The organism is Actinomadura verrucosospora (genome assembly GCF_039540335.1).
Lineage (GTDB): Bacteria > Actinomycetota > Actinomycetes > Streptosporangiales > Streptosporangiaceae > Spirillospora > Spirillospora verrucosospora.
Genome location: NZ_BAABEV010000014.1, coordinates 57,672 through 115,342, shown reverse-complemented (window position 1 = coordinate 115,342; position 57,671 = coordinate 57,672). Strand labels below are relative to the sequence as shown.

50 protein-coding genes (2 of these 50 cut by a window edge) are annotated in these 57,671 nt (G+C 73.3%); 18 read left to right on the top strand and 32 right to left on the bottom strand.

Annotated elements, in window-relative coordinates; translation table 11 throughout:
• Positions 1-305, bottom strand: the 5' end (the start) of a protein-coding gene (locus ABD944_RS17785) for an HAD family hydrolase (protein ID WP_345177811.1). Its footprint begins 331 nt before the window's first position; the window shows 305 of its 636 coding nt (coding positions 1-305); its start codon is at positions 303-305; its stop codon lies beyond the left edge, outside the window.
• A gap of 61 nt (positions 306-366) precedes the next feature.
• Between ABD944_RS17785 and ABD944_RS17780 the strand changes: the two genes are divergently transcribed.
• Entirely contained in the window at positions 367-1,563 is a 1,197-nt protein-coding gene (locus ABD944_RS17780) for an acyl-CoA dehydrogenase family protein (protein ID WP_345177810.1), read from the top strand.
• Positions 1,564-1,885: 322 nt separating this feature from the next.
• Here the strand turns inward: ABD944_RS17780 and murQ are convergent, their stop codons facing one another.
• A complete protein-coding gene (murQ, locus tag ABD944_RS17775) occupies positions 1,886-2,782 on the bottom strand; it encodes an N-acetylmuramic acid 6-phosphate etherase (protein ID WP_345177808.1) in 897 nt (298 codons plus the stop codon).
• Positions 2,779-3,759 (bottom strand): MurR/RpiR family transcriptional regulator, encoded by a 981-nt coding sequence (locus ABD944_RS17770; RefSeq protein WP_345177806.1) that lies wholly within the window; start codon positions 3,757-3,759, stop codon positions 2,779-2,781. Before ABD944_RS17770 ends, murQ begins: the two co-directional genes overlap by 4 nt.
• An 88-nt stretch (positions 3,760-3,847) precedes the next feature.
• Here ABD944_RS17770 and ABD944_RS17765 point away from each other — a divergent pair, with 88 nt between their 5' ends.
• The 4 genes from ABD944_RS17765 (at position 3,848) to ABD944_RS17750 (ending at position 9,851) form a co-directional block, all read left to right on the top strand.
• Positions 3,848-5,017: an N-acetylglucosamine kinase gene (locus ABD944_RS17765; RefSeq protein ID WP_378190729.1), complete on the top strand. Its 1,170-nt coding sequence runs from the start codon at positions 3,848-3,850 to the stop codon at positions 5,015-5,017.
• A 365-nt stretch (positions 5,018-5,382) separates the two neighbouring features.
• On the top strand, positions 5,383-7,527 hold the full coding sequence (locus tag ABD944_RS17760) for a transglycosylase domain-containing protein (RefSeq protein WP_345177803.1): 2,145 nt from the start codon (positions 5,383-5,385) through the stop codon (positions 7,525-7,527).
• A gap of 99 nt (positions 7,528-7,626) precedes the next feature.
• Positions 7,627-9,267: a glycoside hydrolase family 3 protein gene (locus tag ABD944_RS17755; protein ID WP_345177801.1), complete on the top strand. Its 1,641-nt coding sequence runs from the start codon at positions 7,627-7,629 to the stop codon at positions 9,265-9,267.
• 89 nt (positions 9,268-9,356) lie between these two features.
• Entirely contained in the window at positions 9,357-9,851 is a 495-nt protein-coding gene (locus ABD944_RS17750) for a hypothetical protein (protein WP_345177799.1), read from the top strand.
• 7 nt (positions 9,852-9,858) lie between these two features.
• Here the strand turns inward: ABD944_RS17750 and ptsP are convergent, their stop codons facing one another.
• From ptsP to nagA, 7 genes are read right to left on the bottom strand one after another with little or no spacing between them, the layout of a single operon-like run.
• A complete protein-coding gene (gene ptsP / locus ABD944_RS17745; protein ID WP_345177888.1) occupies positions 9,859-11,529 on the bottom strand; it encodes a phosphoenolpyruvate--protein phosphotransferase in 1,671 nt (556 codons plus the stop codon).
• Positions 11,530-11,542: 13 nt separating this feature from the next.
• On the bottom strand, positions 11,543-11,815 hold the full coding sequence (locus ABD944_RS17740; protein ID WP_345177796.1) for an HPr family phosphocarrier protein: 273 nt from the start codon (positions 11,813-11,815) through the stop codon (positions 11,543-11,545).
• 14 nt (positions 11,816-11,829) lie between these two features.
• Positions 11,830-12,507, bottom strand: coding sequence for an HAD family hydrolase (locus ABD944_RS17735; RefSeq protein ID WP_345177794.1), 678 nt, complete (start codon positions 12,505-12,507; stop codon positions 11,830-11,832).
• Positions 12,508-12,511: 4 nt separating this feature from the next.
• Positions 12,512-12,961: a PTS sugar transporter subunit IIA gene (locus tag ABD944_RS17730; RefSeq protein ID WP_089315944.1), complete on the bottom strand. Its 450-nt coding sequence runs from the start codon at positions 12,959-12,961 to the stop codon at positions 12,512-12,514.
• A 35-nt stretch (positions 12,962-12,996) separates the two neighbouring features.
• A complete protein-coding gene (locus ABD944_RS17725; RefSeq protein WP_345177791.1) occupies positions 12,997-13,230 on the bottom strand; it encodes a PTS sugar transporter subunit IIB in 234 nt (77 codons plus the stop codon).
• Between the two features lie 30 nt (positions 13,231-13,260).
• Entirely contained in the window at positions 13,261-14,301 is a 1,041-nt protein-coding gene (locus ABD944_RS17720) for an SIS domain-containing protein (RefSeq protein WP_345177790.1), read from the bottom strand.
• On the bottom strand, positions 14,298-15,458 hold the full coding sequence (gene nagA / locus ABD944_RS17715) for an N-acetylglucosamine-6-phosphate deacetylase (RefSeq protein ID WP_345177787.1): 1,161 nt from the start codon (positions 15,456-15,458) through the stop codon (positions 14,298-14,300). Before nagA ends, ABD944_RS17720 begins: the two co-directional genes overlap by 4 nt.
• Before the next feature lie 454 nt (positions 15,459-15,912).
• Between nagA and ABD944_RS17710 the strand changes: the two genes are divergently transcribed.
• The 3 genes from ABD944_RS17710 (at position 15,913) to ABD944_RS17700 (ending at position 18,691) form a co-directional block, all read left to right on the top strand.
• Positions 15,913-16,653, top strand: a complete 741-nt coding sequence (locus ABD944_RS17710; protein ID WP_141581197.1) for a GntR family transcriptional regulator — start codon at positions 15,913-15,915, stop codon at positions 16,651-16,653.
• Positions 16,654-16,676: 23 nt separating this feature from the next.
• Entirely contained in the window at positions 16,677-18,044 is a 1,368-nt protein-coding gene (locus ABD944_RS17705; protein WP_345177785.1) for a PTS transporter subunit EIIC, read from the top strand.
• 236 nt (positions 18,045-18,280) lie between these two features.
• Complete coding sequence (locus ABD944_RS17700) at positions 18,281-18,691, top strand: Rv3235 family protein (protein WP_345177783.1); 411 nt, start codon at positions 18,281-18,283, stop codon at positions 18,689-18,691.
• 127 nt (positions 18,692-18,818) lie between these two features.
• On the opposite strand, the gene secA is transcribed toward ABD944_RS17700, so the two are convergent.
• Positions 18,819-21,686, bottom strand: a complete 2,868-nt coding sequence (gene secA, locus ABD944_RS17695; protein WP_345177781.1) for a preprotein translocase subunit SecA — start codon at positions 21,684-21,686, stop codon at positions 18,819-18,821.
• 182 nt (positions 21,687-21,868) lie between these two features.
• Here secA and ABD944_RS17690 point away from each other — a divergent pair, with 182 nt between their 5' ends.
• Entirely contained in the window at positions 21,869-22,207 is a 339-nt protein-coding gene (locus ABD944_RS17690; RefSeq protein WP_345177780.1) for an HGxxPAAW family protein, read from the top strand.
• 601 nt (positions 22,208-22,808) lie between these two features.
• Here the strand turns inward: ABD944_RS17690 and ABD944_RS17685 are convergent.
• The 7 genes from ABD944_RS17685 to mtrA all read right to left on the bottom strand — a co-directional run bounded on the left by ABD944_RS17685 (position 22,809) and on the right by mtrA (position 31,610).
• Positions 22,809-24,029, bottom strand: a complete 1,221-nt coding sequence (locus tag ABD944_RS17685) for a winged helix-turn-helix domain-containing protein (protein ID WP_345177778.1) — start codon at positions 24,027-24,029, stop codon at positions 22,809-22,811.
• Between the two features lie 56 nt (positions 24,030-24,085).
• Positions 24,086-24,736: a response regulator gene (locus ABD944_RS17680; RefSeq protein WP_268248207.1), complete on the bottom strand. Its 651-nt coding sequence runs from the start codon at positions 24,734-24,736 to the stop codon at positions 24,086-24,088.
• Between the two features lie 379 nt (positions 24,737-25,115).
• A complete protein-coding gene (gene hpf, locus ABD944_RS17675) occupies positions 25,116-25,793 on the bottom strand; it encodes a ribosome hibernation-promoting factor, HPF/YfiA family (RefSeq protein ID WP_345177775.1) in 678 nt (225 codons plus the stop codon).
• A gap of 653 nt (positions 25,794-26,446) precedes the next feature.
• Positions 26,447-27,112, bottom strand: coding sequence for a ComF family protein (locus ABD944_RS17670; protein ID WP_345177773.1), 666 nt, complete (start codon positions 27,110-27,112; stop codon positions 26,447-26,449).
• A 313-nt stretch (positions 27,113-27,425) separates the two neighbouring features.
• Positions 27,426-29,222 (bottom strand): LpqB family beta-propeller domain-containing protein, encoded by a 1,797-nt coding sequence (locus ABD944_RS17665; RefSeq protein WP_345177771.1) that lies wholly within the window; start codon positions 29,220-29,222, stop codon positions 27,426-27,428.
• Entirely contained in the window at positions 29,219-30,856 is a 1,638-nt protein-coding gene (gene mtrB / locus ABD944_RS17660; RefSeq protein ID WP_345177769.1) for an MtrAB system histidine kinase MtrB, read from the bottom strand. Before mtrB ends, ABD944_RS17665 begins: the two co-directional genes overlap by 4 nt.
• 76 nt (positions 30,857-30,932) lie before the next feature.
• On the bottom strand, positions 30,933-31,610 hold the full coding sequence (gene mtrA / locus ABD944_RS17655; protein ID WP_021598338.1) for an MtrAB system response regulator MtrA: 678 nt from the start codon (positions 31,608-31,610) through the stop codon (positions 30,933-30,935).
• Between the two features lie 297 nt (positions 31,611-31,907).
• On the opposite strand from mtrA, the gene ABD944_RS17650 reads away from it, so the two are divergent.
• The 5 genes from ABD944_RS17650 to ABD944_RS17630 are packed head-to-tail and all read left to right on the top strand — an operon-like array spanning position 31,908 to position 37,207.
• Positions 31,908-33,023 (top strand): hypothetical protein, encoded by a 1,116-nt coding sequence (locus ABD944_RS17650; RefSeq protein WP_345177766.1) that lies wholly within the window; start codon positions 31,908-31,910, stop codon positions 33,021-33,023.
• The gene (locus ABD944_RS17645) at positions 33,020-33,697 is read left to right on the top strand and encodes a DUF4129 domain-containing protein (RefSeq protein WP_345177763.1); all 678 of its coding nucleotides are present in this window, start codon (positions 33,020-33,022) and stop codon (positions 33,695-33,697) included. Before ABD944_RS17650 ends, ABD944_RS17645 begins: the two co-directional genes overlap by 4 nt.
• Positions 33,691-34,890 carry a DUF4350 domain-containing protein gene (locus ABD944_RS17640; RefSeq protein WP_345177761.1) on the top strand — a complete coding sequence of 400 codons (1,200 nt, stop codon included), beginning with the start codon at positions 33,691-33,693 and terminating at the stop codon, positions 34,888-34,890. Before ABD944_RS17645 ends, ABD944_RS17640 begins: the two co-directional genes overlap by 7 nt.
• A 56-nt stretch (positions 34,891-34,946) precedes the next feature.
• Positions 34,947-35,915 carry an AAA family ATPase gene (locus ABD944_RS17635; RefSeq protein WP_345177884.1) on the top strand — a complete coding sequence of 323 codons (969 nt, stop codon included), beginning with the start codon at positions 34,947-34,949 and terminating at the stop codon, positions 35,913-35,915.
• Positions 35,915-37,207: a DUF58 domain-containing protein gene (locus ABD944_RS17630; RefSeq protein WP_345177758.1), complete on the top strand. Its 1,293-nt coding sequence runs from the start codon at positions 35,915-35,917 to the stop codon at positions 37,205-37,207. The genes ABD944_RS17635 and ABD944_RS17630 overlap by 1 nt, the downstream gene beginning before the upstream one ends.
• 16 nt (positions 37,208-37,223) lie before the next feature.
• Here the strand turns inward: ABD944_RS17630 and ABD944_RS17625 are convergent, their stop codons facing one another.
• The gene (locus tag ABD944_RS17625) at positions 37,224-38,219 is read right to left on the bottom strand and encodes a stage II sporulation protein M (RefSeq protein ID WP_345177756.1); all 996 of its coding nucleotides are present in this window, start codon (positions 38,217-38,219) and stop codon (positions 37,224-37,226) included.
• A gap of 70 nt (positions 38,220-38,289) precedes the next feature.
• On the opposite strand from ABD944_RS17625, the gene ABD944_RS17620 reads away from it, so the two are divergent.
• Together ABD944_RS17620 and ABD944_RS17615 are read left to right on the top strand one after the other, a co-directional pair.
• Entirely contained in the window at positions 38,290-39,330 is a 1,041-nt protein-coding gene (locus tag ABD944_RS17620) for an RDD family protein (protein ID WP_345177754.1), read from the top strand.
• Between the two features lie 63 nt (positions 39,331-39,393).
• On the top strand, positions 39,394-40,803 hold the full coding sequence (locus ABD944_RS17615; RefSeq protein WP_345177751.1) for a cellulase family glycosylhydrolase: 1,410 nt from the start codon (positions 39,394-39,396) through the stop codon (positions 40,801-40,803).
• Here ABD944_RS17615 and ABD944_RS17610 read toward each other — a convergent pair.
• From ABD944_RS17610 to ahcY (ABD944_RS17595), 4 genes are all read right to left on the bottom strand, one after another.
• Positions 40,800-41,786, bottom strand: coding sequence for an LppU/SCO3897 family protein (locus ABD944_RS17610; RefSeq protein WP_345177749.1), 987 nt, complete (start codon positions 41,784-41,786; stop codon positions 40,800-40,802). The genes ABD944_RS17615 and ABD944_RS17610 overlap by 4 nt on opposite strands.
• A 59-nt stretch (positions 41,787-41,845) precedes the next feature.
• Entirely contained in the window at positions 41,846-42,421 is a 576-nt protein-coding gene (locus ABD944_RS17605; protein WP_345177746.1) for a hypothetical protein, read from the bottom strand.
• A 3-nt stretch (positions 42,422-42,424) separates the two neighbouring features.
• A complete protein-coding gene (ahcY, locus tag ABD944_RS17600; protein ID WP_345177745.1) occupies positions 42,425-43,681 on the bottom strand; it encodes an adenosylhomocysteinase in 1,257 nt (418 codons plus the stop codon).
• Positions 43,682-43,743: 62 nt separating this feature from the next.
• Positions 43,744-45,174, bottom strand: a complete 1,431-nt coding sequence (gene ahcY / locus ABD944_RS17595) for an adenosylhomocysteinase (RefSeq protein WP_345177742.1) — start codon at positions 45,172-45,174, stop codon at positions 43,744-43,746.
• A 158-nt stretch (positions 45,175-45,332) separates the two neighbouring features.
• Here ahcY (ABD944_RS17595) and ABD944_RS17590 point away from each other — a divergent pair, with 158 nt between their 5' ends.
• Positions 45,333-45,686 (top strand): MerR family transcriptional regulator, encoded by a 354-nt coding sequence (locus ABD944_RS17590; RefSeq protein WP_345177741.1) that lies wholly within the window; start codon positions 45,333-45,335, stop codon positions 45,684-45,686.
• A 202-nt stretch (positions 45,687-45,888) separates the two neighbouring features.
• On the opposite strand, the gene ABD944_RS17585 is transcribed toward ABD944_RS17590, so the two are convergent.
• The 7 genes from ABD944_RS17585 to ABD944_RS17555 form a co-directional block, all read right to left on the bottom strand.
• Entirely contained in the window at positions 45,889-46,560 is a 672-nt protein-coding gene (locus ABD944_RS17585) for a response regulator (RefSeq protein WP_345177738.1), read from the bottom strand.
• A 33-nt stretch (positions 46,561-46,593) separates the two neighbouring features.
• Positions 46,594-48,144, bottom strand: a complete 1,551-nt coding sequence (locus tag ABD944_RS17580; RefSeq protein ID WP_345177736.1) for a sensor histidine kinase — start codon at positions 48,142-48,144, stop codon at positions 46,594-46,596.
• Between the two features lie 394 nt (positions 48,145-48,538).
• Positions 48,539-49,498: a cation diffusion facilitator family transporter gene (locus ABD944_RS17575; protein WP_345177734.1), complete on the bottom strand. Its 960-nt coding sequence runs from the start codon at positions 49,496-49,498 to the stop codon at positions 48,539-48,541.
• Entirely contained in the window at positions 49,499-50,638 is a 1,140-nt protein-coding gene (locus ABD944_RS17570) for an SIS domain-containing protein (protein ID WP_345177732.1), read from the bottom strand.
• The gene (locus ABD944_RS17565) at positions 50,635-50,817 is read right to left on the bottom strand and encodes a Trm112 family protein (protein ID WP_089315918.1); all 183 of its coding nucleotides are present in this window, start codon (positions 50,815-50,817) and stop codon (positions 50,635-50,637) included. The genes ABD944_RS17570 and ABD944_RS17565 overlap by 4 nt, the downstream gene beginning before the upstream one ends.
• 42 nt (positions 50,818-50,859) lie before the next feature.
• Positions 50,860-52,215: a phosphomannomutase/phosphoglucomutase gene (locus ABD944_RS17560; protein WP_345177728.1), complete on the bottom strand. Its 1,356-nt coding sequence runs from the start codon at positions 52,213-52,215 to the stop codon at positions 50,860-50,862.
• Positions 52,216-52,349: 134 nt separating this feature from the next.
• Positions 52,350-52,730, bottom strand: a complete 381-nt coding sequence (locus ABD944_RS17555) for a DUF3499 domain-containing protein (protein WP_179846169.1) — start codon at positions 52,728-52,730, stop codon at positions 52,350-52,352.
• A gap of 172 nt (positions 52,731-52,902) precedes the next feature.
• Between ABD944_RS17555 and ABD944_RS17550 the strand changes: the two genes are divergently transcribed.
• Positions 52,903-53,331, top strand: coding sequence for a metallopeptidase family protein (locus ABD944_RS17550; protein ID WP_345177726.1), 429 nt, complete (start codon positions 52,903-52,905; stop codon positions 53,329-53,331).
• Positions 53,332-53,339: 8 nt separating this feature from the next.
• Here the strand turns inward: ABD944_RS17550 and ABD944_RS17545 are convergent, their stop codons facing one another.
• On the bottom strand, positions 53,340-54,782 hold the full coding sequence (locus ABD944_RS17545) for a DUF5719 family protein (protein WP_345177724.1): 1,443 nt from the start codon (positions 54,780-54,782) through the stop codon (positions 53,340-53,342).
• On the bottom strand, positions 54,782-57,671 hold the 3' portion of the coding sequence (locus tag ABD944_RS17540; protein ID WP_345177722.1) for a glycosyltransferase family 2 protein. It continues 413 nt past the right edge of the window; 2,890 of the gene's 3,303 nt are visible here — the last part of the coding sequence; its start codon lies off the right edge, out of view; its stop codon occupies positions 54,782-54,784. Before ABD944_RS17540 ends, ABD944_RS17545 begins: the two co-directional genes overlap by 1 nt.

The window sequence follows — 57,671 nt, the reverse complement described above, 5'->3', positions numbered from 1 at the left end:
TCGACCGGCGCGAACGCGCCGAACATCCGGGCGATGAGCCCGGCGGCCTCTACGGGGGCGCCGTCGACGGTGAGCAGCTCGGCCGCGAGGAGCCGCTCGAACTCGGCGGTCGGCAGGGTGCCGTCCTCCAGGCCGTGGATGGGGTTCGTCCCTGCACCGTCGTAGGCCTGCTTCACCCAGGCGCGCATGACGGTCTTGTAGCGCTCGACGTCGATGCGGTCGGCGGTGAGCCAGACCTCGATGGCCTCGGCCAGGGGGGAGGTGAGGACGCCGCCCCAGTCGGTGATCACAGCTTTGACGCTCACGGGCCGATGGTAGGCGATCCCCGGCAAAACAACCGAATCCCGTTCTGTCAGAATGCGGGCCATGGACTTCGAACTCAGCCCGAAGGCACGCGACTACCGGGACCGGCTCCAGGAGTTCATGGACGCGCGCGTCCACCCGGCCGAGCCCGTCTACGCCGCCTGGCGGGCGGAGAACGACCCGCACGCGCTGCCCCCGGTCGTCGAGGAGCTGAAGGCCGAGGCGCGCGAGCGGGGCCTGTGGAACCTGTTCCTGCCGGACGTGTCCGGGCTGTCCAACCTGGAGTACGCGACGCTCGCCGAGCTGACCGGGCGCTCGCCCGACCTCGCCCCGGAGGCGGTCAACTGCGCGGCGCCCGACACCGGGAACATGGAAGTCCTGCACATGTTCGGCACGGACGAGCAGAAGGAGCGCTGGCTCCGGCCCCTGCTGGACGGCGAGATCCGCAGCGCGTTCGCGATGACCGAGCCGGGCGTCGCCTCCTCCGACGCCACCAACATCACCACCTCGATCGTCCGGGACGGCGACGAGTACGTGGTCAACGGCCGCAAGTGGTTCATCACCGGCGCCGCCGACGAGCGCTGCAAGATCTTCATCGTGATGGGCAGGACGGACCCCGGCGCGCCGCCGCACCGGCAGCAGTCGCAGGTGCTCGTGCCCCGCGACGCGCCGGGCGTGACGATCGTCCGGCACCTCCCCGTGTTCGGCTACCAGGACCAGCACGGACATTCGGAGATCCTCTTCGAGGACGTCCGGGTGCCCGCGTCGAACCTCGTCGCGGCCGAGGGCGACGGATTCATGATCGCCCAGGCGCGGCTCGGGCCCGGCCGCATCCACCACTGCATGCGGGCCCTCGGCATGGCGGAGCGGGCGCTGGAGCTGATGTGCCGGCGCGCGCTGTCCCGCGAGGCCTTCGGCGGGCCGCTGTCCGGGCAGGGCGTGGTCCGCGAGCGGATCGCCGAGTCGCGGATGGCGATCGAGCAGGCCCGGCTGCTGACCCTCAAGACCGCCTGGCTGATCGACCGGCACGGCGCCAGGGGCGCGCGGACGGAGATCGCCGCGATCAAGGTGGTCGTGCCGCGCATCGTCCACGAGGTGCTCGACCGCGCGATCCAGGTGCACGGCGCCGCCGGCGTCTCCGACGACACCCCGCTGGCGGCGATGTACTCCTGGGTCCGCGCGATGCGCATCTTCGACGGCCCCGACGAGGTCCACGTCCGCACCGTGGCCCGCCAGGAACTCCGTAAGTACGAGCACTGATTTATTGCATTTCTCTCCTCCTTCGGGCCTAGCGGCCCTGCTGTGCCTATTGCAGTGCCCTCCTCCTTCGGGCCCGGAGGGCCCTGCTGTGCCTATCGCAGTGCCCTCCTCCTTCGGGCCCGGAGGGCCCTCCATCGTCGGGCACTGCGGCGATCGCTGGCATCGCTCCGTCTCGCCTTGGCGGCTCGCTTCGCGATCAGTTTCTCGCTTCGCTCGAACCTGCCTTCGGACGCGATCGCGAGTGTTGGGTCGTCGCTGGTTGCGGCGGTGGCCGTTGTCGTCGCGATCGCGGGCTGAGGTGAGGGGCAGCTCGCTTGCTGTTCTATGCGGATCTGAGTCTCTGCAGGGCCTCGCGGACGCCGCCGTCGGTTTCCTCCAGAACCATCGTGGCGCGTGCCGCGGGGACCTCGCCGAGGAGCGAGACCAGGGCGACGCGGGTGTTGCCGCCCGCCTCGGACAGCGCGTTCTCGCAGGTGCGGGCGTCCATCCCGGTCGCCTCGGTGAGGATGCGCACCAGCCGGGCGCGCAGCTTGGAGTTCAGCGCGTTCACGCTGACCATCAGGTTGGAGTAGGTGCGCCCCATCCTGATCATCAGGGTGGTGGAGAAGGAGTTGAGCACCAGCTTGGTCGCGGTGCCCGCCTTCATCCGGGTGGAACCGCTGATCACCTCGGGCCCGGTGGCGAGCCCGATGTGCACCTCCACCTCGTCCCCGTACGGCGTGTGCGGGTTGCAGCTGATCAGCGCCGTGCGCGCCCCGACCGCGGCGGCGGCGCGCAGCGCCCCCACCACGTACGGGGTGCGTCCGCTCGCCGCGATGCCGACCGCGACGTCGCCCGCCCGGACGTCGCGGGCGTCCCGGCGGCCGAGCTCGACGTCGTCCTCCACGCCGGAGACCGCCTGCGACAGCGCGCCGGGGCCGCCGGCGTTGTGGGCCACGACCCGGCCCCAGATGCCGAAGGTGGGGGGAAGCTCGGCCGCGTCGAGGACCGCGAGCCGGCCGGACGTGCCGGCGCCGAAGTAGTGCACGCGGCCGCCCGCCCGCAGCGACTCCACGGCGAGGTCGACCAGCCGGGCGACCTCGGGCAGCACGGAGCCGACGACCCTCGGCACGGTCGCGTCCTCAGAGTTGATCAGGCGTAGCACCTCCATGGTCGGCAGCGTGTCGACGTCGAGGGTCCGGGGGTTCCGTCCCTCCGTGGGGAGCTCGCAATCGATCACCGACGCCTCCGGTCGGGTCGCACGGTCCGTCCGCGGACCGCCTCGTACGTGGCTTCGAGGGCCTTGCGGGTAGACCCGTAGGTGCGCTGCGCTACTCCGACGAAGAGGCAGTCCACCACCGTGAGCTGCGCCAGCCGGCTGGCGGTGGCGCCCGAGCGGAACGTCGTCTCCCGTGCGGCGGTCGTCAGGATCATGTCCGCGACCTCCGCGATGGGGGACTTCGGGAAGTTGGTGAGCCCCACGGTCCTCGCGCCCCGGGTCTTGGCGACCTCCAGCGCGTCGATGGTCTCCACGGTCGCGCCGGTGTGCGAGATGCCGATCGCCACGTCGCCGGGGCTCAGGACGGCGGCGCTGGTCAGCATGATGTGGGCGTCCGCCCAGGCGGAGCAGACCCGGCCGATGCGGTGCAGCTTCTGCTGGAAGTCGGCCGCGACGAACGCGCTCGCGCCGACGCCGTAGACGTCGACCCGGTTCGCGTTGACGACCGCGTCCACGACCTGCTCCAGCATCTTGATGTCGAGCTGGGAGGCGGTCTCCTCGACGGCCCGCGCGTCGGCGAAGGTGACCTTCTCCACGATCTGCTCTAGCGAGTCGTCGGGACTGATGTCGCTGCCGATGACCCGGCCGCCGGTGGCGCTCTGGGCCCGTCCCGCCTCGGTGGCGAGGGTCAGCCGCAGCTCTGGGTAACCATGGAACCCGATCGCCCGGCAGAACCTGATGACCGTGGTCTCGGAGGTGCCGCAGTTCTGGGCGAGCTCGGTGATGGTCGAGTTGGCGACCCCTTCGGGGTCGTCGATGACGCGTTGAGCGACTCTTCGCTCGGCGGGGGGCAGCGAGGGCAGCAGCGAACGGACCCGCACCACCGTGCTCAGCGGCGTGGCGTCCCTGTCCCTGCCCGCCGCGTCGTCCCGTGGCGCCGCGGGCTCCCCCGTGATCCCCCGCTCGGGGCCCCGGTCGGGGCCGATGGGTTTCCTCATGGAGGAAATTTTCTTACGCGCTGGATGTCACGTCAACGTTAGGAAAGGCTACGGTCGCCATGTGTTGACCCATTTGGCCGGTCCTTACGTGGTCGGTATCGACGCGGGTGGCACGAAGACCCGCTGCGTCGTGCTGACGCTCGGGGGAGCCCTGGCCGGTTCCGGCACCGGCCCAGGGGCCAACCCCAACTCTGGAGGCGACACCGCCGGGGCGCTGACCACCGCCCTGCGGGAGGCGCTCGGGGACCTAGACCGCACCCACATCCTCACCGGCGTGTTCGGCATCGCCGGCGCCGGCTCGGCCGGCCGGCCCGCCGCGGTCGCGGCGGCCCGGCGGGCCTGGCAGTCCGTCGGGCTGCGCGGCTCGCCCGCGGTGGTGACCGACATCGCGGTGGCGTTCGCCGCGGGGACCAGCGAGCCCAAGGGCATCGTGGTGTTCTCCGGCACGGGCGCCGGCGCGGCGGTCATCAACGACGGCGCGATCGTGCAGCGCGCGGACGGCTACGGCTGGCTCGTCGGTGACGAGGGTTCGGCGGTGTGGCTCGGGAAGGAGGCCGTCCGGGCCGCGCTCGCCGCCTACGACGGCCGCGGCTCCCCGACGCTGCTCACCGACTCGGTCCCCCGGGCGCTGCTCGGCCCCACCGTGGTGGCGCAGATCGACTCCGAACGGCGAAGACCCCGCCACCCCAGGGCGCTGGCCATGGCCGGCGCCCCTTCGCCGTCACCGGGCTCTCCCGTGCTGCCGCACCCCGCCGCGCTGTCCGCCGGCGGGCGCGCCACGGCCGTCCTCGCTCCCGAGTCCGCCTACCCGCCGTCCGCCCGCCACCCCGCCTGCGGCGGCGGGCCGCCGGGCCCGCACGGGCCGCCGTGCCATCCCGAGTCTCCCGGCGCCCCGCCCGATCCCCGCCTCGCCCAGGCGATCATCAAGGAGGTGTACGGCCGCCCGCCCGCGGCCCTCGGCCGCCTCGGCCCGGTGGTCGCCGCCGCCGCGGCCGCCGGCGATCCCGTGGCCAGGCGCATCACCGACGAGGCCGCGCAGTGGCTGCTGGCCGACGTCGACGCGGTGCGCCCGGCCTTGTCCGATCCCTGCGCACCGGTCGTGATGCACGGCTCGGTGCTCCGCGAAGGCCCCGTCGCCGAGGCCGTCCGCTCCGGGCTGCGCGACCGTTTCGCCGAGGCGCCGCGCAGCGCCGGCGACGGGGCCGTCGGCGCGGCCGGGATGGCGCTGCGCCGCCTCGGCCACCCCTTGCCGGGCTGAGCGCCGCCCCGCGGCGAAGGGCCGCCCGGCCCCGGCCCGGCCGATCCGGCCCGGCCGTCAGGTTCATCGCGATGGACCCCGCCAAAGATCCGCAATCGCCTGCGATCCAGGGGTCCATCGTGATTAAGCTGTGACCACGGTGGCAGCAGTGCCGCGGAAGCGGTCCCGATGGGGCCGTGTCCCGCGGGACCACCGGCCACAGGCGTGGCTCTACAGATCGGCTGCGTTGGTTCGCAGCGTCGTCCGCGCGGGATGTCCCTGACCGCGTGCGCCCCTTAGCCGGGTGCACGCCTGACGCATGCCCGCCCCTGCGCTCCCTGGCCCGGACGACGGCCGTCTCCGTACTCCACGTCGAACGAGGTCCCATGCACTCCCTGCCCAGGGCGCGCCGTCTCCGGCCTGCCCTCACCCGCCTGCCCCGCGCCCTCCGGACCCGGCCGCGCCGCGCGGCGATCGTGTTGATCATCACATCGGTCCTGCTGGCGGCCGCCGCCGTCGTCGTCGGCTACGTCCGGACACCGCTGCCGACGCGGCCGCAGGACGGCGTCACGGACGAGGGCTCCGCCGTCTACTACGCCGACGGCCGGACGCCGCTGTTCCGCCTCGGCGCCAACCGGGAGAACGTCCGGCACGGCCAGATCCCCGACCGGCTGCGCTGGGCGGTGCTCTCCGCCGAGGACCGCGGCTTCTACGGAGGCCACGGCGTCTCCCCCAGCGGGACGTTCCGCGCCCTCTGGAACAACGCGTCCGGCGGCGACACGCAGGGCGGCTCGACCATCACCCAGCAGCTCGCCCGCAACTACTTCAAGGGGCTCAGCCGCGACCGGACGATGGGCCGCAAGGTCAAGGAGATCTTCGTGGCGATGAAGCTCGACCGCAGCCGCGCCAAGGACGAGATCCTCGACCTGTACCTCAACACGATCTACTTCGGCCGGCAGACGTCCGGGGTGCAGGCGGCGGCCCGCGCGTACTTCGACAAGGACGTCTGGCAGCTCGACGTCGCCGAGTGCGCCCTGCTCGGCGCGATGATCCAGCGGCCGGCGTACTTCCGCACGCGGGGCGACGGCCCCGCGGCCCGCGCGCTGCGCGCCCGCTGGCGGTACGTCCTCGACGGGATGGTGTCGATGGGCCGCCTCGGCCGGGCCGAGGCCGACCGGCAGCGCTTCCCCCGGACCCAGGACGAGTGGACCGGCGTCGGCCTGTCCGGCCAGGACCTCCTCGTCCGGCACCGGGTCGAGGAGGAGCTCGCGAGCGTCGGCATCCCGATGGACAGCGTCGTCAACGGCGGCCTGAAGATCTACACCGGGCTGGACCAGCGCTGGATGTGGCACGCCGAGCAGGCCATGCGCGAGGCGCAGGAGCCGCGGTGGCCCGGGACCGTGCACGCCGGGCTCGTCGCCGTCGACTCCCGTACCGGCGAGGTCAAGGCGCTCTACGGCGGCGACCCGAAGCGCAGCCAGATCGACTCGGTGTTCGCGCCGGTCGCGCAGGCGGGCTCCACGTTCAAGCCGTACGTGCTGGCCGCCGCGCTCCGCAAGGGCCTCAGCGTCCGGACGAGGGTCAGCGGCCGCTCCCCGCAGAAGTTCGCGCCGAACGGTGACATCACGCCGATGACCGCGCCGGGCTACAAGGTCGACAACGACGAGGAGATCGGCTCGCTCGGCGCGATGGACCTCGTCAGGGCCACGGCCCTGTCGGTCAACACCGGATACGTGAAGGCCGCCCTGAAGACGGGGATCGCGGACGTCCAGGAGACCGCGCGGCTGTTCGGGGTGCCCGCCTCCGCGCTCGCGCCGTTCAGGGGGCAGGCCGGGATCGCGCTCGGCACCCCCGACGTCGCGGCCGTCACCCAGGCCGCCGGGTACGCGGCGTTCGCCAACGGCGGCACGGCCGTCGTCCCCCACCTCGTCACCAGGGTCGTCGACGCGCACGGCCGGCGGGTCCCGCTGCCCTGGGACCGGCCGGGGCGCCGGGTGCTGAACGCCGAGCAGGCGGCGCAGGCCGCCTACGCGCTGCGGGCTACCGTCAGGAGCGGGACGGGCGAGCACGCGGCGCTGCCCGACCGGGAGGCCGCCGGGAAGACGGGCACCACCGACCACAACCGCGCCGCCTGGTTCGTCGGCTTCGTCCCCCAGGTCTCGACGGCCGTGGTCATCGGCAACGCCAGGCCCGCCCCGCTGCGGGATCTGCCCGGCTTCGCCGGGACGGTCTCCGGGAAGAACCTCCCGGCGACGATCTGGCGGTCCTTCATGGACAAGGCCGTCCGCGACCTGCCGGCCCGGCCGTTCCCCGAGCCCGCGTTCTCCGGCGTGGCCGCGAACTGGGTCGACGCCGACCCGGCGCAGCCGACCCCGTCCCGGCGCAAGCCCGGCGAGCCGGCGCCCGGCGGCCGGGACGGCGGTTCGCCGACGCTCGCGCCGACCCCCGCCGTGCCGCCGGAGGTCGCCCGTCGCAGGATCGCCAAGCAGAAGGCCCGCGAGAGCGCCGTCACGCCCACCCCGAACAGCTGAACCGGAAGAGATCGAGTCGACAGCGGCCCCCGGGGGCGGCTACGGTCGCGGGCGTCGATGCGACCGAGTGACCGAGACCGTTCCGGGGGGCCTGGTCAGGTGCGTGCCACACGTTCCCTCGCGCTCGCGGCGGCGGCCCTGCTGGCAGGCGGGGCCGCCGGCTGCGGCGGCGGCGAGGACGACAGGGGCGGGCGGACGCCGTCCGCCCGCTCCGCCGCGCCCGCCTCCCCCGCCACGCCCGCGCCGGACGCCTGGATCCCCGGCCGGGTCGCGAAGATGAGCGTGGCCGACAAGGTGGGGCAGCTGTTCGTCCCGACCTTCTCCAGCCGCGCCGACGCGCTCACGAAGATCAGGAAGTACCGCGTGGGCGGGCTGATCTACTTCCCCGGCAACATCGGCACCCCGGCGCGGACCGCCGCGCAGTCCAACGCGCTGCAGAAGGCCTCGACGATCCCGCTGCTGCTCGGCGTCGACGAGGAGCAGGGCATCGTGTCGCGGACGCCGTTCGTCACGACGTTCCCCGGCAACATGGCGCTCGGCGCGACCCGCAGCCCCGCCGACGCCCGCGCCGCCGCCCGGGTCACCGGCGCCGAGCTGCGCGCGGTCGGCATCAACCTCGACTACGCGCCGGACGCCGACGTGAACGTGAACCCGCGCAACCCGGTGATCGGGCTGCGCTCCTTCGGGTCCGACCCGGCGCTGGCGTCCGCGCTGGTGCGGGGGGCCGTCGGCGGCTTCCAGGAGGCCGGGGTCGCCGCGGCGGCCAAGCACTTCCCCGGCCACGGCGACACCGCGACCGACAGCCACACCGGCCTGCCGGTGATCCGGCACGCGCCGCGGACGTGGGAGCGGCTGGACGCGCCCCCGTTCAGGGCGGCGATCGCCGCGAACGTCGACATGATCATGACCGCGCACATCGTCGTCCCGAAGCTCGACAAGTCGGGCGACCCGTCCACGCTCTCCAGGACGGTCCTGACGGGGCTGCTGCGCGGCAGGCTGGGCTACCAGGGCGTCATCACCACCGACTCGCTGGAGATGGCCGGGGTCCGCGAGAAGTACGGCGACGCCGGGGTCCCGGTCCGGGCGATCAACGCGGGCGCCGACCAGCTGCTGATGCCGCCGGACCTGCCGCGCGCCTACGACGCCGTGGTGAAGGCCGTCCGGACCGGGAAGATCTCGCAGCGGCGGCTGGACGAGTCGGTGACGCGGATCCTCAGGCTCAAGCAGCGGCGCGGCCTGTTCCAGACCGCCGCCGCCGACCCCGCCAAGGCCGCGGCAGCGGTCGGCACCCCCGCGAACAAGGCCGTCGCGCGGGGCGTCGCCGAGCACGCGGTCACCCTCGTCCGCAACGACGGCGGCGTGCTGCCCCTCAAGGGCAGGAAGGTCGCCGTGTCCGGGCCTGACAGCGGCCGACTCCAGGCGGCCCTGCGCCGCCAGGGCGTCGCGGTCACGGCGCCAGGCTCGGCCGACGTCACCGTGCTGACCACCGTGAACGCGGGGGCGGCGACCGCGTCCCGGATCCGGGCGCTCGGCTCCAGGCCGGTGGTCGTCGCCGCGCTCGGCCGCCCCTACGACCTCGACTCGGCGGGCGGCGCGAAGGCGGCGCTCGCCACCTACTCCTCCAGCCGGGTCTCGGTGGAGGCGCTGGCCAGGGTGCTGAGCGGAGCGGTGAAGCCCACCGGCAGGCTGCCGGTTCCGGCGGGCGGGAAGCCCGCCGGGCACGGGCTGGGCTACCGGTAGGGGCCGCCGCCCGGCACCGGCGAGGCGTTGGACGCGAGGACCGCTCTGCTGGGAGGATCGGGCCGCCTTCGCGCTTCCAGGAGGTCCCCGTGCGCGTCCGATCGTCCCTCGCCGCCCTGGCGCTGCTCCCGCTGCTGGCGGCCTGCGGGGGCGGCGGCGAGGTCACGATGCCGCCGCTCACCCCCGAGCCCGGCGACTCCCGGCCCGCCCAAGCCTCGACCGCCGCGCCTGCGCGGCAGACGCTCCCGGCGCGGCTGGCGCTCTACAAGTACCTGCGCGGGATCTCGGTGGGCGACGCCAGGGCGTGCGCGTACCTGGCGCCCGCCTACGAGCGGCGCGTGTTCGGCGGGCCCGGCCGGTGCCGTTCGGGGCTCGGCCGGGCCCGCGCGAAGCTGCGCCCGCAGGATCTCGCGGCGCTGCGCGGCGTGACCGTCCCGACCTGCGAGGCCGGGCCGGGCGCCGGGGAGTGCACCGTCCGGTTCGAGCACCTGCGGTGGAAGACCGCGCCCGCCCGTCCCGGCGGACTGCTCGCCGCGAGCTTCGTCCTGCGGGGACGCGGGAGCCGCTGGCTCGTGGCGGGCTGACCGCGGGTCAGAGCCCGAGGTCCGCCAGTCCGGGCAGGTGGGCGCGGGCCGCCTCCCTGGCCTGCTCGGCGGTGCGCGCGGCACGGGCCGCCGCGGCCGCCGCGCGGCACTCCTCCAGCGTGTGCCGCACGAGCGCCGCCCGCACCAGCGGGAGGGACGGCGCGCTCATCGACAGCGACGTCACGCCGAGGCCCACCAGCACGCAGGCCAGCGCCGGATCGCCGGCGGCCTCCCCGCACACGCCGCACGGGACGCCCGCCCCGGCCGCGGGGGCGACCAGGTCGAGGACGGCGGGCTGCCACGGGTCCTGGAGGTGCGCGAGGCCGCCGACCTGCCGGTCCGCCGCGCACGCGTACTGGGTGAGGTCGTTGGTGCCGATGCTGAAGAACTCCACCTCGGGCGCCAGGTCGCGGGCGCGCAGCGCGGCCGCGGGAACCTCGATCATGACGCCGGGATGCTCGACGCCGGCCTCCCGGCACGCGGCCGCGAAGAAGGCGGCCTCCTCCGCGTCCGTCACCATCGGCGCCATGACCTGCAGCTTGACGCTGAGACCCGCGGCGGCGCGGGTCAGCGCGGCGAGCTGCGAGGCCAGCACGTCCGGGTGGCGGCGCATCATCCGCAGGCCCCGCTCGCCGAGCGCCGGGTTCGGCTCCTCACCGGGGGCGGGCAGGAACGCCAGCGGCTTGTCGGCGCCCGCGTCGAGCGTCCGGACGACCACGCGGCCCTCCGGGAACGCCTCCAGCACCTTCCGGTACGCCTCCTCCTGCTCCCCGTCGGACGGCGGCGCCGCGCGGTCGAGGAACAGGAACTCCGTCCGGTACAGGCCGACGCCCTCGGCGCCGTTCGCCAGCGCCGCCTCCACGTCCTTGGGGCCGCCGACGTTGGCCAGCAGCGGGACCGGGTGCCCGTCCCTGGTCGCGCCCGGCCCGGTGGACTCCTCCAGCGCGGACGCGCGGGCCGCGGCGGTCGCCCGCGCCGCGGCCACCTCCGCCTCGGACGGGTCGGGGAGCACCGTCCCCGCGGCGCCGTCCACCAGGACACGGGTCCCCTCGGCCAGCGAGGCGGCGCCGGGCAGCGCGACCACGGCGGGGACGCACATCGTCCGCGCCAGGATCGCGGTGTGGCTGGTGGGGCCGCCCTCCTCCGTCACGAACGCCACGACCTGCGCCGGGTCGAGGACGGCCGTGTCCGCCGGGGCGAGGTCGCGGGCGACCAGCACGAACGGCTCGTCGGACTCGGGGACGCCCGGCATCGGGAGCCCGAGCAGCCGGGCGATCGCGCGGTCGCGGATGTCGTCGAGGTCGGTGACCCGCGCGGCCATGTACTCGCCGGCCCCGGCGAGCATCTCCCGGTAGACGCCGAACGCCTCGAACACGGCGCGGGCCGCCGACACCCCCTCGTCGATCTTGGCGCGGACGCCGTCGGCGAGCCCGGGGTCGCGGGCCATCATCGCCTGCGCGTTCAGCACGTCCCGGCCGTCGGTGTTGCCGGCCGCGGCCGCGCGCTCCCCGCGCTCCTCCAGGTCGGCGGCGACGGCCTCCAGGGCGGCCAGCGCGGAGTCGCGCTCGACGCCGGCGTCGCCGCCGTGCCGGGACCCGGCGGGCGGCTCCGGCACGGCCCCCGCGATGGTGCGCACCGGCCCGGTCCCGACACCGGGGCTGACGCCCGCGCCCTGCATCACCTCGCCCACCTCAGGCCCCCTCGGGCTCCGGGGTGGACAGCAGCTTCTCCAGGCTGTCGAGCAGCTCGTCGGCCCCGTCGCCCTCGGCGGACAGCACGATCTCCTCGCCGTGCCGCGCGTCCAGCCCGAGCACGGCGAGGATGCTCTTGGCGTTCACCGGGGAGCCGCCGCGCTTGGACACCGTCACGTCCATCGGGGCCTTGGCCGCGGTCTGGACGAACAGCGCGGCCGGCCGTGCGTGCAGCCCCACCCTGGACTCGATCTTGACGTTGCGCTCGGTCACCGCATTACTCCCAATCAGCTCGTTACCGTCCGGTGCACCCGCAGCGCGGGGCCCGGCACGACGTCCACTTCGATGAAATCGGCCACCAGATGGTCGGCCCTGGCCAGCGCGCCCACCGACTGCGTGGTGACAACGCCGACGCATGTCATTCCCGCGGCCTTGACGGCCGCGACCCCTGCCGGGGCGTCCTCGAACCCGACCGCCTCCTGCGGCGGGACGTCCAGGTCGCGCGCGGCGGCCAGGTATCCCTCCGGGTGCGGCTTGCCGGTGACGACGTCACCGGCGGTCACCACGAGGTCGAGCAGGCCGCGGATGCCCAGCAGGTCCAGCAGGCGCTCGGCGTAGGGCCGCTGCCCCGACGTCACCACCGCCAGCGGCACGCCCGCGTCCGCCAGCGACCGGACGAGGTCGACCGCGCCGGGAACGGGCGCCACGTCCGGCATCCCCGGCAGCGACTCGTAGGAGACCGCCTGCTCGAACAGCTCCTCGACCGTCCGGCCGGGGAACAGGTGCACGTGGTCCGCCAGCGCCTCGGTCCCCCGCCGCCCCGCGAACGAGCCGATCAGCGCCTCGTCCCAGGGGACGCGGTGGGCGTCGAACAGGCGCGACCACATCACGCGGTTGCGCGGCTCGGTGTCGATGAGGGTGCCGTCGAGATCGAAGACCGCCGCGCCGAGACCGATCACCGCCATGTGCTCAGCTCCATGTGAACAGCTCGGTCCCCTTCGCCACCTCGCCCGACTCGCGCACGTCCGACAGGGCGTCGGCGCCCGCGTCCAGCGCGACGACCGCGCAGATGGGCGAGCGGCCGCCCGCCTCGATCACCGCAGGGTCCCAGCCGACGAGCGGCTGCCCGGCGGTCACCTCGTCGCCCTCGGCGGCCAGGAGCTCGAACCCCTGCCCCTTCAGCTTGACGGTGTCGATGCCGAGGTGCACCAGGACCCCGTGGCCCTCGGCGTCCACCACGACGTAGGCGTGCGGGTGCAGCTTGACGATCTTCCCGGTGACGGGCGCGATGGCGTGGCCGGGACCGCGCTCGGGGTCGACGGCCGTGCCCGGGCCGACCATGGCCTGGGCGAACACCGGGTCCGGGACGCCGGCGAGGCCGACGACCCGGCCGGCGACCGGGGACAGTACTCGGGTCATCAGAGGGGTTCCCTTGGTCGGTCGAGGAGGTCTGGTCAGTCGAGGAGGTCCTCGATGTCGCTGGCGATGGTGTCGGCCTCGGGCCCCACGACGACCTGGACGACGGAGCCGCTGCGCATGACGCCGAACGCGCCCGCCTTCTTGAGGGCCGGCTCGTCGACCTTTCCGGCGTCGGAGACCTCGGTGCGCAGCCGGGTCGCGCACGGCTCGATCTCCACGATGTTGTCGGCCCCGCCCAGGGCGGCGATGATGGCCTCGGCCTTGTCCATGCTCGTTCTCTCTTCTCGGGATCCGGGTGCTCAGTCGGTCTGGGTGACCTTGTTGAGGCCGCGCGGGACGTCGGGGTCGATCCCGAGCCGGCGGGCGAGGTTCTCGACCATGATCTGGCCGGGGACGATGAGGCCCAGCGGCGCCACCCACTCGGGGAGGCCGGGACCGGGCAGCGCGGCCGAGCACGCCTCCGCCAGCTCCGCTCCGCCGCCCACGCCGAACGCGCGGGCCCCCGCACCGCGCACCCGGTGGGCCAGGGCGACGGTGCCCGGCAGCGTCGGCCCGGAGTCGGCGGCGACCAGCAGCGCCGGGGTCTGCGCGTCGACGACCGCGATCGGGCCGTGCAGCAGGTCGGCGTAGGAAAGCCCCATGGCGTGCAGGTAGCACGCCTCCTTGATCTTCAGCGCCAGCTCCAGCGCGGTCCCGAACGCGATTCCACGTCCGGAGACCACCGTACCCGGGACCTTCGCCAGCTCCTCGACGATCTCCGGCAGCGCGGGCGAGGCCTCGGTCAGCGCGATCATCCGGGCGACCTCGTCGGGGACGCGGCGCAGGTCGTCCTCGGCGACCTGGGCGCCGAGCCCGAGGCCGAGCACCGACAGCGCGGCGAGCTGCGTCGTGTAGGTCTTGGTCGCCGGCACGGCGATCTCGGCGCCCGCCTGCGTGACCAGGGCGACCTCGGCGGCCTCGGCGAGCGGCGACCCGGCGCCGTTGGTGACCGCGACCGTCCGGGCGCCGCAGTCGCGCGCCCAGTCGAGCGTCTCGACGATCTCCTCGGTCTTGCCGGACTGGCTGATCGCCACGGCCAGCACGCCGGACAGGTCCAGCCGGCGGCGGTAGGCGGTCGCGATGGACGGCGCGGCGAGCGTGGCCAGCCGCCCGGCGTGCGCCTCCACCAGGTAGCGCCCGTACACCGCGGCATTGTCGGACGACCCGCGCGCGATGAACAGCACCTGCCGTGTCTCCCGCGCCAGCGCCCCGACGTCGGCGACGCGCGGGAGGAGCGCGTCGATCGTCCGGCGCAGCGCGTCCGGCTGCTCACCGATCTCGGCGCGCATCTGACTGGTCATGATCCCCCTCCGAAGACTTCCTGCCCGTTGATCCAGGTCGCAAGCGCCCGGTGGTCCGGCCCCAGCCAGACCAGGTCGGCCGCGGCGCCGGGGGCGATCCGGCCGAGGTCCGGCCGGCCGGCGAGGCCGGCCGGGACCCGGGTCGCGGCGTCGACCGCGTCGGCCGGGTCGACGCCGAGCGCGATCGCGTTGCCGACCGCCTCGTCCAGCCGGAGGCCGGATCCGGCGATGGTGCCGTCGGCGCGCAGCGGCGGGCCCTGCTCGGGCATGGTGATGGGCTCGCCGCCGAGGTCGTAGGTGCCGGGCGGCATCCCGGCGGCCGAGGCCGCGTCGGTGACGAGCACGACCCGTCCCGCCGCGGCCCGCAGCACCAGCGTCGCCACCTCGGGGCCGACGTGGTGCAGGTCGAGGATGAGACCGGGGCTCAGCCGCTCGTCGATGAGGGCCTGCACGGCCACGCCCGGGTCGCGGTGGTGGACGCCGGTCTGCGCGTTGAAGATGTGGGTGACCTTGCGTGCGCCGGCGTCGGCCGCGGCGGCGACCTGCGCGGCGGTGGCGTCGCTGTGCCCGACGCTGACCAGCACGCCCGCCGCGGTCAGGGTGCGGATCGCCTCCAGGGCGCCGTCCCGCTCGGGAGCGAGGGTGACCAGCTTGACCAGGCCCGTCTCCAGCAGCGTCGCGATGTCGGCGGGCGCGGGGTCGGTGAGATGCGCGGCGTTGTGCGCGCCCTTGCGCTTCTCCGACAGGAACGGGCCTTCGAGGTGGACGCCGAGGACGCGGGCCCCGGGCGGCAGGTCCGGCAGCAGGTCGCGGGTGCGGAGGAGCGCCTCGGCCTGCGCGCGCACCGGGGCCGTGATGAAGGTGGGGAGGAACGCGGTCACGCCGGTCTCGGGCAGGCGGGAGACGACGGTGTGCCAGGCGGCGGCGTCGGCGTCCACCATGTCGTGCCCGAAGTACCCGTTCACCTGGAGGTCGACGAGGCCGGGCGCGAGGAGGCCGTCGGGGAGGTGGACGTCGGGCGCGCCCTCCGGACGCCCTTCCCCGGCCTCGACGATCACCCCGTCCGCGACGCGGACGTAGCCCGGGGAGACGACGCGGTGCGGGCCGGCCGCCGGGGTGAGGACCATCTGTTCGGCCGTGATCAGCAGTGATGCCATGGGGGCGCGCTCTCTGTGACGCGATGATCGCGGGTGGGGTTCCTCCGGATAGCAACTGGTCTAGTCCGGACTAGACCAGTACGCACCATACTCCACGAATCGGAGGGAGATGAAGACGCGGGGCGAAACTTCGTCCGACGCGGGAGCGCCGCGGGAGTTCCGGCAGCCGGAACACGGGGAAGGGAGCCGGAAATGGTCAGGAAACCGGGGGCGGAACCGGAGGCAGCGTCCGGCACGGGGTACCTGACCTGCGGTTTTGTCGATCTTGACGTCGCCGGCGCGTGATCGAGCCGTTACGGATTCGTGCATTGACATGTCTTTCGGAGCTGTGGTCTAGTCCGGCCTAGACCAGTACGAACCAAATCGAATACCGTCGAACGACCGACCAGCCCACCCATCCGTCGAAACCCGGCGAATCCCATCGATCCGGCCACCGGCCATCGAGGAAACCCCCGTGACGACCATCGACCCGCACAGTCCGGTACCGAAGTACTTCCAGCTCCGCGCGATCCTGCTCGACCTCATCGAGAGCGCGGAACTGCCCGTCGACGCCCCGATCCCCTCGGAGCGCGAGCTGTGCGTCCGGTACCGGCTGTCCCGCATGACCGTCCGGCAGGGCGTCGACCAGCTGGTGTCCGAGGGGCGGCTCTACCGCGTCCCCGGCAAGGGCACCTTCGTCGCCCGGCCCAAGATCGAGATGCCGCTGCGGCTCGTCTCGTTCACCGAGGACATGCTGGCCCGGGGGCTGCGGCCCGGGGCCGTCGACCTGGACCGGCGCACGGTCCCGGCCGACGCGCGGCTCGCCAGGATCTTCGACGTCGAGCCGGGCACGCAGATCCACGTCATCGAGCGGCTGCGCACCGCCGACGGGGAACCCATGGCACTCGAACGCGCGCATATCCTGGCCTCGCTCGCGCCCGACCTGCTCGATCGCAGGCTCGCGGACCGCTCCCTCTACGGCGTCCTCGAAGCGGTCTACGGGCTCGTCTTCGACGCGGGCGACCAGACCATCGACGCCAGCCTGGCCGACGCCGCCGACGCCAGGCACCTGCAGATCGCCCGGGGCAGTGCCGTGCTGCTCCTGCAACGGCGCTCCTACACCGGAGGAGTGTGCGCCGAGCTGGGCGTGTCGACCTACAGGGCGGACCGCTACCAGATCCACACGGCGCTCGGAAATCCCCCGCCGCACTCCTGAAACCCCTGAGGAGGAACCTCGCGATGACTGCGACAACAGTGGACTCCGCGCCGCGCCGAGGGTCGAGCGCCCTCGCGGTGCTGCAGCGCATCGGCCGCAGCCTGATGCTGCCGATCGCCGTGCTGCCCGCCGCCGCGCTGCTGCTCCGGTTCGGCCAGCCCGACATGCTCGGCGCGGACGGCCTCGGCTGGGACCGCGTCGCCGAGGTCGTCGGCGGCGCGGGCCAGGCCCTGTTCAGCTACCTGCCGCTGCTGTTCGCGGTCGGCGTGGCGATCGGGTTCGCCCGCAAGTCCGACGGGTCCACCGCGCTCGCCGCCGTGGTCGGATACCTGGTGTTCGACCAGGTATCCAAGATCATGTTCTCGCACAGCGACGAGCTCAAGGGCAACGTGCTGATCACCAAGGTGGTGGACGGGGCGCCCAAGGAGGTCATCGACTTCGGGGCCAAGAACCCCACCGACGTGCTCGGCGGCATCCTCATCGGCGTCGTCGCCGCGCTGCTCTACCAGCGCTTCTACCGGGTGAAGCTGCCCACCTACCTGGCGTTCTTCGGCGGCCGCCGGTTCGTCCCGATCATCACGGCGGTCGCCGCCCTGGTGCTCGGCGTCCTGGTCGGCTTCATCTGGCCGGTGTTCGGCAGCTGGCTGACCGACTTCGGCAACTGGATCACCGGCGCGGGCGCCGCCGGCGCCGGCATCTACGGCGTCATCAACCGCCTGCTGCTGCCGTTCGGCCTGCACCACATCCCGAACTCGCTGATCTGGTTCGTGTTCGGCTCCTACAACGGCCCGGACGGCACCGTGCACGGCGAGATCAACCGGTACCTGGCCGGCGACCCGCACGCGGGCGGCTTCCTCGCCGGGTTCTTCCCCGTCCTGATGTTCGGCCTGCCCGGCGCGGCCCTCGCCATCTGGCGCGCCGCTCCCCCGCACCGCCGCCCCGCGGTCGGCGGCATCATGATCTCCGCCGCGCTCACCGCGTTCGTCACCGGCGTCACCGAGCCGATCGAGTTCGCGTTCATGTTCGTCGCGCCCGTCCTGTACGGGGTGCACGTCGTCCTCACCGGCATCTCGATGGCGGTCCTGGAGGCGGCCGGAGCCCAGCTCGGCTTCGGCTTCTCCGCGGGCGGCATCGACCTGCTGCTGAACGCCTCGAAGGACAACACCAAGGGCCTGTGGCTCATCCTCGGCATGGGCGTCCTGTACTTCTTCCTGTACTACTTCATCTTCAAGTTCCTGATCACGAAGTTCAACTTCGCGACCCCGGGCCGCGAACCCGAGGACGAGGAGTCGACGGCCGTCGACGCGGGCGCCGACCCCGAGCTCGCGGGCGGGAAGAAGAAGAGGAACCGCAAGGGCACCGCCGAGCCGCAGGACTCCGCGGCGGGCTGAGCCCTCCCCCCGAGTCCCGGGCCCCCGCACCCCGGGACTCGCTCCCGAAGGCGGCGGGACGCGCTTCGCGTCCCGCCGCCTTTCCCATTCCCGTTACGGGAGCGGCCGTAAGCGGTCAGGACGTATTTTCCACAAGCTTCGTGACTCCTGTTTCAAAAAGCGATTCAGGAGGTTTCATGGTGCGTCCGGTCAGAAGCGGGGCGGTTCGGTTCGTCAGATATCGCCCGTCCCCCGCCGTGCACGGAGCGTTGGCGCTGCGCCCCGCGGCGGGGCCCGCGCCGCGGGGCCCGGGGCTGCGGCTGGTCCGTCCGGCGGCCGGGGAGGACGCGGAGGTCCAGGCCGTCGCGGAGGCGGCCGTGCGGCTCGCCGTGGAGGTCCTGGCGGGGACGCGGCCGCCGCACCAGCTGTCGCTCGTGGCCGTCCCGGCGGTCTGCCGGGAGATCGCCGCCCAGCTCGGCCCGGGGACGCGCCGCGGGCGGATCGTCCCGCCGAAGGTCCTGTCGACGCGCTCGCAGCGGCCGGCGCCCGACGTCGCCGAGGCGGTCGCCCTGGTCGTCGTGGCGGGACGCGTCCACGCGCTGGCGCTGCGGCTGGAGCACGCGCGGGGCCGGTGGCGCTGCACGGCGCTGGAGACGACCGCGCCCTGACGGCCGTGACGCGGCCTGGGACGCGTGGAGGGCCCTGAAACGCGCGAAGCGGCCCTGACATGCGGAAGCGGCCTCCCGAGGCTTCGGGAGGCCGCTTCCGCGCGTCCTGCTCGTGCTCGCCGGCGCCCTACTTGGCCTTGCTGCGCGGGTCGCCGTGGCAGCGCTTGAACTTCTTGCCGGAACCGCAGGGGCACGGGTCGTTGCGGTTGACGCCCGCGTACTCGTCCGCGGTCTCCTCGCTATGGTGCTCGACGCCGCCCTCGCCATCGACGGTCGGGGCCGAGTACTCCAGCTTCTTCGGGCGCTTGGGCTGGTCGAGGCCCTTCGCCTTGATCGAGACGGCCTCCTCGGCCTCCTCGACGTCGGCCTCCTCGGCCTTCTCCATGTCCACCGCGGGGGCGGACTCGGCGACCGCCACCGGCTCGGCGCCCACGACCGGGGTCTCCGGCTGCTCCTCAACCTCGACCTCGAGGTTGAAGAGGTAGCCGACCGACTCCTCCTTGATGCCGTCGAGCATCGCGTTGAACATGTCGTAGCCCTCGCGCTGGTACTCCACCAGCGGGTCGCGCTGCGCCATGGCCCGCAGGCCGATGCCCTCCTGGAGGTAGTCCATCTCGTAGAGGTGCTCGCGCCACTTGCGGTCCAGCACCGACAGCACGACGCGGCGCTCCAGCTCGCGCATGACCTCCGCGCCGAGCTCCTCCTCGCGCTTGTCGTAGGCCGCCAGGGCGTCCTCGCGGATCTTCTCGGCGAGGGTCTCGGCGTCCAGGCCGGAGATGTCGCCGCCGATGTCCTCGACCAGCTCGTCCACCGTCAGCGAGATCGGGTAGAGCTGCTTGAACGCCTTCCACAGCTTGTCGAGGTCCCACTCCTCGGCGAAGCCCTCGCCGGTGGCGCCCGCGACGTAGCCGGCGACGACCTCGTCGATCATCCGGCGGACCTGGTCGTGCAGGTCCTCGCCCTCCAGCACCTTGCGGCGCTCGGCGTAGATGACCTTGCGCTGCCGGTTCAGCACCTCGTCGTACTTCAAGACGTTCTTGCGCATCTCGAAGTTCTGCTGCTCGACCTGGCTCTGCGCCGACTTGATCGCGTTGGAGACGATCTTGGACTCGATCGGCACGTCGTCCGGGATGTTCAGCCGGGTCATGATCGACTCGACGCGGGCCGAGTTGAACAGCCGCATCAGGTCGTCCTCCAGCGAGAGGTAGAACCGGGACTCGCCCGGGTCTCCCTGCCGGCCGGAGCGCCCGCGCAGCTGGTTGTCGATGCGCCGCGACTCGTGCCGCTCGGTCGCCAGGACGTACAGGCCGCCGACGTCGACGACCTCCTCGTGCTCGCCCTTGACGTCCTCCTTGGCCTTCTCCAGCGCCTCGGGCCAGGCGGCCTCGTACTCCTCGGGCGTCTCCAGCGGCGACAGCCCGCGCTGGTGCAGCGCCAGGTCGGCGCGGAAGTCGGGGTTGCCGCCGAGCATGATGTCGGTGCCGCGGCCCGCCATGTTCGTCGCGACGGTGACGCCGCCCTTGCGGCCCGCCTCCGCGACGATCGCCGACTCCTGCTCGTGGTGCTTGGCGTTCAGCACCGCGTGCGGGATGCCGCGCCGCTTGAGCATCTTGCTCAGCCGCTCGGACTTCTCCACCGACGTCGTGCCGACCAGGACCGGCTGGCCCTTCTCGTGCCGCTCGGCGATGTCGTCGACCACGGCCTCGAACTTGGCCTGCTCGGTCTTGTAGACGACGTCCGCGACGTCCTGGCGGATCATCGGCTTGTTCGTCGGGATCGGCACCACGCCGATCTTGTAGGTCTTGTTGAACTCCGCCGCCTCGGTGTCGGCGGTGCCGGTCATGCCGGACAGCTTGTTGTAGAGGCGGAAGTAGTTCTGCAGGGTGATCGTGGCGAGCGTCTGGTTCTCGTCCTTGATCGCCACGCCCTCCTTGGCCTCGATGGCCTGGTGCATGCCCTCGTTGTAGCGGCGGCCGTGGAGGATGCGGCCGGTGAACTCGTCCACGATCAGGACCTCGCCGTTCATGACGACGTAGTCCTTGTCGCGCTTGTAGAGCTCCTTGGCCTTCAGGGCGTTGTTGAGGAAGCTCACCAGCGGCGTGTTGACCGAGTCGTAGAGGTTGTCGATGCCGAGCCAGTCCTCGACCTTCTCCACGCCGGCCTCGGTGACGCCGACCGTCCGCTTCTTCTCGTTCACCTCGTAGTCGCCGGGCCCGTACTCGTCGACCTGCCCGGCCGTGCTGACCAGCTCGGCGCGCTTCAGCCGCGGGACGATCTTGGCGAACTCCGAGTACCACTTGGAGTTCTGCTCGGCCGGACCGGAGATGATCAGCGGGGTGCGGGCCTCGTCGATGAGGATCGAGTCGACCTCGTCCACGATCGCGAAGTTGTGGCCGCGCTGGACGCACTCCTCCAGGCTCCACGCCATGTTGTCGCGCAGGTAGTCGAACCCGAACTCGTTGTTCGTCCCGTAGGTGATGTCGGCGTTGTAGGCCGCCCGGCGCTCGTCCGGGGTCATCTGCGGGAGGATGACGCCGACCTCGAGGCCGAGGAACTGGTGGATGCGGCCCATCCACTCGGCGTCGCGCTTGGCCAGGTAGTCGTTCACCGTGACCACGTGGACGCCCTCGCCCGACAGGGCGTTCAGGTAGGCGGGGAGCACACAGGTCAGGGTCTTGCCCTCACCCGTCTTCATCTCGGCGATGTTGCCGAGGTGCAGCGCCGCGCCGCCCATCACCTGGACGTCGTAGTGGCGCTGGCCGAGCACGCGCTTGGCGGCTTCGCGTGCGGTCGCGAACGCCTCGGGCAGCAGCTCGTCCAGGGACTCGCCGTCGGCGAGGCGCTCCCGGTACTTGTCGGTCAGCTCGCGCAACTCGGCGTCGCTCATCTCGAGGAAGTCCTCCTCGATCGAGTTGACCTGATCCGCGAGCTTCTTGAGCTTGCGCAGAGTTTTTCCCTCGCCCGCACGAAGGATCTTGTCGATGACTGGCGGCACTCTCGAAGGCTCCTTGCAGATCGTGGGTCACCGCTCCAGGCGGCGCGCACACCACACGTACGATGCCCATCGTAGGCGAGACCCAGAATGGTCTAGGTCACTCCGGAGCGCAATCCACAGAGCACCCCGTTTGACTTTCGGGGCCCCGGAGAAGATGTCTCACACCTCAGGAGGGAGCCGCTATGTCTGAAGAGTCGCACGGTTCGCACGCCGGCAGGCCGAGTTCGTGGATCGCCGTCGCCGTCATCTTCGCCGGTTTCGTGGTAGGCGGCGTCGGCCTCTGCCTGGGCCCCCTGTGGGTCATGTTCTGGGCCGGCGCAGGCATCGTCGTGCTCGGCATGCTCGTCAGCTGGGTCGTCCACCTGTTCTCCGACGTCGTCGTGGACGCGCCCCGCGTCATCCCCGAGATCGTCGACTATTCGCTGTTCGGATCCCACTCCGACAAGCGGCGCGGCGGCAAGTCCGGCGAGGTCCTGGACACCCCCGTGGCCACCGACACCCAGCAGGCCCCCCACGGCTGACCTCCCCCGGCCCCAGACCCCGAAAGCCGCCCCCGACCACAACCCGGCGGGCGGCTTCCTGCTTCCCTCCCCACCTTGAGCAGAAGGTGACAAACAGAGGCGGCAGGGCTCGGAAGACGACCACGAAGTCAAGGCGGCCACCAGGGTCCCCAACGCACGGCCCGGCCCTCGTCCCCGAGCAGGGCCCCGAGCCACTTTGACCGCAAGGCGGCTCTGAGGGTTAAGGCGACTCTCCGGATTTCCGTCGCTTTCGCCGCACTCCCACCCGCCCGGCGGAGACGGACACCCCAGGGGCAGGGCTCAGACGACGACTGCGGACGCCTCGACGACTTCCCTTTCCGGCGTGCCGCTGTCCTCGCGGAGTGCCCTTGAGCAGCGATAAGCCGCTCCACGGGCTACTCAGGAGGTGGCTGCGGGCGTTTGGGCGGCTTCCCGTCTCCGCGTGCCGCCGTCCTCCTGGGGCGCCACTGAGGAGTGATAAGCCGCCCCACGGGGTGCTCGGGAGATGGCTGTGGGTGCTTGGGCGGCTTCTCTTTGCAGGTGTGCCGCTGTTCTCGTGGAGGGGCTCTGAGCAGGGATTGAGCGGGCTCAGGGGGGCCGCTCAGGAGGGGGCTGTCTCGGTCAGGGCGGTTTTGAGGAGGGTGGGGGGCAGGGTGGTGCGCTCTACGCGAACGTCGTCGCAGCCGACCCAGGACGCGGCGCGCCACAGGGCTGTGGCGAGGGCCGTCGTCGACGATTCCGTTCGGGCGGCGGTGCGGGTCGCCCACGGTTCCATGGACACCTGGCGGGCGATGAGCGTGCGGCCCTCTCTCGCGGGGTCGACGCGCCCGATGAGGCGCCCGCCGGCCAGGAGCGGCATCGCGAAGTAGCCGTGGACGCGCTTGGCCTTCGGGACGTACGCCTCCAGGCGGTGGTCGAAGCCGAAGACGCGCGAGGCGCGGGCGCGGTCCCAGACGAGGGAGTCGAAGGGCGAGAGCAGCGCGGTGGCGTGCCTGCCCTTGGGCGGTGAGGCCAGCGCGGCGGGGTCGGCCCAGGCGCGCTGGGTCCATCCGGCGACCTCGACAGGGACGAGTCCGGCCGCCTCGACCACGCGGTCGACCTGGTCCTGCTTGATCCGGTAGTAGTCGGCCAGGTCGCCGCGGGTGGCGACGCCGAGGGCCCGTCCCGCGCGGGCGACGAGGGCGGTCAGGCAGGTGTCGTCGTCGGGGTCCTGCGCGAGGAGGGCGGTGGGGACGGCCCGTTCGGCGAGGTCGTACACGCGGCGCCAGCCGACCCGCTCGACGCAGACGACCTCGCCGATGTCCAGCAGCCACTCGATGCCGATCTTGTGGTCGCTCCAGTCCCACCAGTCGGCGCTCGCCTTGGCGCCGCCGAGCTCCTTGGTGGTGAGGGGGCCGTCCGCGCCGAGCCGGGCGCGGATCTCCTCGCAGACGCCTTCGGGGACCTTGTGCCAGCGCCAGCCGCGGCGCAGGTACGCGCGGCGCCGGAACGCGAACAGCGGCCAGTCGGCCATGGGCAGGATGGAGGCGGCGTGCGCCCAGTACTCGAACGTCCCGCCGGTGGCGGAGCCGGGCTTCGCGGAGCGGCGGGAGCTGACGGCCTGCCCGCCCCAGTAGGCGGCCTCGATCTTGTCGCGCCCGACCGGGCCGAGGCGTGCGTAGGGCACCAGCTCGTGGGACCGTGCCAGCACCGAGATCGTGTCGAGCTGGACGGCGCCGAGCCGTTCCAGCATCGCTGGCACGCCCCCCTTCGGACGCGCCCCCAGGAAGCCCTGGGCGCGCAACTGGAGCCGTCGTGCCTCGTCCGCGCTGAGTTCCACCACGGCGGCGATGCTACGACACAACACCGACAAACCCGGGTTGCCGGTCGCCCCAGGGGTCAGGTGATCTCCAGGAGTTTCTCGCGGACGGCGTAGACGACGGCCTCCATGCGGGAGTGGAGCTGGAGCTTCTCCAGGATGTTGCGCACGTGGTTCTTCACCGTGTTCTCGGAGATGAACAGCTCCCGCGCGATCTCGCGGTTGCCCAGGCCGCGCGCGACGAGCCGCAGCACCTCCATCTCGCGCTCGGTGAGGCGGGGCGCGGGGACCTGCTGGGTGCGCTCCTCGCTGCGCTTGGCCAGCGAGGCGAACTCGGTGATGAGCTTGGACGCCATCGACGGGCTGATCAGCGACTGGCCGCCGTGCACGGCGCGGACGGCCTGCGGGACCTCGTCGATCGAGATCTCCTTGAGCAGGTAACCGCTGGCGCCGGCCTTGATCGCCTCGAAGAGGTCCTCCTCCTCGTCGCTGATGGTCAGCATGACGATCTTCGCGCTGGGCGCGGCCTCCTTGATCGCGGTGCAGGCCTCGATGCCGCTGCGGCGCGGCATCCGGATGTCCATGAGGACGACGTCGGGCAGCAGGTCGCCGGCCATCTCCACGGCCTGCTGGCCGTCGCCGCCCTCGCCGATGACCTCGATGTCGTCCTCGCCCTGGAGGACCATCTCCAGGCCGCGGCGGAAGAGCGCGTGGTCGTCGACGATGAGCACGCGGATGGGGTCTGCCGATCCGGACGGCGCTGCCGCCTCCCGGCCGGCGGGGGCGGTGCCGGCGCCTGCCTGACGGGGTACCGCCGCGGCGTCGCGAGGCTCGGGATTCTCGCTCACCAGAGTCGCGGCGTGGAGGAGACGCCGCTTCCCCCCTTCACTATTCAGCGATATGGAACTGCCGGAGGGTCGTTCTCCGACGGGTCGTCCTCGGGAACCTACGGGGTCCGGGGACGAACCCGGGGGATTTCGGACCGGGGTGTCTCCCGGTCAACCGCCGCGCGCCCCGGGAGGTTCCCGGGACGCGCCGCGTCGCGGATCGGCTGATGCGCCTTTTCAGATCATGACATGGTTCGGGCGGTGACGTGACGCGAGTGCCGCATCACTCTTCGACGAGCCTGATGACTCCGTAGTCCCAGCCTCGCCTCCGGTAGACGACCGAGGGGTGCCCCGTGGACTTGTCGCGGTACAGGAAGAAGTCGTGGCCGACGAGTTCCATCTCGAAAAGGGCCTGCTCGATGCCCATCGGCTCGGCCTGGTGGAACTTCTCGCGGACGACCAGGGGGCCGTCGCCGTCCATGGGGATGGGGACGAGGTTCTCCTCTTGCGAGACCGCCACGGTCTCGCCCTCCGCCTCGGCTTCCACGGGCGGTGCGGCCGGCGCGGCGGGCTCGGGCGCCACGGCGGGGAGCGCCTCGGGGAGCGTCTCCATCGTGGCGAGCTTGGCGCGGCCCTTGCCGCCGTGGTTCTTCGCGCCGTGGCCCTTGCGCCGCTCCGAGTCGCGGCGGAGCCGCGACTCCAGCTTGTCCAGCGCCAGGTCGAGGGCTCCGTAGCGGTCGTCGGCGGCGGCCTCGGCCCGGATCACCGGGCCGCGGGAGCGGATCGTGAGCTCCACTCGCTCGCGCTGGTCGGCAAGGCGCGGGTTGCGTTCCTCTGAGACCTCCACGTCCACGCGGATGACCTTCTGGTCGAGCCGCTCGATCTTGGCGAGTTTGCTGTCGACGTGCCGACGGAACCTGTCGTTGACGTCGGTGTGCCGGCCCCTCACGGTGATGTTCACGTGGGACCCCCCTTCTCCCGGTTGCGATTCATGCCCGTTCCGGGACCCCTGACAGCCCCGGACGGGTACCACAGGACGGTGGGTCGCACCCGCCCGGCCGACCTGGTCTTCGTCCCCACATCCGCCTGCTGAGGGGCTCGCGGCGCTTTCGCCACTACTGCCCTTCTCCCGTTACGGGGGATGTCGGATCCCACGACGGGGCAGGACTTACCTCTAAGGCGCACCGTGATCGGTCGACGAGAAGTCGCCTTACGTGGGCCGTTTCGCCTGCGCCTGGCATCGGCTAGCCGGATCGTCTGCCATGCCCCTGACGGGCACTGCGATCCAACGCAACCACGGACCCGGGCGGGTGCCATGTCAGGAACGCTAACCCCTTACGCCACGAATGTCAGGGGGGTGCGGCGAGGAAAAACTCACTGACCGTCATCGTTGACTGCCTCAGCGGGGTCTTCACCCGCCTCTCCGGGACCCCGTCACGGACGCGAAACCCTTGTGTGCGCGCCGTTCACGGGCCTGACGCCCGCCCAGGTCAGCCGGGACTGGCCCCTCGGTAAGTTTCCGAAATCTCTGCCGCCCCATGTCCACATGTGACTCGATTAACTTCACACTGTCCCCCTACACCACACAGGTCCGACAACTCCCACTACACCGCGTCACCAGAGCCGGTGCCGGGGCGTCGCCGCGATGGTGGCCGCTCCGGTCACGTCGGCGCCGGCCTCCCGCAGGGCTCGCGCGGCCTCGGCCAGGGACGCGCCCGTCGTGACCACGTCGTCCACCAGGACGACGCGGCGCCCGGCGACCTCGGCGCGCACCTCGATGGCTCCCGCGAGGTTGGCGGCCCGCTCCCTGGCCGAGAGCCCGGCCTGGTCGGCGACACGCCCCCGCTGCCGCAGGGCGCCGAGCGCGGTCACGGGGACACCGCTCGCGCGCAGCCGCCGCACCGCTACGTCCACCGCCCCCCGCAGGGGGTCATGGCCGCGCCGCCGCACGGCTCTGCGCCCCGACGGCACCCACACCACCACCGGCGGCCCGGGTCCGGACGGCAGGGCCGCATGGACGGCCGTCGCCAGAGCCTCCCCGAGAGGGACGGCGAGCGCCGCGCGGCCGCGCTCCTTGTAGGAGGCCAGGATCGTGCGGAGCGGCCCCTCATAGGCCGCCACGGTCCACGGAGGGGGCACCCCGGCGGGCGCCTGCCCCGCCGGACGCGCCTCCGCCCGCAGCGGACGCGCGCACGCGTCGCACAGCAACCCGGGCTGATGCCCGCACCCGGCACAGCGTTGCGGAAGCAGCAGGTCGATCAGATCAGCGAGAGCACTCATGCCCTCGACGATGCCGGGCCCGCCCGTCCGCCACCCCGCACTCCCCGAACTGTGGATAACTCTCAGTGACAACGAACGCCGCCAAACGATCAACACACCGCCCCTCCCTTCGGCGTGTCGCCCCTGCCCCCAAACCGGGCCCTGGGTGTGAGAGACGGTAAGCCCTCGGCCGTCTCGTCCAGGCGCTCAGCCGGGCGATTCGCGCCTCGTGGCGCGGTACCGCCCGGGTCGAGGCGGTCGGCCGGGCTGAGAGGGTGGGCAGTCTCTTCCAGGGGTCGGCGGGGTGGGGATGCCGCTTTGGTGGGGCCTGGGGTCAGCCTGGGTAGGAGGGGTCCTTGGCAGGTGTGGGGCAGATCCAGGGGCTGTAGGAGTTGCTCGGGGAGCGCTGGCGGCAGACCTGGTCCTTGCCGGACGAGCGGGTTCCGATGAGGATCGGGGCGCCGGGGGCGGCGGCGATCGTGCGGGGTTCGCCCAGGGAGCCGACGCCCAGGGACGTGATGGCGCTGCCGCTGATCGGCATCAGGAACGGGAGGGTCTGCGAGTCGCGCTTGGCGCGGCCCAGGACGGCGAGGGTGCCGTAGTCGCGCCAGGCGAGGTCGACGGCGTCCTGGAGCTCGGAGCTCACGGGCAGGAACGAGCCGACGTCCAGGGCACCCCCGGAGGACTGGACTATGCGCCCCACCTGGACCTGGGGGCGCCCGTCCACGCGGGCGATCACGGCGGCGCGGACGCCGTCGCGGGCCACGCGGAAGGCGAGGACCTCGCGGCCGCCCAGGCCCCAGTGGGCGGCGCGGACGGGCGGTCTGCCGCGCCGGCGCACCCAGAGCGAGGACTCGTTCTTCTTCGTCTCCACGACCCACAGGGTGCCGTCGTGGCTCCAGGTCGGCGCGGTGAACCGGGCCCCGGGGCGCGCGGTCAGCAGGACGCGGGGCGCGGGCTGGCCGGTGACGGGGGCGGCGACCAGGACCTGGCTCTCGTCGGCGCTCAGGCCGGCGAACTCCTGGTGGTCGGGGGCGACGGCGGGACGGGTGAGGCGGCCGGCGGCGCCGGTCACCACTGGCTGGGCGCGGTCGCTCTCCAGGGTGCCGAGGAAGCCGGAGGGGCCGACGACGTAGGCGCTCTGCTGGACTCCCTCGCTGGGCACCTGGCCGTCGGGCGAGTTGCCCTCCCACCCGTTCACGGGCTGCGTGGCGCCCGTGCCGTCGGGTGCGACGGTCCGGCCCTCGATCGACAGCCGCCACGACTTGATCTCAGAGAGCTGCCGCATCGTCCACGAGAGCTGCGCCGACATCCGCTCGACGTCGCCGCCGCGGGCCTGGCCCGTGAGGTCGACGGTCGCGACGTCCTTGTCGATCTGCACGCTGCGGCGGAGGCGGGTGCCCTCCGGGAAGGCGGTGTCGACCGCGCCGTTCAGCCAGGAGGTCGGGCCGGTCAGCAGGGCCTGGACGAGCTGGGTGGGCAGCGTCTGCCGGTTCACGACCGGCAGGAAGACGCCGTTCGGGACGAGGGTGCGCCGGTCGGGCGCGAAGAAGTACAGGTTGACGGTGCGCATGGCGCGCTCGACGTCGTCCTTGGTGAGCAGCAGGCCGGCCTTGTCGTCGCCGGGCAGGCCGGCGATGCGCCAGACGCCCTGCGGCGTCCTGGTGAGCTGGAACGTGGCGTCGAGCGCCTTCGGGGAGGCGGTGTACTGGCCGTCGGCGGTGATCGTGCCGAGTTCCTCGCCGGTGACGCGGACGGTCGCCTGGTTCCCGGACGACTTGATCACGTGCGGGTCGGTGATGCGGCTCGCCAGCACGGTCACGAAGGGCCGCAGTCCGGGGTTCCAGGACGTCTGGCCGGACAGGTACTGCTTGGCGACCTTGTGGCCGTCGTCGAAGCTCGCGGACGCGGCGAGGAAGCCGGAGACGATCTGGGCGGGGCCCCACTCGGGGCGCGGCTTCACCGGGATCAGCCGGACGTAGGGGTCGTCGACGCGCTCGGCGCGCTCGGCGGGCTTGCCGGAGACGACCTGGCCGCCGCTCGGGACGTTCGCGCAGCCGGCGCCGCCGAGGACCAGCACGGCGACGGCGAGCAGGCACGTGAGCCGCCGGGTTCCGGCGCAGGGGCTCATTCGCCGGCCTCCAGCTCCGCGAACAGCGGGCGGGCGTCACCGGCCCCCGGAGGGACGAGCGGCAGCGGCGAGCCCCGCAGCTCGGCCCCGGCCACGCGCGGCAGCGAGAGGCGGAACTGGGAGCCCGCGCCGGGCTCTCCCCACGCCTGGAGCCAGCCGCCGTGCAGCTGCGCGTCCTCCCGGGAGATCGAGAGGCCGAGCCCGGTGCCGCCGGTGGTGCGGGCGCGGGCCGGGTCGGCGCGCCAGAAGCGGTCGAAGACCATCTGCCCCTCCCCCGGTTTCAACCCGACCCCGTGGTCGCGGACGGCGACGGCGACGGCGTCGCGGTCGGCGCCCACGGAGACGACGATGTCCTCGCCGTCGCCGTGCTCGACGGCGTTGACGAGCAGGTTGCGCAGGATGCGCTCGACGCGGCGGCGGTCGACCTCGGCCATGCAGGGCTCGCCCGGCAGCTGCAGGATGACCTTGCTGCCCTTGCGCTCGGCGAGGCCCTGGATGTCGCCGACGACGCGCAGCACGAGGTCGCGCATGTCGAGGGACTCGGCGTCGAGCGTCGCGGCGCCGGCGTCGTGGCGGCTGATCTCCAGCAGGTCGGCCAGGAGCGACTCGAACCGCTCCAGCTGGCTCTGCAGCAGCTCCGCGGACCGCCCGACGGACGGGTCGGAGAAGCCGTCGCGGTTCTCGTAAAGCATGTCGGCCGCGATCCTGATCGTGGTCAGGGGCGTGCGCAGCTCGTGGGAGACGTCCGAGACGAACTGGCGCTGCACCTGCGACAGGTCCTCCAGCTCGCCGATCTTCTCCTGGAGGTTGGCGGCCATGTCGTTGAAGGAGCGGGCGAGCCGGGCCAGGTCGTCCTCGCCGCGGACCCGCATGCGCTCTTCGAGGCGTCCGGCGGCGAGCCGCTGCGCGCCCTGGGCCGCGAGCCGCACCGGGATGACGACCTGCCGGGTGACCAGCGAGGCGATCGCGGCCAGAAGCAGCACCAGGACGATGCCCACTCCGGCGAGGGAGCGGCTGACGTTGGTGAGGGTCTGCTGCTCCTGCGTCAGCGGGAACAGGTAGTACAGCTCGAACTGGCCGGTCTTGCCGCCGACGATGAGGCCGCGCTCGTCCGAGCGGTCGCCGACGTAGGAGAGCTTGCCGTAGGTGTAGGCGCGGGACCCGGCGGGCGCGTTCTTCAACTCCTCGCGGAGCCGCTTGGGGACGCTCTCCTGGCGCAGCTCGTTGGTGGTGTAGCCGTCGAAGTACTGCTCGGTGGTGTCGCGGATGTAGACCTCGTAGAGCCCGGAGGGCCCGCTGCGGGCCTTGAGCCGGTCGATCGTCGAGTTCAGCCTGCTGCCGTCCCCCGTGGAGTTGCCCAGGTCGCGCTGGACCTGCGCCAGGCCGTCGTCCAGCTGGAGACGGGCCGCCTTGACCTTGCCGTCCATCAGCGCGGACGACACCTGCTGCATGAGGAAGGCGCCCAGGATCGCCACCACGATCGCCGAGATGAACAGGGTGGACGTGACGACGCGGACCTGGATCGACCGGCGCCAGCGCAGGTAGCCGGCGCGGGCGGCGCCCTGCAGGACGCGGCGGACCGCGCCCAGCCCGCGCCGGACGAACCGCTTCGCCCTCCTCATGTCGACGTTCATGGGAGGTCCGCGAGGCGGCGCGGCGGTCTGGACGGGCGCGGGTCGGTCATGGGCGTGTCACGGCGGCGGGACGGCGTCAGGCCGGGCCGGCCTTGTAGCCGACCCCGCGCACGGTGACGACGATCTCGGGCCGTTCCGGGTCCTTCTCGATCTTGGCGCGGAGCCGCTGGACGTGCACGTTCACCAGCCGGGTGTCGGCGGCGTGCCGGTAGCCCCAGACCTGCTCCAGGAGCACCTCGCGGGTGAAGACCTGGCGGGGCTTGCGGGCGAGGGCGACCAGCAGGTCGAACTCCAGCGGCGTGAGCGGGATGTGCCGGTCGCCGCGCTTGACCGAGTGGCCGGCGACGTCGATGGTGATGTCGCCGATCTGCAGGGTCTCGGGCGCCGGCTCGTCGGTGCGGCGCAGGCGGGCGCGCACGCGCGCCACCAGCTCCTTGGGCTTGAACGGCTTGACGATGTAGTCGTCGGCGCCGGACTCCAGGCCGAGGACGACGTCCACGGTGTCGCTCTTGGCGGTCAGCATGACGATCGGCACGCCGGACTCGGCGCGGATCTGCCGGCACACGTCGATCCCGTCGGCCCCCGGCAGCATCAGGTCGAGCAGCACGAGGTCGGGCCGGGTCTCCCGGAACGCCTCGAGCGCCTTGTCGCCGTCGTGGACGAACGACGGCTCGAAGCCCTCGCCCCTCAGCACGATGCCGAGCATCTCGGCGAGCGCGAGATCGTCGTCGACGACCAGTACACGTCCTCTCATGGCCCTCATCGTCACAGGTCGGGGTTCGGTGGAGTGGGGCGCGCGACGCTCCGGCGCCACCTCGCCAGGGAGAGTTATGCCTTGGCGTGCAAGGTTACCCGCGTTTGCGCCGTACGGCGGTCCCCCGGATCGTCCGGGCGACCCGCCATGGTAGGCGCGAGTCCCGGAACCGGCGCAAGATGTGCGCCGCACCCGTGACAGGATGACCTGACCGGCGGCCGCTTAACGGTCCGGATCGGGCCAGATTGGGCCAGATCGGACGCACCGCCGACCCGCCGGAGAGCGCAGGGAGACGGGATGCCGGGACCGGACGGCTGGGACGACGACGCCGGCGCCACCGAGGTGGCGCGGGGCGTCCCGTTCCGACCCATGTCCATCTCGGAGATGCTGGACGGCGCGATCGCCGGGATCCGGCTCAGGCCGCGCGCCACGCTGGGCCTGTCGGTGGCGGTCAGCACGGTGATCCAGGTGACGAGCTCGGTCGCCGCCTCCTTCTTCATCGGCGACGAGGCCCGCGACGAGGTCACCCCCGACGTGCTGATGGAGTCGCTGGGCGCCCAGCTGACCCTGTCCCTGCTGGGGCTGGTGCTGTCGGCGTTCGGGATCCTGCTGCTGGCGGGGCTGGTGGCGCCGATCCTGGGGCGCGAGCTCCTCGGTATGCCGCTCGCGCCGAGGCAGGCGTGGCGGGACGCCCGGCCGCGGCTCGGACGGCTGGTCGCCACCGCGTCGGCCGTCATGGGCGTCTCGCTGGGCGCGCTGGTCCTGCCGCTCGCCCCGTGCCTCCTGCTGATCGCCGCCGGGGCGCGCCCGGCGTTCGCCGTGCTCGCGGGGATCTTCGGTTTCCCGGTCGGCGCCGGGCTGATGGTGTGGCTCTACATCCTGTTCGTGCAGGCGGTCCCCGCGGTCGTCCTGGAGCGGCGGACCGTCGGGGGCGCGCTGCGCCGCGCGACGACGCTCTCCAAGGGGCGCTGGCTCCGGACGTGCGGGACGCTCCTGCTGGCGCTGGTCGTGACCGTGTTCATGGGCTTCTTCGCCTTGCGGATCCCGTTCCTGTTCGCACAGCTGATCTTCTTCGGCGACTCCTCCGGCAGCGGGGCGACGATGGGCGCGCTCGCCGTGGACACCGTGGGCCGGATCGTGAGCTGGTCGGTGGTCATGCCGTTCGACGCGGGTGTGATCGCCCTGCTCTACATGGACCGGCGGATGCGCCGCGAAGGCTTCGACCTGGACCTGCGCACCCGGGGGCGTTCGGCCGCGGCCATCGCCGCCCGGGAGCGGGGAGCGGCGGCCGAGCAGGGGGCCGGTGAGCACGGCGCCGATGAGCAGGACGAGGGGTTCATCGGCCTGTGGCGGACGGGTCCGGCGCCGGCCGGCCCGGCGCAGGGACGTCCGTGGACGGGGGCGGGCACGTGATTCTCGATCCGATCGGCCGCGACGAGGCCCGCGAGATGGCCCGCCGCGAGCTGGAGAAGCAGGTCTACCAGCGCGACAAGCCGTCCTGGCTGGAGCGGGCCTGGGACGACTTCGCCGAGTGGCTGGGCCATCTGTTCCAGAAGGCGCCCGCCCCGGAGTCGCAGGGCAGCGGCGGCGGGTGGACGTCCGTCGCCATCGTCGTCGCCATCGTGCTGGTCGCGGTCGCGCTGGTGGTGTGGCTGATGCGGGGACGCCGGAACCCCCGCTCCCGGAAGGACCCGCTGCTGGAGGACGCGCCGTCCACGGCGCTCGACCACCGGGAGGCGGCGGAGCGGCACGCCGAGGCCGGGCAGTGGGCCGAGGCGATCCGCGAGCGGCTGCGCGCCATCGCCCGCGATCTCGAAGAGCGGGCGGTGCTGTCGGCGCGGCCCGGCCGGACCGCCGACGAGCTGGCCGCCGAGGCGGGCGAGGCGGTGCCGGAGCTCGCCGGCGAGCTGGCCGCGGGCGTGCGGATCTTCGACGACGTCTGGTACGGGGACCGCCCCGGCACCCCCGAGGGGTACGCGCGGATGAAGGAGCTGGACGAGCGGCTGCGGGCGGCGCGGCCGAAGCCGCTGGAGACCGACGACCTCACCCTCGCCGGAAGCGGCGACGAAGGGGGGCCGCGATGGTGACGGCGTCCCCGCCGCGCGGGGGAGCCCCCGCAGCGGAGGCGTCCGCCCGGCAGGTCGCGGGGCGCCGCTGGCGGTCGGCGCGCGGCGTCGTCGCGGCGGTCCTGGCGATGATCGTGATCGCGGTGGCGCTGGCCGCGCTGCGCCCCTCCGCGGGGGCCGAGGCGCTCGACCCGGAGTCGCCGAAGCAGGACGGCAGCCGGGCGCTCGCGGAGATCCTGCGCCGGCACGGCACGCCGGTGACGGTGGCCCGGAGCACCGGCGACGCCATCGGCGCGGCCGGGCCCGGCGCGGTCCTGGTGGTGACCCGCACGGAGCGGCTCACCGAGGAGGACCTCGCCCGGCTGAGCGGCGTCCCGGCGGACGTGCTGCTCGTCCGGCCGACGTCGTTCGCGCTGGAGGCGTTCGCCCCGCAGGTGCGCAGGCGGGGCCCGTCGTTCGAGGAGACCGCCGAGCCGGGCTGCAATCTGCCCGTGGCGTCGCTCGCGGGGGCGGTCGACTTCCACGAGTCGGAGACCTACGAGGTCGCGGGCGCGGGCACGGCCTGCTACCGGACCGGCTCCGGGGACGCGAGGCTCGTCCAGGTCGGCACCGGCACGCACACCGTGACGGTGCTCGGCTCGACGGCCCCGCTGACGAACCGGCGGCTCACCGAGGAGGGCAACGCGGCCCTCGGCATGAACCTGGCCGGGGCGGGCGCCTCGGCGGTCTGGCTCGCCCCGGACCTGCCGAAGGCGGGCTCCGGCGCGGGCCAGCGGTCGCTCGGCGATCTGCTGCCGTTCGGGGTGAAGCTGCTCGGCCTCCAGCTGCTCGTCGCGGTGCTGCTGGTGGCCCTGTGGCGGGCCCGCCGCCTCGGCCCGGTCGTGGCGGAGGCGCTGCCCGTCGTCGTCCGGTCCGCCGAGACCGTCGAGGGCCTCGCCCGCCTCTACCGCGCGGGCCGCGCCCGCGACCGGGCCTCGGACGCGCTGCGCTCCGGCGCCCGCGAACGGCTCGTCCCGCTCCTCGGACTCCCCCGCAGCAGCGCGCAGGATCCCTCCGCCGCGCGGGAGATCGTCACGGCGGTCGCCCGCCGCACGACGTACGACGAGGCGTACGTCGGAGCGGCCCTGTACGGTCCCGAACCCTTGGACGACGCCGGGCTGATCGCCCTCACCGACGTCCTCGACGACCTGGAAAGGCAGGTACGCCAGTCGTGAACCCCCCTGTAGAGCTCGGGAAGGACGACGTGCCCGGCGGCGCGGGGCCGGGCACGATCCCCGAGGACGCCCGGCGCCAGGCCGAGACGGCCCGCGCGGCGCTCACGGCCCTGCGCGGTGAGGTCGCCAAGACGGTCGTCGGCCAGGACTCCGTGGTGACCGGGCTGGTGATCGCACTGCTCTGCCGCGGCCACGTGCTGCTGGAGGGTGTTCCCGGCACGGCCAAGACGCTGCTGATCAAGACGCTGTCGCGGGCCCTCGACCTGGACTTCAAGCGCGTCCAGTTCACCCCCGACCTGATGCCCGGCGACGTGACCGGCTCGCTGGTGTACGACAACCGGACGGCGGAGTTCGACTTCCGCGAGGGACCGGTCTTCACCAACCTCCTGCTCGCCGACGAGATCAACCGGACGCCTCCCAAGACGCAGGCCTCCCTCCTGGAGGCCATGGAGGAGCGCCAGGTCTCGGTGGAGGGCACCGCGCGCCCCCTGCCCGACCCGTTCGTGGTGTGCGCGACGCAGAACCCGATCGAGTACGAGGGGACCTATCCCCTGCCCGAGGCCCAGCTCGACCGGTTCCTGGTCAAGCTGACGGTGCCCGTCCCCACGCGGGACGAGGAGATCTCCATGCTCCAGCGGCACGCCTCCGGGTTCGACCCCCGCGACCTGTCCGAGGTGAAGCCCGTCGCGGGAGCGGCCGAGCTGGCCGCCGGGCAGGCCGCCGTGAGGACCGTGCACCTGGACCCCAAGGTCGCCGCCTACGTCGTGGACCTGTGCAGGGCGACCCGGCAGTCCCCGTCCCTCCAGCTCGGCGTGTCGCCGCGCGGTGCGACGGCGCTGCTGGCGACGTCCCGCGCGTGGGCGTGGCTGTCGGGCCGCGACTACGTCACGCCGGACGACGTGAAGGCGCTGGCCAGGCCCACGCTGCGGCACCGCGTCCAGCTGCGTCCCGAGGCGGAACTGGAGGGCGCGACCGCCGACGGCGTGCTGGAGGGCATCCTCGCCCACGTCCCCGCCCCGCGCTGATGGCGCTGACCGGGCGCCTCGGGCTGCTGGCCCTCCTCGGCGCGATCGTCCCGCTGTTCGCGCCGAGCTGGTGGACGCTCTTCGCGGTCTGGGGCGTCCTGCTGCTCGGCGTGGCCGCCGACCTGGCCCTGGCGGGGAACGTGCGGGCCCTGCGCTTCCACCGCGACGGCGACACCAACGTGCGCCTCGGCGAGACGGCCCAGGTGTCGCTGATCGTGGAGAACCTCGGCCGGCGGCGCCTCAAGGCCCGGCTGCGGGACGTGTGGCCGCCGAGCGCGGGCGCCACGCCCCGCATGGTGAAGGTGGACGTGCCCGCCGGGGAGCGGCGCCGCGTCGAGATGACGTTGACGCCGACCCGCCGCGGCGACCGGAAGGCCGTCACGGTCGCCGTCCGCTCGGTGGGGCCGCTCGGGCTGGCCGCGCGGCAGCTCTCGCGTTCCGCGCCCTGGACCGTCCGGGCGCTGCCCGCGTTCCCGTCCCGCCGCCACCTGCCCGCCAAGCTCGCCCGGCTGCGGGAGCTGACGGGCGCGCACGTCGCGCTGATCCGCGGGCAGGGCACCGAGTTCGACTCCCTGCGCGAGTACGTGGACGGCGACGACGTCCGGTCCATCGACTGGCGCGCCACGGCGCGGCGCGGCGACGTGGTCGTGCGGACCTGGCGCCCCGAACGCGACCGCCGCATCTACCTCGTCCTCGACACCGGCCGCACGTCCGCGGGCCGCGTCGGCGACGTCCCCCGGCTCGACTGCTCGATGGACGCTGCGCTGCTGCTCGGCGCCCTGGCGTCCCGCGCCGGCGACCGCGTCGACCTGCTCGCCTACGACCGCCGGGTCCGCGCCCGGGTCGAGGGCGCGTCCCGCACCGACCTGCTGCCCGCGATGGTGCACGCCCTCGCGCCGCTGGACCCCGAGCTGCTCGAATGCGACGCCGCCGGGATGGTGTCCACGCTGATGGCGCGCGTCCGGCAGCGGTGCCTCGTGGTGCTGCTCACCGAGCTGAACACCGCCGCGATCGAGGAGGGCCTGCTGCCGCTGCTGCCGCAGCTCACCGCCCGGCACCTCGTCATGATCGCCGCGGTGTCGGACCCGCGGGTGGCGGAGATGGCGGAGGGCCGCGGCGACCTCGCGACCGTCTACGACGCCGCCGCCGCCGAACGCGCGAGAGCCGAACGCCGCCGCCTGACCGCCGAGCTGAGAGGCCACGGCGTGGAGGTGGTGGACGCCCCGCCCGCGGAGATAGCCCCGGCGCTGGCCGACGCCTACCTGGCCCTGAAAGCCGCAGGAAGGCTGTAGAGCGTCCTGTGTCCGGTCAACCGGACACGGGAACGAGGTCGGGGTGGAGGTCGGTGTCGCCGGTTTCGCCTTGGCGGACGGCGCGGCGGCCCAGGACGATCACGTAGGTGAGGAAGGCGGCCTCGGCGATGACGCCGATGGTGATGCGCAGCCACGTGATGTGCACCCAGCCGGTCACGAAGCCCTCGATGAGGCCGGACACGAGGAGCACCGCGATGAGGCCGAGGGCGATGCTGACGGCGGCGCGGCCCTCCTCGGCCAGGGCCTGGCCGCGGCGGCGCGGGCCCGGGTCGACGATCGTCCAGCCGAGCTTGAGGCCGCCGGCGCAGGCGAGGTAGACGGCGGTGAGCTCCAGCAGGCCGTGCGGGAGGATCAGCCCGAAGAACACGTCGCCCTTGCCGTAGGCGAACATCAGGCCGCCGCTGATTCCGAGGTTGACCTGGTTCAGCAGCAGGACGTACACGGTCGGGATGCCGAGGAGGATCCCGAAGATGAGCGCGGTCGCCGACACCCAGGCGTTGTTGACCCACACCTTGAACGCGAACGAGGCCGCGGAGTGCTCGGTGTAGTAGTTGGCGAAGTCGTGCTCGACGAGTTCGCGGATCTCGTCGGGCGTCCCGATGGTCGCCTGGACGTCGGGGCTGTGCACGACCCAGATGGCCAGGGCGAGCGACAGCAGGTTGCCGAGGACGGCGCCGCCGAGCCACCACCACCGCATCCGGTACGCGGCCGCCGGGAAGGACACGGTCGCGAAGCGGGTGACGTCGCGCCAGAGAGGCGCCTGGGCGCCGCCCACCGCGGCCCTGCCGCGCGCCACGAGCGACGACAGCCGTCCCACGAGCTGCGGGTCGGGCGAGCTGGAGCGGACGACCGACAGGTGCGTCGCCGCGCGCTGGTAGAGATCGACCAGTTCGTCGGCTTCCGCGCCGGTCAGCCTGCGGCCGCGGTTGATGAGCCGTTCGAGGCGCAGCCATTCGGCGTTGTGCGCGGCCACGTAGGCGTCGACGTCCACCCGGCGAGACTAACGCCTCGGCCCGCCGAACCGGCACAATGGGCAATCCGCCCGCATCGGAGGACAGGACATGGCCGATCTCGTCACCGGCGAGGCCGTCGCGCTCGACATCCGGGTCGCGCGGCTGGCCAGCCGTGCCTGCGCCGTCCTTCTCGACCTGCTCCTGCAGCTGGTGCTGCTGAACATCGTCGTCTACGTCACGGCGATGACGTCGCTGGTGGCCGACGACGCCTGGACGGTGGGGCTGACACTGCTCGGCGTCGTCGCGGTGATCGTCGGGTATCCCTGCGCGTTCGAGACGCTGTCGCGGGGGCGGACGCTGGGCAAGATGGCCGTCGGGCTCCGCGTCGTCGGCGACGACGGCGGGCCGGTGCGGTTCCGGCAGGCGCTGGTACGGGCGCTGGCCGGGTTCGTCGAGTTCTGGGTCTTCTACGGCTCGCCCGCGCTGATCACGTCGTTCTGCAACCGGCGCGGCAAGCGGCTCGGCGACCTGTTCGCCGGGACGATCGTCATCCAGGAGCGGGTGCCCGCGTCGGCCCTGCTGGGGCCCGTCGCGGTGATGCCGCCGCAGCTCGCCTGGTGGGCGCGGAACCTGGAGCTGTCCATGCTGTCGGACGAGCTGGCGATGACGGCCCGGCAGTACCTGTCGCGGTTCTGGGAGCTGCTCCCGGAGGTCCGCGACTCGCTGGGGCAGCGGATCGCCTCGCAGGTCGTCGCGGTGGTGAGCCCGCCACCGCCGCCGGGGGTGCGGCCCGAGATCCTGCTGTCGGCCGTTCTCGCCGAGCGCCGCCACCGCGAGGAGCTGCGGCTCGCCGAGCGCCTTGCGCGCCGGATGCGCCGGCTCGGGCTTCCCGCGTGGGGCACCGCGCCCGCGCCCGCGCCCGTTCCGGCGATGGCGATGGCGGGGCCCGCGCCGTACGGCCCGCCGCGGCAGGGGCCTCCCGCGCCGCCGCCGTTCAGCGCCCCCCAGCCGGGGCAGCCGCGGTTCCTCCCGCCGAACGACTACGGCGCCGGGCCGTACCAGAACGTGCTGAACGCGCCCCGGCCGCCCGCGCCGTATCCGGCGGGGCCCGGCGGGCCGCCGCCGCAGGGCCCGCATCCGGGCTACTGACAAGATTGTCAATAGCGGCTCCGGCTCCTAGAATCCGAAGAAATTTCAGATTCAGGAGGCGGCATGCGCGTCCGTACTGCCCTCGGCCGGGTCGCCCTCGCGGCGCTCACCCTGACCCCGCCGGCGCTGGCCGCGGCGCCCGCGCGCGCGGAGACGGCGCCGCTTCCCGCCATCACCGACGACCAGGGCAGGACGCTCCTCCTGCACGGCCTCAACACCGCGGGCAGCGCCAAGGGGCCGGGCGGGCTGCCGTGGGTGAAGCGGGAGGACGTCGTCCGGGAGGCTCGCGAGCTTGGCACGAACTCCGTCCGGTACCTGGTCCAGTGGAAGAACGTGGAGCCGGAACCCGGTCGCTACGACGACGCCTATCTGGACGACGTCGCCGAACGTGTCGCCTGGTACGGCGACCAGGGCATGCACGTCGTCCTCGACATGCACCAGGACATCTACGGGCCGTCCGCTTGCGCGGGCTCCGGTAACGGCGCCCCCGCCTGGGCCACCTTCACCGACGGGCTGCCCTGCACGCCGCAGGACCCATGGGTGCTGACGTATCTCCAGCCCGGCATCCTTCGCGCCTACGACAACTTCTGGAACAACACCGGCAAGCACCCGGAACTGGTGCGGCGCTACACCGCGATGTGGCAGCACGTCGCGCGACGCTTCTCACGCGTCCCGGCCGTCCTGGGCTACGACCTGATGAACGAGCCCTTCGGCGGGACGCGCCAGTTCGGCTTCTTCGAGGGCCCGATCCTGACGCCCTTCTACCAGGGCATCGTCAATGCGATCCGCAGGGTGGACGGCGACAACTGGGTGTTCGTCGAGCCGCAGGCGCTCGGCCCGAACGAAGGCGCGGAAACCTCCCTGGGCACTGTCCGGGACCCGCGCCCCGGCGACCCCCGGATCGTTCTGGCGCCGCACTTCTATCCGGGTGGCGTCGACCTGGGCGGCTCCTACGACGGCGTGGCGAAGATGCTCGTCCAGGCGCAGTTCACGCTCTGGAAGCGGAACATGCCCGCCGCCGCACGGCGCATGAACGCGCCGATGTGGCTGGGCGAGGTCGGCGGCATGGGCCAGGACGCTCCAGGCGCCGCCGACTTCACCGGCGACTGGCTCTCGATGGCCGACGAACTCGGCATCGGCTGGGCGTACTGGTCGAACGACCCCGGCTCGTCTGGAATCACCGACGGCGAAGGCAAGCCGACCCTCTTCGCGAGGCTGCTCGCCCGGCCCTACCCGCGCGCGGTCGCCGGCACCCTCACGAAGATCGCCCACGCATCGGGCACGCTCACCGTGACGTGGCGGAACAAGACCGGCGTGTCGGGCCCCACGGAGATCTGGTTCCCGTCCGCCCCGAAGGTCACCTCGTCCGACCCGGACGGGACGTGGCGGACCTCCTGGGACGCGACGCGCCACGTCCTGTCGGTGTGGGCCGACCCCGGCACGCCGTCCCACACCGTCACGGTGAGGCCCTAGCCCGGAAGCGAGCGCAGCTTCTCGGTCAGCGTCGGGCGCAGCTTCTTCAGGCACAGCACCGGCCGGAAGGCGCCCTCGCTGGTCATGTAGCTGGTGGCCTCGGCCGGGCACTCCTTCGTCGTGGCCACCCTGCCGACGACCTTCGCTATGGCGTCGCTGGACTCGCACTGGGCCTTGTCCAGGTCACCGATGTTGAACGAGGGATCCTTGATGCAGTCGCCCGGGGACAGCACGCCGCCGCCCGCGCCCAGGCACAGCACCGGGTCGGCCGCGTTCCCGCCGCCGAAGGACCGCAGCTTCATCGTCTCCAGCGTCTTCGCCGGGCACGCGCCCTCCGCGCCGACGCGCGCGATCACCTTGCCGTACCAGTCCGGCTTGGAGCAGGGCTGCTCCTTGCCGAAGCCGATGGAGCCGCTGCTCACGCAGTCGCCCGCCGCGAGGAACGCCCCGCCCGCGCCCGGGTCGCCGGGATGCGAGCCCTTGAGGTTGCGCACGCAGGCCTCGTAGTAGGTCTTCTCTTCCTTCTTCTCGCGGACGTTCGTGAAGCCGTCCGTGCCGCTCGGGCAGTCGGGCTCGGCACGCGAGCCGAACTGGAAGGCCGACGCCTCCTTCTTGCCGACGACCTTCAGCACCTTGGCCTTCGCCTTGGCGTCGTCGCAGCTCACCCGGAGGCTCGGCGGGATCCTCTTGCCGTCGTCCAGTCCGAACCCGGTGTCCACGCACTGCTCGGCCTTCACCGGGCCGGTCGGCGCGCCCGTCCCGTGGAGCGCCAGGAAGGCCACGCCCGCCAGCACGACCACGCCGGCGACCGCCACGGCCGCCCACACGATCGGCGAGGGGCGCTTCGCCGGCGGCGGCCCCGGCGGCCCCGCGGGCGGGAACGGGCCGCCCATCGGCGGGCCCGGCATCGGCGGCCGGCCCGGCCCCTGCCCTTGCGTCGGCCCCTGCCCCTGGCCCTGCCCCTCCGGAACCTGCCCGTACACGCCGCAACCCCCCATACCTGATCTTGTCGGACGAGTACGAGAAGATACCGCACGCCAGGTCAGGGCAGGTTAGGCGGGGATTCCAGGGCGGTGAGCTCGATCCCGGGCGCGGCCAGCACGACGTCCCCGGCAAGGTGCACCGCTTCGACCTCGCCCGTGGACAGATCGGTGACCTCGTACTCCGACACGGGCAGCGGCTCGGTCTCCGTCTCGTAAGAGGACGTCCCCACCAGCCGCCAGCGCCACGGCGCCGTCAGCGCCGACAGCGACGCCCCGCTCAACCGGACGAGGCGGACATCGGTCTGCGCGCCCTCGTCCAACTCCAGGGAACGGGCGACCGCGACCAGGAAACCCGGCGACTCGTGAAGGAATCCCGACGCCCGCTCGCTGTGCTCGGCGCCCGTCTCATCGGCCGCGCGCACCCAGGCCAGCCCGCGGCCGGTCACGCCGCCGCGCACCCACCAGCCGGGCGTGACGACCTCGACGCGGATCTGGCGCCAGCGCGCGTCCACGACGAGGTCCACGCGGACGCCGTCGGAGCGCGTGGAGGCGTACCGCCACCCGACGGGCCCGGGCGCGCACTGGAAGCGCTCCTCAAGCCCCCCGTCGAGGTGCAGGTACGTCCCGGCGGGCACGGGTCACGACCCGATGCGCCAGGAGTGCAGGTAGTCCTCCTGGTCCGGGGTCAGCAGGTCGATGGAGACCGACATCGAGGCCAGCTTGAGCCGCGCGACCTCCGTGTCGATCTCCTTCGGTACGTCGTGGACGGCCGGGGACAGCGACGCGTGGGACGTGGCGAGCCACGCGCACGTGAGGGCCTGGTCGGCGAACGACATGTCCATCACGGCCGCCGGATGCCCCTCCGCGGCGGCCAGATTGACCAGACGGCCCTCCGCGAGCAGCACCAGGCGCCGCCCGTCGGCCAGCACGTACTCGTCCGTCTGCGGCCGGACCCCGCGGTGCACCTCCACGGCCATGTCGCTGAGGGCCCGCACGTCGATCTCGACGTCGAAGTGCCCGGAGTTCGCGAGGATGGCCCCGTCCTTCATCACGGCGAGGTGGCCGGCGTTCACGACGTCGCGGTTCCCGGTGACCGTGATGAAGACGTCGCCCTCCACGGCCGCCTCGGCCATCGGCCGGACGGCGAACCCCTGCATGGTCGCGTCCAGCGCCTTCACCGGATCGATCTCGGTGACGACGACGCGCGCCCCGAGGCCCCGCGCCCGCTCGGCGAGGCCGCGGCCGCAGTAGCCGAAGCCCGCGACGACCACGGTCTTGCCGGCCAGCAGCGTGTTGGTCGCGCGCACGATCCCGTCGAGCGTCGACTGGCCCGTCCCGTACCGGTTGTCGAACATGTGCTTGGTGTCGGTGTCGTTCACCGCCACGACGGGGAACCTCAACGCGCCCTCGCGGGCCATCTGGTGCAGCCGGATGACGCCCGTCGTCGTCTGCTCGCACCCCGCCTTCACGGTGCCGAGCAGATCCGTCCGGTCGGTGTGCAGGGTGTTGACCAGGTCGCACCCGTCGTCCAGGACGAAGTCGGGTTCGGTCTCCAGTGCCTGGTGGATGTGCGCGTAGTACCCCTCGCGGTCGGTGCCCGCGCGCGCGAACACCTCGGCCCCGTACTCCTCCACGAGGGCCGCGGCGGTGTCGTCCTGCGTCGACAGCGGATTGGACGCCGCCAGCGCCACGCTCGCACCGCCCGCCTGGAGGGTGCGGATGAGCCCGGCGGTCTCGGTCGTGATGTGCATGCACGCCGCGACCTTCACCCCGTCCAGCGGCCGCTCGGCGGCGAACCGCTCCCGGATCTGCCGCAGCACCGGCATGCTCCGATCCGCCCACTCGATCCGCTTGACGCCCTCAAACGCCAACGACCGATCCGCAATATCGCTCATCAACACCCTCTAGAAGTAACTGCCGGACGGGATCCCCCGCCCGGCAGCTACAAGCAGTGAACTCAGTAACGGTAGTGGTCGGGCTTGTAGGGGCCTTCGACGTGGACGCCGATGTAGGCGGCCTGCTCCTTGGTGAGCTCGGTGAGCTTGACGCCGAGGGCGTCGAGGTGGAGGCGGGCGACCTTCTCGTCCAGGTGCTTGGGCAGGACGTAGACGCCGATCGGGTACTCGTCGGTCTTGGTGAAGAGCTCGATCTGCGCGATGACCTGGTTCGTGAAGGAGTTGGACATCACGAAGGACGGGTGGCCGGTGGCGCAGCCGAGGTTCATCAGGCGGCCCTCGGCGAGGACGATGATGGAGTGGCCGTCGGCGAAGCGCCACTCGTGCACCTGCGGCTTGATCTCGATCTTCTCGATGCCCGGGGTCTTGGCGAGCCCGGCCATGTCGATCTCGTTGTCGAAGTGCCCGATGTTGGACACGATCGCCTGGTGCTTCATCCGGCCCATGTGCTCGGCCGTGATGATGTTGAAGTTGCCGGTGGTGGTGACGAAGATGTCGGCGATGTCGACCACGTCGTCCAGGGTGGTGACCTGGAACCCGTCCATCGCGGCCTGCAGCGCGCAGATGGGGTCGATCTCGGTGACGATGACGCGGGCGCCCTGGCCGCGCAGCGCGTCGGCGCAGCCCTTGCCCACGTCGCCGTAGCCGCAGACGACGGCGACCTTGCCGCCGATCAGCACGTCGGTGGCGCGGTTGAGGCCGTCGATGACCGAGTGGCGGCAGCCGTACTTGTTGTCGAACTTCGACTTGGTGACCGAGTCGTTGACGTTGATCGCCGGGAACGCGAGGGTGCCGGCCTTCGCCATCTCGTAGAGGCGGTGGACGCCGGTGGTGGTCTCCTCGGTGACGCCCTTGATCGCGGCGGCGGCCTCGGTCCAGCGGCCGGGCTTCTCGGCGATCGTGCGGCGGAGGGTGTCGAGGATGATGCCCCACTCCTCGGGGTCGTCCTCGGTGGCGGCCGGCACGGCGCCCGCCTTCTCGTACTCGGCGCCCTTGTGGACGAGGAGCGTCGCGTCGCCGCCGTCGTCGAGGATCATGTTGGGGCCGGTGCCGTCCGGCCACTGCAGGGCCTGGTCGGTGCACCACCAGTACTCTTCGAGCGTCTCGCCCTTCCACGCGAACACCGGGACGCCCTTGGGGGCGTCGACGGTGCCCTCCTTGCCCACGACGACCGCGGCGGCGGCGTGGTCCTGCGTGGAGAAGATGTTGCAGGACACCCAGCGGACGTCGGCGCCGAGCTCGACCAGCGTCTCGATCAGCACGGCCGTCTGGATCGTCATGTGCAGCGAGCCCATGATCTTGGCGCCGCGCAGCGGCTTGGCGGCGGAGTACTCCTCGCGCACCGCCATCAGGCCCGGCATCTCGTGCTCGGCGAGCCGGATCTCCCGGCGCCCGAAGTCGGCCAGCGACAGGTCGGCGACCTTGTAGTCCATGCTTTCGTTGCTCCCTTGGTCATGTGCGCGCCGTCGGGTACGCGAGGTCGTGACGGGCGAGTGCACGGCCGCGTCAACGGGGGCGAGTCTACGGGCGGCGACCGCCCGAAGGCACGGTCGAGGGCGACTTCCTGACACTGATTTGTCAGAATTGGCCCATGCGTATCACGGAGGCCGCCCGGCGGCTCGGCACCTCGCCCCGGATGCTCCGCTACCGCGAGGCCCTCGGCCTGCTGCCCGTCACCCGCGAGACCGCCCTCACCAGGTCCGGGGGCGGCCACCGCCGCTTCGGGGACGCCGAACTGCGCGCGGTCGCGCTGGCGCTGGCCCTGGAGAAGCGCTACGACATCGGCCCCGCCGAACTGGCCTTCGGCCTCAGAGTCCTGGCCGAACCCCAGGTCCAGGCCCACGTCCGCGAACTGGGCGAACGCATAGGCCGCCTCTCCGCCCCGCCCACCCGAGCCCTGGACTTCGAAAAGGAAAAGGCCCTACGCCTCCTCCGCCGCCGCTAGTTCATTGCGTTCCTCTCCTCCTTCGGGCCTGGCGGCCCTCCATCGTCGAGAAACGCGGGCGATCGCCGGCATCGCTCCGACTCGCCCAGAGGCTCGCTGCGCGCTCAGGTTCTCGCGAGCTCGAACCTGCCTTCGGACGCGATCGCGACCATTGAGGTCGTTGCGTGGTTGCTGTGGTGGCTGAGGCCGCTGGGAAGGGGAGTCAGCTCCCGCCTTCTCCCGGGACTACTACGCCGGATTCGTAGGCGAGCATGACCGCCTGGGCGCGGTCGCGGAGGCCGAGTTTGGTGAAGACGCGCGCCACGTGCGTCTTCACCGTGTGCTCGCTGACGAAGAGGCGCTGCGCGATCTCGCCGTTGGAGAGCCCGCCCGCGATCAGGACGAGCACCTCGCTCTCGCGGGCGGTCAGCGTCGACAGCTCCGACGGCGCCTGCGGGCGGTTGCGCCGCTGCTTGGTGAACTCGCGGATGAGCCGTCCCGTGACCTGCGGGGCCAGCAGGGAGTCGCCGCGCGCCACCACGCGGACCGCCGAGACCAGCTCGTCCGCGGTCGCGTCCTTCAGCAGGAAGCCGCTGGCGCCGACGGCGAGCGCGTCGTAGACGTACTCGTCCACGTCGAACGTGGTGAGCACCAGGACCCGGACGTCCTCCGAGCCGGGCAGCGCGAGGATGCGGCGGGTGGCCTCGATGCCGTCCATGCCGGGCATCCGGATGTCCATCACGACGACGTCCGGGCGGCGGCGCTCGGCGAGCGCGACGGCCTCGCGGCCGTCGCCGGCCTCGCCGATCACGGTGATGTCGTCCTGGGCGGCGAGCAGGGCGGCGAACCCGGCCCGCACGATCGTCTGGTCGTCGACGATCATCACGTTGATCACAGCGGCCGTCCCTGGGGCGGGGGGACGACAGGGTCAGGGGCGGCCGGGCGGCGCCTGCGAACCGTGTCCACGGATGGAATTCCCCTCACTCGTCACCGGAAGCTCGGCCTCCACCAGGAACCCGCCCTGCGTGGCCGGGCCGGCGGAGAACCGCCCGCCCAGCATGGTCGCACGTTCCCGCATCCCTACGAGGCCGTGTCCGCCACCTGATCCGGACGTCTCCAGACGGGTGCGCCCGGGGTCCGCCGGGGCCGGGCCCGCGGGGCCCGCCTCACCTGTACGGGGGCCGGGATCGCGGGGGTTCAGGACCTGGGTGGCCGCGGAGGCGCCGCTGTCCTGGACGCGGACCGCGAGCCGGTCGGGCAGGAACGTCAGGTCGACGCGGACGCCGGCGCCGGGCGCGTGCCGCCGCGCGTTGGTCAGCGCCTCCTGGACGATCCGGTACGCCGACAGCTCCACCGTGGTGGACAGGGCGCGCGGGTCGCCGTGCACGTTGAGGTCGACGTGGCCGCCGGCGCCGCGGTGCTGGTCGATCAGGTCGGGGAGCCGGTCGAGGCGCGGCTGCGGGGAGTTCGCCGCCTCCGGTTCGGGGGTGGCGTCGGCGCGCAGCACGCTGAGCAGCCGCCGCATCTCCACCAGCGCCTCCCGGGCCGTCTTGGCGATCTCGGTGTAGCCGGCGCGGGCCTCGGGCGAGAGGCTGTCCATCGTGTACGGGGCCGTCTCCGCCTGCACGGCGATCATGGAGACGGAGTGCGCGACGACGTCGTGCAGCTCCCGGGCGATGCGGGCGCGCTCCCGCATCACGGCCTGCTCCCGCTGGACGGCGGTGAGCCGGGTGAGGGTCTCGTTGGTGCGCTCGGCGGCCTCGGCCTCCGTCCGGCCCGCGGACTCCACGACGCGCCGCGCGTCCCCGAGCCCGATGGCGGCGAGGACCGCGACGATCGGCGCCGGCCAGGGGATGTCGTCGAGCGTGCCGGTCGCGAGGTAGACGACCCCGAGGGCGGCGACGCTGCCGACCGCGAGGACGCCGGTGGACTGGCGGGGCAGCCGCCGTCCCAGCGCGTACAGCGTGTAGAGGGCCGCGAAGCTGGTCGTGACCAGCAGGATCTGCCCGGTGAGCAGGCTCGCGGCGACCGCGCTGAGCACGACCGCGGCGACGGCGCGCAGGTTCTCCCGGCGCCACACCAGCGGGAACGTCGCCGCGACCGCGAACCCGCCCGCCAGGCTGAGCGGGGAGTCGACGCGCGGCGCCAGCTCCGCCAGCGCCGCGATCGTCAGCGCGAGGCCGGTCAGCGGCGCGAAGTACCAGGCCGACACGACCTCCCGCCACGTGTTGATCCAGCGGGGCAGCGGCGCCGTGTGCCCGGGCGCGGCGCCGGGACCGCCCCCCGCGCCGCCGTTCAGCCGGGCGCCGAGCCTGACCGCGAGCGGCCGCAGGAGCGTGCCGACGCCGGTGAGGATCCACAGCAGCAGTTGCCCGACCCCCGCAACGATGCGGCCGGACAGCCGCCACGCGTGGTGCGCGACGGCTGGGCCGAACCCCGCGGGGTCGGGTCCGGTCCGGGCCTTGTCATCGGTGGTCACCCCTCAATACTGACCGCTGAGGCGGGCCACGGCCTCACCGTGCGGGTGTATGCCGATCGCGGGAGTCCGCCTGGAGTACCAGCCGCGTTCCCTCCTTGAGGGGGACGTGCGGAGGAGTGCCGCGAACGTAGTGTCTTAACCGTGACCGCGACGGTGGCGTCGCCGACGTAGGGGGTTCGGCGGGGCCGCCGCGGTCACACCAGAACCGCCCGGTTTCAGGGGTCCGGGCGGGGAGGCATGGGAAAGCACCTCGCCGGACGGACGCGGCTCGCCTCCTCGGAGGCACTCGCCGGTCTCGCCTGGGCTGGGGTTCGGCCGGCGCCTGCGGCGGCCGCCCGGCGAGGAGTCCCGTGCCCGGCGCGGCCCGTGGAGCGGAGCGCGCGGAGCGTCGAGATCAGGACGACGCGGGCGTCTCCGGCTGAGCCTCCGCCGCGTGCGCGCGGGACGGCTCGTCCAGCGCCGGCTCCAGGTAGATGAGCTTCGCCTCCGGGATCTGCGCCCGGACCCTCGCCTCCGCCGCGTCGATCCCGCGGGCCACGTCGGCCGCCGTGTCGTCGTGGTTGACGGCGATCTTCGCGGCGATGAGCAGCTCGTCCGGGCCCATGTACTCGGTCCTGATGTGGATGAGGTGGTCGACCTCGTCCACCGACTCCAGCGCCTCGATGATCCGCCGCTCGGTCTGCGGGTCGACGCCCTCGCCGATCAGCAGGCTCTTGGTCTCGATCGCCAGGATCGTCGCGACCGCGCCGAGCAGCAGCCCGATCGCCACGGTGCCGACGCCGTCCCAGACGCCGTCGCCGGTGGCCACGGCCATGGAGACGCCGAGCAGGGCGAGGATCAGGCCGACGAGGGCGGCGAGGTCCTCCAGCAGCACCACCGGCAGCTCGGGGGCCTTGGCGCGGCGGATGAACGCCCACCAGGACTGCTCGCCGCGGACCTCGTTCGACTCCTTGATCGCCGTGCGGAACGAGAACGACTCCAGCACGATCGCGATGATCAGCACCGCGAACGCCCAGATCGGGGACTTGACCTCCTCCGGGTGGGAGATCTTGTGGTAGCCCTCGTAGAGCGAGAAGGCGGAGCCGACGGTGAACAGGACGACCGCGACCACGAACGCGTAGAAGTAGCGTTCGCGCCCGTACCCGAAGGGGTGCTGGGGGGTCCGGTCGCGTTCGGACCGCTTGCGGCCGAGCAGCAGCAGCCCCTGGTTCCCGGAGTCGGCCACCGAGTGGATCGACTCGGCCAGCATCGACGACGAACCCGTGAACGCGAACGCGACGGCCTTCGACGCCGCGATCCCGAGGTTGGCGGCCAACGCGGCGACGATGGCCTTCGTTCCACCCTCAGCACTCATCTACGCAATCCTCGCTCTGAGCTCTTGAACGGCAGGCTCGGACGCGGGGTCCACGCCGAGCGCGATAGCCAAGTAAACCGTGACATAGTCGGCCAGCGCGATCAGCGACGCGATCCTCTCCAGCGGATGGTCGCCCTCCGCCCGCATCTCGGTGACCGCCACGCCCCTGTCGCGGGCCAGCGCGGCGGCCGCCTCGGCCCGCCCGCGCGCCCGCGGGTGCTCCCCCGCGTCCCGCAGGGAGACCAGGTGCAGGCCGTGCTCCGGTTCGTCCAGCCGGTCGCGGAAGAAGTCGTCGGTGTCGGCCGGGGAGCCGGCCCGCGCGAAGAAGCCGTCGAACACCGCGACCTGGTTCCGGCCGGCCTCCGGGAGCTCCCCGAAGATCGCCGGGTACTTGGCGTTCTCGTTGAGCTGGCAGCACATCCGGTACGCCGCCGCGACGGACGGCTCGGACGCGCCCCACACGAGCGGCACGTCGCCCGCCAGGTCGAGCGCGAGGCGCTTGGCGGGGTTGACGAACGGCTCGCTGGACGGGCGGCACCGGTGCGCGACGTCCTCCAGCAGCGACGCCGTGGACTCCAGCACCGCGTCGGGGACGTCGGCCAGCCGCAGCGCCCGCGCCGCCAGGAGCAGGGGGACCGTCAGGCCCCACAGCGTGGAGCGCGGCCGCCCGGCGGACCGGACGGGGACGAAGACGCCGCGGCTCCTGCCGGCCAGGTCCGCCAGCGGCGAGTCCTCCCCGCCGACGGCCAGCAGGCGGCAGCCGCGCCGGGCGGCCTCCGCGGCGACCTCCAGGGTCTCCTCGTCGGTTCCCGAGGACGAGACCGCGACGACCAGGTCGGCGGCGCCCACCCAGCCGGGCAGCCGGGGGCCGCGCACCGTCGAGATCGGGACGGCGCAGCCCGCGCCGCACACCGCCGCGAGCACGTCGCCCGGGACCGCGCCGGAGCCGGTGCCGACGACCACGACCGCGCGGGGCCGGCCGTCCTCGCCCAGCCCGGCGACGCCGGCCTCCTCCGCGGCCCGCCGCGCCTCCCGCACCTGGGCCGCCGACGAGGCGACCTGCCGGAGCATGCCGCCGGGATCCGCCGCCTCGGCCGCCTCCGTGCTCTCCAGCCGCGAGGGGTCGAGGGAGGCGCTCACGGGGCGGGGGTCCGGGCCTCGTCCACCAGGAGGACGGGGATGTCGTCGCGCACCGGGTAGGCGTAGCCGCAGGAGCCGGTGCACACGAGCTCGTCGGCCTCCTCGTCGGCGCGCAGGTCGCCGCCGCAGTTGGGGCAGGCCAGGATCTCCAGGAGCCAGGAGTCCAGCTTCATCGTCATGGCAGCGTCACTTCTCCCTTGCAGTCACTTTTCCCTGACCGGTCACTTCTCTCTGACCAGGGCCAGGACCTCGTCGCGGATCGCCGCCATGGTGTCCTCGTCGCCGGCCTCGGCGTTCAGGCGCAGCAGCGGTTCGGTGTTGGACGGCCGCAGGTTGAACCACCATCCGGCGGCGTCGTCGCGGACGGTCAGCCCGTCGAGCTCGTCGACCTCGACGCCGGGCCGCCCGGCGAAGGCGTCCTTGACCTTCGCGGCGGCCGCGGCCTGGTCGTCGACCTCGCTGTTGATCTCACCGGACGCGACGTAGCGGGTGTACTCGCGGAGCAGCTCCGACAGCGGCCCGTCCTGCTGCCCGAGGGCGGCGAGGACGTGCATCGCCGCCAGCATGCCGGAGTCGGCGAACCAGAAGTCGCGGAAGTAGAAGTGCGCCGAGTGCTCGCCGCCGAACACCGCGCCGGTCTCGGCCATCGTCTGCTTGATGAACGAGTGCCCGACCCGCGTCCGGACGGGCGTCCCGCCGTGCTCGGCGATGATCTCCGGGACGGCCCGGGAGGTGATCAGGTTGTGCACGATCGAGGAGCCCGGGTGCTTGGCCAGCTCCCTCGTCGCCACCAGGGCGGTGATCGCGGACGGGGAGACGATCTCGCCTCGCTCGTCCACCACGAAGCAGCGGTCGGCGTCGCCGTCGAAGGCGAGGCCGATGTCGGCGCCGGTCTCGCGGACCTTGGCCTGCAGGTCGCGCAGGTTCTCGGGCTCGATCGGGTTGGCCTCGTGGTTGGGGAAGGTGCCGTCCAGCTCGAAGTACAGCGGGACCAGGTCGATCGGCAGGCCCTCGAACACCGACGGGACGGTGTGGCCGCCCATGCCGTTGCCCGCGTCCACGACGACCTTGAGCGGGCGGATGGACGACAGGTCGACCAGCGTCTTGAGGTGGTCGGCGTAGCCCTTGAGGATGTCGCGCCGCGTCACGGCGCCCGGCTCGCCGTCGAAGGCGGGGACCCCGTTCTCGATCATCTGGCGGATCTCGCCGAGGCCGGTGTCGCGGCCGACCGGCCGCGCTCCGGCGCGGCACAGCTTCAGCCCGTTGTACCTGGCCGGGTTGTGGCTGGCGGTGAACATGGCGCCCGGCAGGTCGAGGCTGCCGCTGGCGTAGTAGAGCATGTCCGTGGAGCCGAGCCCGGCCTCGACGACGTCCGCGCCCTGGGACGTGGCGCCGCGCGCGAAGGCCTCGGCCAGCGGCACCGACGACTCCCGCATGTCGTGGGCGGTGACGATCGCGCGGGCCCCGGTGACGCGGACGAACGCCGCGCCGGCCGCCTCGGCGGTCGCGGGGTCGAGCTCGTCCGGCACCACGCCGCGGATGTCGTACGCCTTGAAGATCTTGGCGAGGTCGCCCACTCCTGCTCCCTGTCCGAAGAACCGTGCGCGGAAAACGGCAGGCTCACGAGCCTACCGGGAAGGGCGGGCGCGACCCGCCGCGGCGTCGGACCGGGGACCGGGGCGGAAGGATCGGGACGGGCGGGAGCCCGCGGTCACTCCTGGCCGGGCTGCGTCCCGGCGGGTTCGGAGCGCAGGACGCGCAGGTGGCCGCGGCGGCCGACCTCGGTGCCCTGGCCGACCGGCTCGTGGCCGGACCCGGGCGCGGGCTTGGCGGCCTCGCGGACCGCGTCGGCGAGGGCCTCCAGGTCGTCGGCGCTGGGCTCGGACTCCTCCTCGACGGGGAGCCGCACCAGCTCCCACCCCATGGGGGCGGTGAGCCGTTCGGAATGCTCGGCGCACAGGTCGTAGCAGTGCGGCTCGGCGTACGTTGCGAGCGGCCCCAGGACCGCGGTGGAGTCGCGGTAGACGTACGTGAGCGTGAACACTGCGGGCGCCTTGCAGGCGGTGCGGGAGCAAGTGCGGACGGGGCTCACGATGGCTGACCGTACCTCCCCCCACCCGGCTCCGCCACCACCCCGGCGCACGTGTCGCCGTTACCGGGCGATTTCCTTGGTAACAACTACATTCCGTGATGACTCCCTGCACGGACCGTGCCGGACGGGGCGTGCGTGAGGGCCGCCGCGCCGGCGGAGGTACTCTTGGGGCGTGCGTTCCCGTGTGGCAGGCGTACGGCGCCGCGATCGGCACGGTCGTGGCCTCCGTGGCCCTCTGACGCCCTCGCAGGCGCCGATCTCACGTACCCGCGCGGAACGGTTCGCCGACCTCGTCGACGACGAGGTCAGGCGGCTGGGCGCGCGCTGGGGTCGCGAGCTGGCCCGGGTCGAGTTCGCGGTCGAGGACGTCCCGGGAGTCGACCCGCTGTTCGACGGGCCCGTCCCGCTCGGCCAGACCCTTCCCGGCGACGGCGACCGGCCGGTGCGCATCGTCGTCTACCGGCGCCCCGTCGAGGCCCGCGCCGCCGGCGACGCCGAGCTCTCCCAGATGATCCGCGACCTGCTCGTCGAGGAGGTCGCCGACCTGCTCGGCCTCTCCCCCGAGTCCGTCGACCCGAGCTACGACACCCCCGACGACTAGATCCGGGATCAGTTCGGGGTCAGGGCCGTCTGGGAGTCGGCGGTGGCCGGGAGGCGCAGGGTCGTGGGCGCCGGGACGATCGGCAGCACGGTGAACAGGTGGTCGCCGCCCTTGCCGGTGGCGAGCATGCGGGACGCGTAGACGGGCGCGGAGCCGGGCCTCGGCGTGATCACCACGCCGAAGGAGGCGTCCGCTCCGCCGCCGGGCGCGGTGAGCTCGGTCTCCACGGTCCGTCCGGCGGGGATCTCGACCTGCCGGGGGGAGCCGGCGCCCTGCGCGTTCAGGGTCGTGACCTGGACGCTCGCCGCGCCGGACGGGGCGGTCAGGGACAGGGACGCGTCGAAGCGGTTGTCGGCGACGACGCCGGGCGATGACGCGCTGAGCGGCGGTGTGGCGGCGCCGTAGGCGACGTCGGCGCCCCGGTCGGCGGCGAAGCCCGCCAGGATCGGGCGGTCGGCGACGAGCCGGACGGCGGCGGCCCTGCCGGACAGGGCGCCGTCGAGGGGGACGGAGGTCACGGTCTTGCCGGGGGCGTCCAGGACGTCCTGGCCCTGCGGGGCGAACGCCCCGGCCGAGGTGACCACCTGGACCCTGATCCGGGCGTCGGCCTCGCCGGGGACCGCGACCAGCAGGCGGCGCCCGCCGGAGCCGCCCGGCACGCCGGGGACGAGGGCGGAGGCGGCGGGCGGGGCCGACCGCGGCAGCCACTCGACGCCCTTCTTCTTCCCGATCCGGACGCGCAGGGACGCGGCGACGCGGCCGCTGGTGGTGCGCACGCGCAGGGCGAGGTCGGCGGCGGTCTTCACGATGTCGCCGAGGCCTTCGGGCGACCCGCCGATCCTCACGACGCGGGTGGTGTAGGGCTCGACGGGCGTGCCGCGCCCCTCGGTGGTGTCGAGGGGGCCCTCGCCGGACAGGGCGGAGACGTCGACGGACGCGGGCTGCGCGTCGACGTTGGTCAGGTAGAGGTCGAGTTCGTCGGCGGCGACCGGGCCGGGGCCCAGGAACCACAGGTCGGTGCCGGGAGCGGCGCAGCGTGTCGCGGCGAGGCCGCGGTCGTCGCCGGCGTCCTCGTAGGCGGTCTGCTCCGCCTCCAGCCCGCCGGCGATGGGGCCCGTGGCGCGCAGGGTGGAGGAGTCGCCGCCCGGCTCGGTGTCCTTGCTCCAGCCCTGGCCGGGCGACGTCACGGACCCGAGCGGGGTTCCGCCCTTCGTCGGCGTCAGGTCGACGCGTCCCCCGCCGTTCTTCCGGGGGAGGGTCTGGACGGCGAGGCGGCCGCCCTCGTGTCCGGGGCAGACCGCCAGGGCGTGCGTGACGGGCGTCTCGCGGCCCTTCTCGGACGCCTCGCCCGGACGGGAGAACGTCGCGGCGCCGTAGAGGGCGGCGACGGCGACGAGCATGAGGGCGGCGATGGCGTAGCGCATGCCGAGGAGGCGCAGGACCTTGTCCATCAGGACACCTCCTCCGTGCTGGGCTCCTCCACCGGCTCCGGCGCCTGGGGAGGCTCCGGCGGCTTCGCGGGCTCCGCGGGCTCGGCGGGCGGCAGTGCGCGCTGGGCGCGGGCTCGGGGCGCGCGGCGCCGTCCGCGCCGTCCACGACGGCGGCGCTCCCGCTCCCCGGCGGGCGTCAGCGTGTCGGTCTGCGCGCCCGGCAGCGCCAGGACGGCCACGAGCAGGACGGCGATCCCCTGGACGGCGACCCAGATGTGCCGCGTCGTCATCGACCGGGTCAGGTCGAACTCGCCTCCTGCGGTGGGGATGTCGTATCCCTGCGCCCAGCCGTCCACCGTCCGTGCCTTGACGTCGCGGCCGTTGAGAGCGGCCCGCCACCCGCCGTCGGCGGGCTCGGCCAGGAGGAGCGTGCGCGGGCCTGTGCCAGGCGGGATCTGAACGCGCGCGTCGACGCGTCCGGCAGGCAGGGGCGTGACGGTCGAGCCTTGCAGGAGCATCATCCGGGCGGACGTCGCCTGGAGCCGCCACACCGCGAACGTGCCCGTGCGGCTGAGGCGCGTCAGTTCTGGCGACGCGTCCAGGACCTTGGTGAGCGGGTCCTTCGCGGGGTGCGGCACCAGCAGGTACTGGACGCCCATCCGCGTCAGCGCGGGCCCGTCGTCGCCCTCGCGGCCGGCGGCCAGACCGGCGACGAGGTCGTCCATGCGGTCATGGGCCCGGCCCTTGACGGTGACCTCCGCTTCGCCCAGACGGGGCCGCGCGCCCCTGAGCACCGTGTAGGAGACCCGTCCGGTCGGCTCCTGATGCAGGACGAGCGTCCGGACGCCACCCGTTCCCTGGACGAACTGGGGAACCGTGTCGGGGTCGACCCTCCCGAGCGGGCCGGCCGCGCCGCCGGCCACCCAGAACGCGGCCGCGAGGACGGGGGCAGTGAGCGCGGCGACCAGCACGGCCGCCCCGCCGGCCTTGTAGATCAGGTGGCTTCCTGCGAGGACCTCGGTGGCGCGCTGGACGGCGGCGGTCGCGGCGAGCAGTACCCCGGCGCCCGCGAACAGCAGCGCCAGACCCGGCCACACCGGCGCCTCGTCCGCCCCCTTGGTGACGGTGGCGGCGCTGGTCAGCACCGCGACGAGCAGCCCGAAGACGGCCAGCAGCCAGCCGGCGAGGACGTGGCCCCGGCGGCCGCGGAGCGGCAGCGCGCACACGGCGACCGCGAGCAGCCCGGCGAGCGCCCACCGCGCGGGCGTGCCCGGCCCGCCCGGGTCGAGCGCCAGCAGGTCGGCCGGGGCGGCGGGGGCGAACCGCCGGTGCAGCCCCGCCTCCGTCAGGAAGCGGGACGGGTGGAGCAGCAGGCCGGCGGTCCACGGCAGCGTCAGCAGCGGCGGCACGCCGAGCGCGATGGCCAGGCCGCGCAGGCCCTGGCGCCCCGGCCGGTCCAGCAGCGCCCGTACCATCCCGGCGGCCAGCAGGGCGATCGGCCAGACCAGCGGCACGAAGGACATCGCGACGGTGAGGAGCAGCGCGACCGTCCAGGCGGCCCGGCCCGCGCGCTTGCGGCGCGTCCGGGCGTCCATCCCGGCGGCCTGCGACCGGGGGAAGCCGTAGAAGCGGGCCGCGTGCACGGCGATCAGCGGCAGGAGGACGAGGACGACGCAGGTCCCGATCCGCCCGCCCGCGACGGCGCCGGTCGCGGCGGGGAGCAGCGCGTAGACGGCGGCGAACCAGGCGCGGACGGCCGACACCGGGACGCGGCGGCCGGTCGCGCGGGCGCGCCGCCCCGTCCGCGGCGCCTCCACCACCAGCAGCCGCGACGCGCGGTAGGCGGCGAGCCCGGCCAGCGGGACGCTGCCGAGCAGCAGGACCGACACCGCGAGCCATGGCTTGCCGAACGCCGCGGTGGACAGCACGGCCAGAACCCCGACGTACGGGGGGCTGCCCGCGTCGGTGCCGAGCCCCACCGGATGCCAGCCCGACAGGTACTGCGCCCACAGGTCGCTCGCACCGCCCCACGCGGGGACGAGCGCGCCGCCGCCGAGCCGTCCGGCGGCCGTCGGCAGGGAGCGTTCGGCCGCGACCGCGACGGCGGTCAGGCCGAGCAGGAGCAGCACGCCGGGACGGGCGAGGAACCGGCGGATCGGGCCGGGCTCGTCGGCCGTGAGGTCGTCGTCCCGGTCCTCGCGTTCGCGTTCGTGGACGGCGAAGTACTCCGAGACCGCCTCGCCGGCCCGGCGCAGCACGACCCAGCGGGTCCGGAACCGCCGGACGCTGCGCCGCGCGCGCGTGCGGCCCTCGGCGCGAGCGGCCCGCGCCCGCCGGAGCCGCCCGGGCGAGCGCAGCACGTCGCCGAGCGCGCGCAGCTCCTCGCGGGCCATGCCCGGCCGTTTGGTCGCCACCAGGACGAGGGCGTGCGCGAGCGACGCCCACACGTTGCGGACGAGGGCCCGCGCCATCGCCCCGAGCGGCTGGTTGGCGAGCAGCGTGAGCAGCGCGTTGCGGCGGTCGCGGCGGGCGGGGTGCTCGGCGGTCATGCCGATCTCGCGGAGCCCGCGCCGGGACGCCTCGGCGTGGTAGACGACGGCGTCGCTCGCGGTGACGACCCGGTGCCCGGCGGCGTGGACCCGCCAGCAGAAGTCGAGGTCGTCGCGGAAGATGCCGTACTCGACGTCGAAGCCGCCCAGCTTCTCCCACACGTCGCGGCGGACCAGCATCCCGGCGCTGCCGACCGACAGGACGTCGCGGACGCCGTCGTGCTGGCCCTGGTCGAACTCGCGCCGGTCGAGGCCGGTGTGGCGGCGCCCGGCGGCGTCGACGGTGACGCCGAGCTCGCGCAGGACGCGCCGGTCGTCCCAGTCGCGGACCTTGGGGCCGAGGACCGCCACGTTGGGGTCG

Excerpts from the sequence above, each read along its gene's own strand:
- ABD944_RS17780 (WP_345177810.1), top strand. The coding sequence starts at position 367 with ATGGACTTCGAACTCAGCCCGAAGGCACGCGACTACCGGGACCGGCTC.
- ABD944_RS17770 (WP_345177806.1), bottom strand. The coding sequence starts at position 3,759 with ATGAGGAAACCCATCGGCCCCGACCGGGGCCCCGAGCGGGGGATCACG.
- ABD944_RS17760 (WP_345177803.1), top strand. The coding sequence starts at position 5,383 with ATGCACTCCCTGCCCAGGGCGCGCCGTCTCCGGCCTGCCCTCACCCGC.
- ptsP (WP_345177888.1), bottom strand. The coding sequence starts at position 11,529 with ATGCAGGGCGCGGGCGTCAGCCCCGGTGTCGGGACCGGGCCGGTGCGC.
- ABD944_RS17735 (WP_345177794.1), bottom strand. The coding sequence starts at position 12,507 with ATGGCGGTGATCGGTCTCGGCGCGGCGGTCTTCGATCTCGACGGCACC.
- ABD944_RS17730 (WP_089315944.1), bottom strand. The coding sequence starts at position 12,961 with ATGACCCGAGTACTGTCCCCGGTCGCCGGCCGGGTCGTCGGCCTCGCC.
- ABD944_RS17725 (WP_345177791.1), bottom strand. The coding sequence starts at position 13,230 with ATGGACAAGGCCGAGGCCATCATCGCCGCCCTGGGCGGGGCCGACAAC.
- ABD944_RS17720 (WP_345177790.1), bottom strand. The coding sequence starts at position 14,301 with ATGACCAGTCAGATGCGCGCCGAGATCGGTGAGCAGCCGGACGCGCTG.
- nagA (WP_345177787.1), bottom strand. The coding sequence starts at position 15,458 with ATGGCATCACTGCTGATCACGGCCGAACAGATGGTCCTCACCCCGGCG.
- ABD944_RS17705 (WP_345177785.1), top strand. The coding sequence starts at position 16,677 with ATGACTGCGACAACAGTGGACTCCGCGCCGCGCCGAGGGTCGAGCGCC.
- ABD944_RS17690 (WP_345177780.1), top strand. The coding sequence starts at position 21,869 with ATGTCTGAAGAGTCGCACGGTTCGCACGCCGGCAGGCCGAGTTCGTGG.
- ABD944_RS17670 (WP_345177773.1), bottom strand. The coding sequence starts at position 27,112 with ATGAGTGCTCTCGCTGATCTGATCGACCTGCTGCTTCCGCAACGCTGT.
- ABD944_RS17665 (WP_345177771.1), bottom strand. The coding sequence starts at position 29,222 with ATGAGCCCCTGCGCCGGAACCCGGCGGCTCACGTGCCTGCTCGCCGTC.
- mtrB (WP_345177769.1), bottom strand. The coding sequence starts at position 30,856 with ATGAACGTCGACATGAGGAGGGCGAAGCGGTTCGTCCGGCGCGGGCTG.
- mtrA (WP_021598338.1), bottom strand. The coding sequence starts at position 31,610 with ATGAGAGGACGTGTACTGGTCGTCGACGACGATCTCGCGCTCGCCGAG.
- ABD944_RS17650 (WP_345177766.1), top strand. The coding sequence starts at position 31,908 with ATGCCGGGACCGGACGGCTGGGACGACGACGCCGGCGCCACCGAGGTG.
- ABD944_RS17640 (WP_345177761.1), top strand. The coding sequence starts at position 33,691 with ATGGTGACGGCGTCCCCGCCGCGCGGGGGAGCCCCCGCAGCGGAGGCG.
- ABD944_RS17630 (WP_345177758.1), top strand. The coding sequence starts at position 35,915 with ATGGCGCTGACCGGGCGCCTCGGGCTGCTGGCCCTCCTCGGCGCGATC.
- ABD944_RS17620 (WP_345177754.1), top strand. The coding sequence starts at position 38,290 with ATGGCCGATCTCGTCACCGGCGAGGCCGTCGCGCTCGACATCCGGGTC.
- ABD944_RS17615 (WP_345177751.1), top strand. The coding sequence starts at position 39,394 with ATGCGCGTCCGTACTGCCCTCGGCCGGGTCGCCCTCGCGGCGCTCACC.
- ahcY (WP_345177745.1), bottom strand. The coding sequence starts at position 43,681 with ATGAGCGATATTGCGGATCGGTCGTTGGCGTTTGAGGGCGTCAAGCGG.
- ahcY (WP_345177742.1), bottom strand. The coding sequence starts at position 45,174 with ATGGACTACAAGGTCGCCGACCTGTCGCTGGCCGACTTCGGGCGCCGG.
- ABD944_RS17590 (WP_345177741.1), top strand. The coding sequence starts at position 45,333 with ATGCGTATCACGGAGGCCGCCCGGCGGCTCGGCACCTCGCCCCGGATG.
- ABD944_RS17575 (WP_345177734.1), bottom strand. The coding sequence starts at position 49,498 with ATGAGTGCTGAGGGTGGAACGAAGGCCATCGTCGCCGCGTTGGCCGCC.
- ABD944_RS17565 (WP_089315918.1), bottom strand. The coding sequence starts at position 50,817 with ATGACGATGAAGCTGGACTCCTGGCTCCTGGAGATCCTGGCCTGCCCC.
- ABD944_RS17545 (WP_345177724.1), bottom strand. The coding sequence starts at position 54,782 with ATGGACAAGGTCCTGCGCCTCCTCGGCATGCGCTACGCCATCGCCGCC.